At 70.7% G+C, this 56,494-nt stretch carries 49 protein-coding genes (2 of these 49 only partly in view); 29 read left to right on the forward strand and 20 right to left on the reverse strand.

Annotated features, from left to right (window positions below; translation table 11 throughout):
• The 4 genes from ACIPEK_RS18695 to ACIPEK_RS18710 form a co-directional block, all read left to right on the forward strand.
• On the forward strand, positions 1–549 hold the final stretch of the coding sequence (locus tag ACIPEK_RS18695; protein ID WP_401997116.1) for an MFS transporter. It extends 948 nt beyond the left edge of the window; 549 of the gene's 1,497 nt are visible here — the last part of the coding sequence; its start codon lies beyond the left edge, outside the window; it ends in the stop codon at positions 547–549.
• 41 nt (positions 550–590) lie between these two features.
• Entirely contained in the window at positions 591–956 is a 366-nt protein-coding gene (locus ACIPEK_RS18700) for a YciI family protein (RefSeq protein ID WP_266358684.1), read from the forward strand.
• Between the two features lie 41 nt (positions 957–997).
• Positions 998–2,269, forward strand: coding sequence for an RNA polymerase sigma factor (locus ACIPEK_RS18705; protein WP_401997119.1), 1,272 nt, complete (start codon positions 998–1,000; stop codon positions 2,267–2,269).
• Positions 2,270–2,346: 77 nt separating this feature from the next.
• Positions 2,347–2,811 carry a VOC family protein gene (locus ACIPEK_RS18710; protein WP_401997122.1) on the forward strand — a complete coding sequence of 155 codons (465 nt, stop codon included), beginning with the start codon at positions 2,347–2,349 and terminating at the stop codon, positions 2,809–2,811.
• A gap of 24 nt (positions 2,812–2,835) precedes the next feature.
• On the opposite strand, the gene ACIPEK_RS18715 is transcribed toward ACIPEK_RS18710, so the two are convergent.
• A complete protein-coding gene (locus tag ACIPEK_RS18715; protein WP_401997125.1) occupies positions 2,836–3,456 on the reverse strand; it encodes a class I SAM-dependent methyltransferase in 621 nt (206 codons plus the stop codon).
• Between the two features lie 101 nt (positions 3,457–3,557).
• Between ACIPEK_RS18715 and ACIPEK_RS18720 the strand changes: the two genes are divergently transcribed.
• Entirely contained in the window at positions 3,558–4,223 is a 666-nt protein-coding gene (locus tag ACIPEK_RS18720; protein WP_401997128.1) for a hypothetical protein, read from the forward strand.
• A 53-nt stretch (positions 4,224–4,276) separates the two neighbouring features.
• Positions 4,277–4,642, forward strand: coding sequence for a hypothetical protein (locus ACIPEK_RS18725; RefSeq protein WP_327273466.1), 366 nt, complete (start codon positions 4,277–4,279; stop codon positions 4,640–4,642).
• Positions 4,643–4,657: 15 nt separating this feature from the next.
• Here ACIPEK_RS18725 and ACIPEK_RS18730 read toward each other — a convergent pair whose 3' ends face one another.
• A complete protein-coding gene (locus ACIPEK_RS18730) occupies positions 4,658–5,923 on the reverse strand; it encodes a methyltransferase domain-containing protein (RefSeq protein WP_401997131.1) in 1,266 nt (421 codons plus the stop codon).
• An 82-nt stretch (positions 5,924–6,005) separates the two neighbouring features.
• Between ACIPEK_RS18730 and ACIPEK_RS18735 the strand changes: the two genes are divergently transcribed.
• Positions 6,006–7,031, forward strand: coding sequence for a polysaccharide deacetylase family protein (locus ACIPEK_RS18735; protein WP_401997134.1), 1,026 nt, complete (start codon positions 6,006–6,008; stop codon positions 7,029–7,031).
• Between the two features lie 214 nt (positions 7,032–7,245).
• Here the strand turns inward: ACIPEK_RS18735 and ACIPEK_RS18740 are convergent, their stop codons facing one another.
• Positions 7,246–7,728: a DUF6234 family protein gene (locus ACIPEK_RS18740; RefSeq protein WP_401997137.1), complete on the reverse strand. Its 483-nt coding sequence runs from the start codon at positions 7,726–7,728 to the stop codon at positions 7,246–7,248.
• A 327-nt stretch (positions 7,729–8,055) separates the two neighbouring features.
• Between ACIPEK_RS18740 and groES the strand changes: the two genes are divergently transcribed.
• Together groES and groL are read left to right on the forward strand one after the other, a co-directional pair.
• A complete protein-coding gene (groES, locus tag ACIPEK_RS18745) occupies positions 8,056–8,364 on the forward strand; it encodes a co-chaperone GroES (protein ID WP_093540722.1) in 309 nt (102 codons plus the stop codon).
• Positions 8,365–8,463: 99 nt separating this feature from the next.
• Positions 8,464–10,086 carry a chaperonin GroEL gene (groL, locus tag ACIPEK_RS18750; protein WP_327273462.1) on the forward strand — a complete coding sequence of 541 codons (1,623 nt, stop codon included), beginning with the start codon at positions 8,464–8,466 and terminating at the stop codon, positions 10,084–10,086.
• A 176-nt stretch (positions 10,087–10,262) separates the two neighbouring features.
• Here the strand turns inward: groL and ACIPEK_RS18755 are convergent, their stop codons facing one another.
• The 5 genes from ACIPEK_RS18755 to ACIPEK_RS18775 form a co-directional block, all read right to left on the reverse strand.
• Positions 10,263–11,291: a hydroxyacid dehydrogenase gene (locus ACIPEK_RS18755; protein WP_401997141.1), complete on the reverse strand. Its 1,029-nt coding sequence runs from the start codon at positions 11,289–11,291 to the stop codon at positions 10,263–10,265.
• A 35-nt stretch (positions 11,292–11,326) separates the two neighbouring features.
• Positions 11,327–12,181 (reverse strand): carbohydrate ABC transporter permease, encoded by an 855-nt coding sequence (locus ACIPEK_RS18760; protein ID WP_383075927.1) that lies wholly within the window; start codon positions 12,179–12,181, stop codon positions 11,327–11,329.
• Positions 12,178–13,071 carry a carbohydrate ABC transporter permease gene (locus ACIPEK_RS18765; RefSeq protein WP_401997144.1) on the reverse strand — a complete coding sequence of 298 codons (894 nt, stop codon included), beginning with the start codon at positions 13,069–13,071 and terminating at the stop codon, positions 12,178–12,180. Before ACIPEK_RS18765 ends, ACIPEK_RS18760 begins: the two co-directional genes overlap by 4 nt.
• On the reverse strand, positions 13,071–14,399 hold the full coding sequence (locus ACIPEK_RS18770; protein ID WP_401997147.1) for an ABC transporter substrate-binding protein: 1,329 nt from the start codon (positions 14,397–14,399) through the stop codon (positions 13,071–13,073). The genes ACIPEK_RS18765 and ACIPEK_RS18770 overlap by 1 nt, the downstream gene beginning before the upstream one ends.
• 196 nt (positions 14,400–14,595) lie before the next feature.
• Positions 14,596–15,693, reverse strand: a complete 1,098-nt coding sequence (locus tag ACIPEK_RS18775) for a substrate-binding domain-containing protein (protein WP_401997150.1) — start codon at positions 15,691–15,693, stop codon at positions 14,596–14,598.
• Between the two features lie 199 nt (positions 15,694–15,892).
• Between ACIPEK_RS18775 and ACIPEK_RS18780 the strand changes: the two genes are divergently transcribed.
• A complete protein-coding gene (locus ACIPEK_RS18780; protein ID WP_401997153.1) occupies positions 15,893–17,422 on the forward strand; it encodes a right-handed parallel beta-helix repeat-containing protein in 1,530 nt (509 codons plus the stop codon).
• 30 nt (positions 17,423–17,452) lie between these two features.
• On the opposite strand, the gene ACIPEK_RS18785 is transcribed toward ACIPEK_RS18780, so the two are convergent.
• A complete protein-coding gene (locus tag ACIPEK_RS18785) occupies positions 17,453–18,226 on the reverse strand; it encodes an SDR family NAD(P)-dependent oxidoreductase (RefSeq protein ID WP_383075918.1) in 774 nt (257 codons plus the stop codon).
• A gap of 35 nt (positions 18,227–18,261) precedes the next feature.
• Entirely contained in the window at positions 18,262–18,936 is a 675-nt protein-coding gene (locus ACIPEK_RS18790) for an MOSC domain-containing protein (RefSeq protein WP_383075967.1), read from the reverse strand.
• Between the two features lie 90 nt (positions 18,937–19,026).
• Between ACIPEK_RS18790 and ACIPEK_RS18795 the strand changes: the two genes are divergently transcribed.
• Positions 19,027–19,917, forward strand: coding sequence for a LysR family transcriptional regulator (locus ACIPEK_RS18795; protein WP_401997156.1), 891 nt, complete (start codon positions 19,027–19,029; stop codon positions 19,915–19,917).
• 87 nt (positions 19,918–20,004) lie between these two features.
• On the opposite strand, the gene ACIPEK_RS18800 is transcribed toward ACIPEK_RS18795, so the two are convergent.
• A complete protein-coding gene (locus ACIPEK_RS18800) occupies positions 20,005–20,340 on the reverse strand; it encodes a WhiB family transcriptional regulator (protein ID WP_093893461.1) in 336 nt (111 codons plus the stop codon).
• Between the two features lie 413 nt (positions 20,341–20,753).
• Here ACIPEK_RS18800 and ACIPEK_RS18805 point away from each other — a divergent pair, with 413 nt between their 5' ends.
• From ACIPEK_RS18805 to ACIPEK_RS18820, 4 genes are all read left to right on the forward strand, one after another.
• Positions 20,754–21,365 carry a response regulator transcription factor gene (locus ACIPEK_RS18805; protein WP_003948568.1) on the forward strand — a complete coding sequence of 204 codons (612 nt, stop codon included), beginning with the start codon at positions 20,754–20,756 and terminating at the stop codon, positions 21,363–21,365.
• Between the two features lie 297 nt (positions 21,366–21,662).
• A complete protein-coding gene (locus ACIPEK_RS18810; RefSeq protein WP_401997346.1) occupies positions 21,663–22,238 on the forward strand; it encodes a sigma-70 family RNA polymerase sigma factor in 576 nt (191 codons plus the stop codon).
• A 128-nt stretch (positions 22,239–22,366) separates the two neighbouring features.
• Positions 22,367–23,869 carry an IMP dehydrogenase gene (guaB, locus tag ACIPEK_RS18815; RefSeq protein ID WP_401997160.1) on the forward strand — a complete coding sequence of 501 codons (1,503 nt, stop codon included), beginning with the start codon at positions 22,367–22,369 and terminating at the stop codon, positions 23,867–23,869.
• A 105-nt stretch (positions 23,870–23,974) separates the two neighbouring features.
• Positions 23,975–25,099: a GuaB3 family IMP dehydrogenase-related protein gene (locus ACIPEK_RS18820; RefSeq protein WP_072486665.1), complete on the forward strand. Its 1,125-nt coding sequence runs from the start codon at positions 23,975–23,977 to the stop codon at positions 25,097–25,099.
• 75 nt (positions 25,100–25,174) lie between these two features.
• Here the strand turns inward: ACIPEK_RS18820 and ACIPEK_RS18825 are convergent, their stop codons facing one another.
• Positions 25,175–25,774: a hypothetical protein gene (locus tag ACIPEK_RS18825; RefSeq protein ID WP_401997162.1), complete on the reverse strand. Its 600-nt coding sequence runs from the start codon at positions 25,772–25,774 to the stop codon at positions 25,175–25,177.
• Between the two features lie 131 nt (positions 25,775–25,905).
• On the reverse strand, positions 25,906–27,168 hold the full coding sequence (locus tag ACIPEK_RS18830) for a nucleotide sugar dehydrogenase (RefSeq protein WP_383973959.1): 1,263 nt from the start codon (positions 27,166–27,168) through the stop codon (positions 25,906–25,908).
• A 300-nt stretch (positions 27,169–27,468) separates the two neighbouring features.
• Between ACIPEK_RS18830 and ACIPEK_RS18835 the strand changes: the two genes are divergently transcribed.
• Positions 27,469–29,175: a glycerol-3-phosphate dehydrogenase/oxidase gene (locus tag ACIPEK_RS18835; RefSeq protein ID WP_383075911.1), complete on the forward strand. Its 1,707-nt coding sequence runs from the start codon at positions 27,469–27,471 to the stop codon at positions 29,173–29,175.
• Positions 29,176–29,182: 7 nt separating this feature from the next.
• On the opposite strand, the gene ACIPEK_RS18840 is transcribed toward ACIPEK_RS18835, so the two are convergent.
• A complete protein-coding gene (locus ACIPEK_RS18840) occupies positions 29,183–30,262 on the reverse strand; it encodes a serine hydrolase domain-containing protein (RefSeq protein WP_401997167.1) in 1,080 nt (359 codons plus the stop codon).
• Between the two features lie 120 nt (positions 30,263–30,382).
• Here ACIPEK_RS18840 and ACIPEK_RS18845 point away from each other — a divergent pair, with 120 nt between their 5' ends.
• From ACIPEK_RS18845 to ACIPEK_RS18865, 5 genes are all read left to right on the forward strand, one after another.
• Complete coding sequence (locus ACIPEK_RS18845; protein WP_401997170.1) at positions 30,383–32,392, forward strand: serine/threonine-protein kinase; 2,010 nt, start codon at positions 30,383–30,385, stop codon at positions 32,390–32,392.
• A 184-nt stretch (positions 32,393–32,576) separates the two neighbouring features.
• Positions 32,577–35,348 carry a protein kinase gene (locus ACIPEK_RS18850; RefSeq protein ID WP_401997173.1) on the forward strand — a complete coding sequence of 924 codons (2,772 nt, stop codon included), beginning with the start codon at positions 32,577–32,579 and terminating at the stop codon, positions 35,346–35,348.
• 130 nt (positions 35,349–35,478) lie between these two features.
• Entirely contained in the window at positions 35,479–37,134 is a 1,656-nt protein-coding gene (locus ACIPEK_RS18855) for a serine/threonine-protein kinase (protein WP_401997176.1), read from the forward strand.
• A 336-nt stretch (positions 37,135–37,470) separates the two neighbouring features.
• Positions 37,471–39,099, forward strand: a complete 1,629-nt coding sequence (locus ACIPEK_RS18860) for a succinic semialdehyde dehydrogenase (RefSeq protein ID WP_401997179.1) — start codon at positions 37,471–37,473, stop codon at positions 39,097–39,099.
• A 78-nt stretch (positions 39,100–39,177) separates the two neighbouring features.
• Positions 39,178–41,004 carry a GMC oxidoreductase gene (locus ACIPEK_RS18865; RefSeq protein WP_401997182.1) on the forward strand — a complete coding sequence of 609 codons (1,827 nt, stop codon included), beginning with the start codon at positions 39,178–39,180 and terminating at the stop codon, positions 41,002–41,004.
• Between the two features lie 82 nt (positions 41,005–41,086).
• Here ACIPEK_RS18865 and ACIPEK_RS18870 read toward each other — a convergent pair whose 3' ends face one another.
• Positions 41,087–41,206, reverse strand: a complete 120-nt coding sequence (locus ACIPEK_RS18870) for an LPXTG cell wall anchor domain-containing protein (RefSeq protein ID WP_401997185.1) — start codon at positions 41,204–41,206, stop codon at positions 41,087–41,089.
• A 280-nt stretch (positions 41,207–41,486) separates the two neighbouring features.
• On the opposite strand from ACIPEK_RS18870, the gene ACIPEK_RS18875 reads away from it, so the two are divergent.
• Complete coding sequence (locus ACIPEK_RS18875; RefSeq protein ID WP_401997187.1) at positions 41,487–43,208, forward strand: peptidase; 1,722 nt, start codon at positions 41,487–41,489, stop codon at positions 43,206–43,208.
• Positions 43,209–43,635: 427 nt separating this feature from the next.
• Here ACIPEK_RS18875 and ACIPEK_RS18880 read toward each other — a convergent pair whose 3' ends face one another.
• Entirely contained in the window at positions 43,636–43,953 is a 318-nt protein-coding gene (locus ACIPEK_RS18880; protein ID WP_401997190.1) for a chorismate mutase, read from the reverse strand.
• Positions 43,954–44,316: 363 nt separating this feature from the next.
• On the opposite strand from ACIPEK_RS18880, the gene guaA reads away from it, so the two are divergent.
• From guaA to ACIPEK_RS18900, 4 genes are all read left to right on the forward strand, one after another.
• The gene (gene guaA, locus ACIPEK_RS18885) at positions 44,317–45,915 is read left to right on the forward strand and encodes a glutamine-hydrolyzing GMP synthase (protein WP_401997193.1); all 1,599 of its coding nucleotides are present in this window, start codon (positions 44,317–44,319) and stop codon (positions 45,913–45,915) included.
• Positions 45,916–46,097: 182 nt separating this feature from the next.
• Positions 46,098–46,868 (forward strand): class II aldolase/adducin family protein, encoded by a 771-nt coding sequence (locus tag ACIPEK_RS18890; protein ID WP_401997196.1) that lies wholly within the window; start codon positions 46,098–46,100, stop codon positions 46,866–46,868.
• 113 nt (positions 46,869–46,981) lie between these two features.
• Complete coding sequence (locus tag ACIPEK_RS18895) at positions 46,982–48,250, forward strand: hypothetical protein (RefSeq protein ID WP_401997199.1); 1,269 nt, start codon at positions 46,982–46,984, stop codon at positions 48,248–48,250.
• A gap of 126 nt (positions 48,251–48,376) precedes the next feature.
• Positions 48,377–48,895, forward strand: coding sequence for a DoxX family protein (locus tag ACIPEK_RS18900; RefSeq protein ID WP_401997202.1), 519 nt, complete (start codon positions 48,377–48,379; stop codon positions 48,893–48,895).
• A 156-nt stretch (positions 48,896–49,051) separates the two neighbouring features.
• Here ACIPEK_RS18900 and ACIPEK_RS18905 read toward each other — a convergent pair whose 3' ends face one another.
• The gene (locus tag ACIPEK_RS18905) at positions 49,052–50,389 is read right to left on the reverse strand and encodes a PspC domain-containing protein (protein WP_401997205.1); all 1,338 of its coding nucleotides are present in this window, start codon (positions 50,387–50,389) and stop codon (positions 49,052–49,054) included.
• Between the two features lie 203 nt (positions 50,390–50,592).
• Between ACIPEK_RS18905 and ACIPEK_RS18910 the strand changes: the two genes are divergently transcribed.
• Complete coding sequence (locus ACIPEK_RS18910; RefSeq protein WP_401997208.1) at positions 50,593–51,891, forward strand: PspC domain-containing protein; 1,299 nt, start codon at positions 50,593–50,595, stop codon at positions 51,889–51,891.
• Positions 51,875–52,570 carry a LuxR C-terminal-related transcriptional regulator gene (locus ACIPEK_RS18915; protein WP_383075885.1) on the forward strand — a complete coding sequence of 232 codons (696 nt, stop codon included), beginning with the start codon at positions 51,875–51,877 and terminating at the stop codon, positions 52,568–52,570. The genes ACIPEK_RS18910 and ACIPEK_RS18915 overlap by 17 nt, the downstream gene beginning before the upstream one ends.
• 1 nt (position 52,571) lies before the next feature.
• Here the strand turns inward: ACIPEK_RS18915 and ACIPEK_RS18920 are convergent, their stop codons facing one another.
• Together ACIPEK_RS18920 and ACIPEK_RS18925 are read right to left on the reverse strand one after the other, a co-directional pair.
• Positions 52,572–53,345 carry a GNAT family N-acetyltransferase gene (locus ACIPEK_RS18920; RefSeq protein ID WP_401997211.1) on the reverse strand — a complete coding sequence of 258 codons (774 nt, stop codon included), beginning with the start codon at positions 53,343–53,345 and terminating at the stop codon, positions 52,572–52,574.
• Between the two features lie 40 nt (positions 53,346–53,385).
• A complete protein-coding gene (locus ACIPEK_RS18925) occupies positions 53,386–54,432 on the reverse strand; it encodes an NlpC/P60 family protein (RefSeq protein ID WP_401997214.1) in 1,047 nt (348 codons plus the stop codon).
• 357 nt (positions 54,433–54,789) lie between these two features.
• Here ACIPEK_RS18925 and ACIPEK_RS18930 point away from each other — a divergent pair, with 357 nt between their 5' ends.
• The gene (locus ACIPEK_RS18930) at positions 54,790–55,143 is read left to right on the forward strand and encodes a hypothetical protein (protein ID WP_383075880.1); all 354 of its coding nucleotides are present in this window, start codon (positions 54,790–54,792) and stop codon (positions 55,141–55,143) included.
• Between the two features lie 317 nt (positions 55,144–55,460).
• Here the strand turns inward: ACIPEK_RS18930 and ACIPEK_RS18935 are convergent, their stop codons facing one another.
• Positions 55,461–56,494, reverse strand: the 3' portion of a protein-coding gene (locus tag ACIPEK_RS18935; RefSeq protein WP_401997217.1) for an NlpC/P60 family protein. 124 nt of this gene lie beyond the right edge of the window; 1,034 of the gene's 1,158 nt are visible here — the last part of the coding sequence; its start codon lies off the right edge, out of view; it ends in the stop codon at positions 55,461–55,463.

Consider the following 56,494-nt stretch of genomic DNA (forward strand, 5'->3'; position numbering starts at 1 on the left):
TCGCTCGTCGCCACCCGTACGGTCGCGGCGCTCGGCACCCGGCGACTGTTGGCAGTGGGCGGTGGTCTTGCCGCGGTCGGTCTCGCCGGGTTCGCGGCGACGGCGCAGGCGGACGGCAGCTTCCTGTACTCGATCCTCGGCCCGTCCCTGGTCTGCAGCGTCGGTATCGGGATGTGCTTCGTACCGCTCGGCACCGCGGCTACGACCGACGTCGCATCCGACGAGACGGGAATGGCCTCCGGACTGCTGAACAGCGCCCGCCAGGTCGGCGGCTCGTTGGGGCTCGCGGTCCTCGTCACCGTCGCCGCCCAGGTCACCGGCGACGGGGGCCGGCCGGCCGATCTGGCGGCGGGATACGCAGCGGCGTTCTGGGTCTGCGCGGGGCTGCTCGCGGCGGCGGCGCTGGTGGCCCTGGTGCTGCTCCCGGCACAGGAACAGACCGCTCCGGTGGCCGCCCCGGTGGCCGCTCCGGTGGCCGCTCCGGGAGATTCTCAGAAGAATTCCGGTGGAGCTGTCGATCCGGCCGTCTCCCGTTCGACGCAAGGGTGAGAGGCGGGGAAAGACCCCGCCCTTCCGACCGAGGAGTCACCATGCCCCGCTTCATGTCGCTGATCCGTATCGATGAGCAGAACCTCCCCTCCGAGAACCCGGGCCCCGAGTTCGAGAAGCGCATGGGCGCCCTGTTCGAGGAGATCACCAAGGCCGGGGTCATGCTGGAGACGGCCGGGCTCACCCCGACCGCCCAGGGCACGAGGGTCACCTGGTCCGGCGGCAAGCTCAGCTGCACCGACGGTCCCTTCACCGAGACCAAGGAGGTCGTCGGCGGCTATGCCATCCTCCAGGCCAAGGACAAGGCCGAGGCCCTGGAATGGACCAAGCGGTTCCTGCAGATCCACCCGGCGAACTGGACCGTCACCTCCGAGGTCCGCCAGATCGACGAGGCCACGGGCCTCTGACCGGTCGCGCTTGCCGCTTCCCGGCACGGCTGCTCTGATGAGTGACCGTGACGGCAGCAAGCGCGAGGACGGCGGTCGAAGCGGTCTTCAGGATTGAGTCCGCGCGGATCATCGCAGGTGTCACCCGCATCGTGCGGGACGTGGGCATCGCCGAGGAACTCGCGCAGGACGCCCTGGTGGCCGCGCTGGAACAGTGGCCGGAGTCAGGTGTCCCGGACCGGCCGGGCGCCTGGCTCATGGCCACCGCCAGACACCGCGCGATCGATCTCGTACGCCGCAAGGAGACGTACGCGCGCAAGCTGGCCGAGGCCGGGCGGGCCCTGGAGGACGTGCCGCCGCCCGAACCCGCCGAAGCGGACGACATCGACGACGACCTGCTCCGGCTGATCTTCACCGCTTGCCATCCGGTGCTCTCCACCGCGGCCCGGATCGCCCTCACCCTGCGCCTGCTCGGAGGACTCACCACCGATGAGATCGCCCGCGCGTTCCTGGCCCCCGAACCGACCGTCGCCCAGCGCATCGTCCGGGCGAAACGGACCCTGGGCCGAGAGGGCGTCGCCTTCGAGGTGCCCTACGGACCCGAGCGCGCCGTCCGCCTCGATTCCGTGCTCGAAGTCATCTACCTGATCTTCAACGAGGGGTACGCGGCGACCGCGGGCGATGACTGGCTGCGCCCGGCGCTGTGCGAGGACGCGCTGCGGCTGGCCCGGGTGCTCGCGGGCCTGATGGAGCAGGAGCCCGAGGTCCACGGCCTGGTCGCGCTGCTGGAACTCCAGGCCTCGCACACCGCCGCCAGGACCGGGCCGGACGGCGCGCCGGTGCTGCTCGCCGACCAGAACCGGGCCCGCTGGGACCACCTGCTGATCCGGCGCGGCGTCGCGGCCCTGGAGCGGGCCGTGGCCGCGACCGAGGAGGGCGCCGGTCTCGGCCCGTACGCCGTGCAGGCCGCGATCGCCGCGTGCCACGCCCGGGCGGTGACGTACGAGGACACGGACTGGACGACCATCGCCGCCCTCTACGGCCGCCTCGCCGTGATCGCACCGTCCCCGGTCGTCGAGCTCAACCGGGCCGTGGCGGTCTCGATGGCGCAGGGCCCGGCGGCCGGCCTCGCCCTGGTCGACGCGCTGGCCGACGACCCGGCGCTCAAGGACTACCACCTGCTGCCCAGCGTCCGCGGCGATCTGCTGGTCAGGACGGGCCGTACGGACGAGGCGCGGGCGGAGTTCGTAAGGGCGGCCGGACTGACCCGGAACGAGCGGGAACGCGCGATGCTCCTGGACCGCGCGGCACTTCAGGGCCGCGCCGACCGGTGAGTTCCGGGCGCCGGACCGGTCTACCCCGCACAGGCTTCGGCACCATCCGACTCCGCGCCACCCGACAGGAGCAGACCATGCAGAAGATCAAAACCTTCCTGTGGTTCGACAACCAGGCCGAGGAAGCCGCGAATCACTACATCTCCATCTTCGGCGGCGACTCGAAGGTGCTGAACACGACGTACTACAACGAGGCGGCGCCCGGCGAGACGGGCAAGGTCATGACCGTCGGCTTCCGGCTGGCCGGCCAGGAGTACGTCGCGCTCAACGGCGGCCCGCAGTTCCCCTTCACCGAGGCGATCTCGCTGTCCGTGGACTGCGCGTCGCAGGAAGAGGTGGACACCCTGTGGTCCAGGCTCACCGAGGGAGGCGAAGAGGGGCAGTGCGGCTGGCTCAAGGACAGGTACGGCCTGTCCTGGCAACTCGTTCCGCAGGGGCTGGGCGAGGCGCTGTCCGACCCGGACCCGGCGAAGGCCGAGCGGGCGACGAAGGCGATGCTCGGCATGAGGAAGCTGGACATCGAGGCGCTGCGCAACGCCTGAACCCCGCCCCCGGCACCGGCCCCCTCAGGGCGCGGCGACGCCCATCGAGTCGGCGCCCATCGGCCTCGGCGCGCCCTTCTCGTAGAACACGTCCAGGTCGACGATCGTGAACCCCGCGGCCGTCAGCATCTCGGCGATCGGCCGGGTCAGACGGCACCCGGCGAAGAGCCGCCGCTCCAGCGGATCGAGGCGGCGCTGCCAGCGGCGTACGTTCTCGTCCTCCTCCGGCGCCAGCCCGTGCTCCAGGAAGTGCAGGGTCGCGCCGGGCTTGAGAACCCGCCGCACCTCGCGCAGCGCCGCATCGGCGTCGGGGATGGTGCACAGCGTCCACGTGGACAGGGCGCCGTCGAAGGTGTCGTCCTCGAACGGCAGATACCGGCTGTCCAGACAGGCACGCCGTACCGGGGCGCGCCCCGCGTCGATACGGTCACGGGCCAGCTTCCAGCCGAGATCGGACGGCTCGACCGCGGCCACGTCGGTGACGGCATCCGGATAGAACGGAACGTTGTGCCCGGAACCGAACCCGATCTCGATGATCTCGCCGTACAGGCCTTCGCAGACCCGGCGCCGCAGCGGCTCGGCCGACTTCATTCCGCCGACGGCATCGGCGATCCGGGGCACGATCCGCTCGACATAGAACCCCATCGCGAACCTCCGTGTGTCCCTTCCCAGCATGGCACTGCGGCGGCCCCGACGCACTGTGCCCCCTCGCAGGGAGAGGGGGCCCGGTCGATAGGGTCGGGGCCATGGTCAGCCCTGCACAACTTCCGCCGCCCCCACCGCCCGTGGAGATACGTGCCTGGCCCGACCGTGAGGCGCTGCTCGCCGACCGGGCCGTGGTGCTCGGGGAGTTGGTGAAGATGCATGTCTCACCGGGGCGGCTGGCGGTGCTGTGGCTGTGGGGAGCGCTCTGTGCGGTGGGCTGGTCGCTGGTCGGCTCGGCGATCGTCACGTTCGAGCAGTCGTACGACGTCTTCAGCACCGTGCTCGGTGTGATTCTCGTCGGCATGGGTGCCTGCTGCACGGTGCCCGCGATCACCTTCGTCGTCATCGGTCTGCGCCGCGACCACCACATCCGCCGACTGCTCGGCGCCTGGGGCGAGTTGGAGCGCGATCCGGTGCGCGATGCGCGGCTGCGGATGCCGGGCGTCAGCCTCGTCTGGCTGCTGATGTCCTTCGCGCTGTGCGCACTCGGGCTGTACGCGTGCATCGCCGTCCCGGCGACCGTCGAAGCGGGCCGGGGGGCCTACGGCCTGGTCGCCCTGGTCATGGGACTCGGGATGACCGGCTGGATCGTCGGACTGATAGGCATCACCAAGGCGTTCGCCCACCGGCGTTGGGTGCTGCGGGTGCTGATCGGAGCGCCCGCTCCGGAGCCGGTGTTCTCCGTCGGGGGCGGCGCGCACCGCTGACCCCGGACCTATCCTGACCGGATACATGAGTCACGCAGGGGGAGGAGTGTCACATGGAGTGGTACTGGTGGGTGCTCATCATCTTCTGGACGGGCGGCTTCGGATGGGCCGTCGACAACGTCCGTACCGCGCTGCGCAACCGGCACACCCGCAAGCTGGAGCTGCTGGAGGCGGCCAAGCAGGAGCGGCTGGCCGTCGAAGCGGCCCACAAGCCGCCGGAGCCGGTCTGCGGCTGCACGCACCATCTCGCCAAGCACGACAAGCAGGGCAAGTGCCATGAGCGGGTCGAGGTGCCGACCGCCTGGGACGATTCCAAGAAGCCGGTCCGCTTCGAGTCGGGGCAGTGCAACTGCCAGCAGTACGTGGGTCCTCAGCCGCTCTCGCAGGTGTACGCCGAGGACCTGACCGACCTGGCCTGATGGCCGCCCCGCCGGTCAGGCGGGTCCGGTCAGCGGGTGACCGATCAGCATCGTCGGGGCTCCGGCCACCCGGGTGAGGAAGACCGTCGCGGCGTTCGGCCCCTGGAGCTTCATCCTGCGGCGCAGCTCCTCCGGCTCGACGGCCGAGCCGCGCTTCTTCACCGTCAGGACGCCGACCTTCCGCTCCCGCAGCAGGGCCTTGAGCTTCTTCATGTTGAACGGCATCCGGTCGGTGATCTCGTACCCGGCGGTGTACGGGGAGTCGTACGGCTGGTCGCTCGTGACGTACGCGATGGTCTCGTCGACCAGTCGGCCGTCGCACCGCGCCACGATGTCGGCGACCAGATGGGCGCGGATGACGGCGCCGTCCGGCTCGTACAGATAGCGGCCGACCGGGCCGACGGGCGGGGCGGGCAGCGGGGTGCCGGACCACAGGGTGGCGCGGGCGGGAAGCACGGTGGCGCGGTAGGAACCGGCCGCGAAGCCCTCGCCGAACCAGAGCACCGCCTCCTTCACATCGCCGCCGTCCGAGATCCACTCGGCCTCCGCCTGCGCCGGGATCGCCTCGTGCGGGATGCCGGGGGCGATCTTCAGTGCGGCACGGGGCGCCTCGAGTGCGGCGCCGGTCGCCCAGGAGAGCGGCGGTGAGTACGCCTCGGGGTCGAAGATCCTGCCCCTGCCGCCGCGCCGGGCCGGGTCGACGAAGACCGCGTCGTAGGGCGAGGTGTCGATCTCGGTGACATCGGCGCACCGCACCTCGATCAGACCGTCCAGGCCGAGCGCGGCGGCGTTGGCGCGGGCCACCTCGGCGGTCAGCGGGTCGCGGTCCACTGCGAGGACGAAGATGCCCGCCCGTGCGAGCGCGATCGCGTCGCCGCCGATCCCGCAGCAGAGATCGGCGACGCTCCGCACCCCGCCCGCCGCCACGAACCGCTGTGCGCGATGGGTGGCCACCGACGTACGTGTCGCCTGTTCGACGCCGTTCGGTGTGAAGAACATCCGGTACGCGTCCTCGGCACCGAATTTCGCCACCGCCCGCTGCCGCAGCCGCGCCTGCCCCAGCGCCGCCGAGACCAGCGAGGCCGGGTGGGTGCGGCGAAGCCGGGTGGCGGTGGTGAGCTCCTGGGCGGGGTCGTAGGACCGCAGCCCGTCCAGGAGCGCCGCGCCCTCGGGGGTGCGCAGGGCCATGAAAGCGGCGAGGGGGTCGGACGGGTCGGGGGCGTCGGACCTGTCGTCGGCGTCGGACGGGTCGTTCGGGGCGAAGGCGTTCACGCGCCCCATTGTGAGCCAGCCGGGTTGACCGGCGGGCCCGGTGGCGGTGTCGGGCCGGGGCGCCCCTCACGTGCTGGCAGGATGCGACGCCATGCAACTTGTACGACAAAAGGAAAAATTAACCATGAAAAGGAGCGGATCGGGCATGCCGGAACCGGGGGGCGGGCGGGGCTCCGGCAGGCATCGGCCGGCCTGCGCGGTCCTGGCCGCACTCCTGGTCGCCGCGGTCTGCTCCGGCTGTGCCTCCCAGGCCGGCGGCCGGTCCGGCGACGGTGGCGAGCACCGGGCCCGGCCTGCCGCCGGACCGCCGGGTGTTCCCGGACTGGGGGCGGGCCCCGGACAGCTTGCCGGCCAGGGCGGCGCACCCGCCAAGCTCCGTGAGAACGCGAGGTTCGGCCCGGCCGTACGGGCGGCCCTCGCCAAGAAGTGGAGGCTGGACAGGCCACCGCTGATCGCACCCCCGCCACCCGCCGTGAAGCCGCACATCACCACCCGCGAGGGGTTCGAGGTCAACGGCGGCGACGCCTCGCTGCCGCCGGTCTTCACCACCGTCCCGACCAAGGACCGGGTCGTCTTCCTGACGATGGACGACGGTGACGAGAAGGATCCCGAACTGCTGCAGATGATGGACGAGCTGGACATCCCGTACAGCGCGTTCCTCAGCGACTACCTGGTGCGCGACAGCTACGGGTACTTCCTGGAGATGCAGCGGCTGGGTGCCGGCCTCAACAACCACACGCTCAACCACCCCTACCTGCCCGGACTTTCGTACAACGAGCAGAAGAGCGAGATCTGCGGCCAGCAGGCCATCATCGAGGAGCAGTACGGGCAGCGGCCCACCCTCTTCCGCCCGCCGTACGGCAACTACAACGCGGACACACTGCGCATCGCGAAGTCCTGCGGCATCAAGGCCGTACCGCTCTGGAACGCGGAGGCGTTCCCGGACCACATGGAGTGGCGCGAGGCGGACCAGGACCTGCACCCCGGCGACATCATCCTCACGCACTTCCGGGGCCGGAAGGACTGGGGCGGCAGCATGGCCGACCTGGTCCGGGCGGTCATGAAGACCATCACGGACAAGGGGTACGCCGTGGCCCGGCTGGAGGACTACGTATGAGAAGGGTGCATCGCCTGCTCGCCGGACTGCTGACCGCCGGTGCGCTCCTGGCCGCCACCGCCGGGTGCGCACAGTCGGTGGACCCGATCGAACGGCTGGGCCGCAAGGCCGCACAGAAGGTGACCCACCCGAAGCCGGCCCCCGCGGCGGGCCCGCAGGCGCATCCGCACGGCGACCACGGGGGGTCGGGGTCGCTGGTCGTCATCGCCTGCCGTCAGCTGAAGGAGTCCAGGCACTCGCGGTTGTCGCCACCGCTGAGGCACTGGTGGCCGGACCGGCCGGGATCGTACGGGGGAGCGGAGGCCGGCGCCGGGTGCGAGCGGCGGTAGTCCTCGTGCCCGATCAGCGCCGCCATCACGCACAGCAGGAGCGCGGCCAGGATCTGGACCGCGCCCGCCCAGGGCCGGTTCGCGCGGATCAGCACCACGGCGAACAGGCAGATCACCGTGGCGATCCCGCCGAAGACGAGGACAGGCGTCCAGTCCATCGGCGGTGGCTCCGTCGACTCCTGACCGTCGGGGTCCCACCGCAAGAGGATCAGGTAATAGAGGGCCCCCATGCAGATCACCCCCTCCAGGACCGCCGGCAGCAGGCCCAGCAGCACGTCCAGGCAGCCGTTCACGGGTCGCGAGGAGTCCTGCGCGGCCGAGGGGTGATGCGGCAGCGGGTTCGACGGCTGGTACGGAGGTTCGAGCATGAACCCACGGTCGTACGGAACGGTGTGGTCCGGCCCCGCGTTGTCCCTGTGCCGTCCGGACCTTTGCGTTCTCCGGACCGCCGCATGCGGCCGGCGCCCCGTCGCACCGTGCGCGAGCGGGGTCCACATGACGCCACGACTGGCTGAATTGGCACTCCGCTTGACCGAGTGCTAATCCCGGTCATAGTCTCGGTGCTGGCACTCACCACTGGAGAGTGCCAGCAGTACTGTGCGACTGGCAGGTCCGGCACCCGCGACGACGGATCCACCTGGTCGCCATCCAAAGACTCTTAACCCCGTGAGATCTCCGAAGGGGGAGACCGGATCGTGTCGACCGCCAGCACCAAGGTTGCGATCAAGCCGCTCGAGGACCGCATTGTGGTCCAGCCGCTCGACGCCGAGCAGACCACGGCCTCCGGCCTGGTCATTCCGGACACCGCCAAGGAGAAGCCCCAGGAGGGCGTCGTCCTGGCCGTGGGCCCGGGCCGCTTCGAGAACGGCGAGCGCCTTCCGCTCGACGTCAAGACCGGCGACGTCGTGCTGTACAGCAAGTACGGCGGCACCGAGGTGAAGTACAACGGCGAGGAGTACCTCGTCCTCTCGGCTCGCGACGTGCTCGCGATCATCGAGAAGTAATTCACCCACGTTTGCTTCTGTTCTGCGCCCCTGGCCCCCTGCGAATAACCAGCCGGGTGGCCGGGGGCGCAGTTCGTTTGAGAGGAAAGCTCAGCTGCCATGGCGAAGATTCTGAAGTTCGACGAGGACGCCCGTCGCGCCCTTGAGCGCGGCGTCAACAAGCTTGCCGACACGGTCAAGGTGACGATCGGCCCCAAGGGCCGCAACGTCGTCATCGACAAGAAGTTCGGCGCTCCCACCATCACCAACGACGGTGTCACCATCGCGCGCGAGGTCGAGCTCGACGACCCGTACGAGAACCTCGGTGCCCAGCTGGTGAAGGAGGTGGCGACCAAGACCAACGACGTGGCGGGTGACGGTACGACCACCGCCACCGTGCTGGCCCAGGCGCTCGTCCGCGAGGGTCTGCGCAACGTCGCCGCGGGTGCTTCCCCGGCCGCCCTGAAGAAGGGCATCGACGCCGCGGTCAAGGCCGTGTCCGAGGAGCTCCTCGCGACCGCCCGACCGATCGACGACAAGAGCGACATCGCCGCCGTGGCCGCGCTCTCCGCGCAGGACCCGCAGGTCGGCGAGCTCATCGCGGACGCGATGGACAAGGTCGGCAAGGACGGTGTCATCACCGTCGAGGAGTCCAACACCTTCGGTCTGGACCTCGACTTCACCGAGGGCATGGCCTTCGACAAGGGCTACCTGTCCCCGTACATGGTGACCGACCAGGAGCGTATGGAGGCCGTCCTCGACGACCCGTACATCCTGATCCACCAGGGCAAGATCGGCGCGATCCAGGAGCTGCTCCCGCTGCTGGAGAAGGTCATCCAGGCCGGTGGCTCCAAGCCGCTGCTGATCATCGCCGAGGACGTCGAGGGCGAGGCGCTGTCGACCCTCGTCGTCAACAAGATCCGTGGCACCTTCAACGCCGTCGCGGTGAAGGCCCCGGGCTTCGGTGACCGCCGCAAGGCCATGCTCGGCGACATCGCCACCCTCACCGGTGCGACCGTCATCGCCGAGGAGGTCGGCCTCAAGCTCGACCAGGCCGGTCTGGACGTGCTGGGCACCGCCCGCCGCGTCACCGTCTCCAAGGACGACACGACGATCGTGGACGGCGGCGGCGAGCCCGGCGACGTCAAGGGCCGGGTCAACCAGATCAAGGCCGAGATCGACGCCACGGACTCCGACTGGGACCGCGAGAAGCTCCAGGAGCGCCTCGCGAAGCTGGCCGGCGGCGTGTGCGTGATCCGTGTCGGTGCCGCCACCGAGGTGGAGCTCAAGGAGAAGAAGCACCGTCTGGAGGACGCCATCTCCGCGACCCGCGCCGCGGTCGAGGAGGGCATCGTCTCCGGTGGTGGCTCCGCTCTGGTCCACGCCGTCAAGGTTCTTGAGGGCAACCTCGACAAGACCGGCGACGAGGCCACCGGTGTCGCGGTCGTGCGCCGCGCCGCCGTCGAGCCGCTGCGCTGGATCGCCGAGAACGCCGGCCTCGAGGGTTACGTCATCACCTCGAAGGTCTCCGAGCTCGACAAGGGCCAGGGCTTCAACGCCGCGACCGGCGAGTACGGCGACCTGGTGAAGGCCGGCGTCATCGACCCGGTCAAGGTCACCCGCTCCGCGCTGGAGAACGCCGCGTCCATCGCGTCGCTGCTGCTCACGACCGAGACGCTGGTCGTCGAGAAGCCGGCCGAGGAAGAGGCCGAGGCCGGTCACGGTCACGGCCACTCGCACTAGCGTGTAGCTCGGACAGCCACTGAGGCCCGGTACCCCGTCTCGCGGGGTACCGGGCCTCAGAGGTGCCCGGCCAGGCGTTGAGCGATGGTGGTGTCCGCCGTGCGTGGTGCGGGTCGCTCGTTCTCGCAGACGTGGATTCCGCGTCGGGAAAGGGCGGGCAGGGGACAACGCCCCCGTCACGCCGAGCGCGGCAGCGCCCCCGCCCGGACCGGGTCCGCGAAGGGCAGGCCGGCCGCGAACCGCTCCATCTCGTCCAGCGCCTGGTCGGCCATCCGGTGCAGCTCATCGCCCAGCGAACCCGCGACATGCGGAGTGAGCAGCACATTCGGCAGGTCGTACAACGGTGAGTGCGCAGGCGGAAGTTCGGGCTCCGTCACATCCAGCACCGCGTGCAGCCGCCCGGTGGTCAGCTCGGGCAGCAGCGCCTCCTCGTCGATCAGCGATCCCCGCGCCGTGTTGATCAGCGTCGCCCCGGGCGCCATGGCCGACAGCTGCGCGGCGCCGATCATGTGGTGCGTCTCCGGGAGCTGCGGCGCGTGCACGGATACGACCGAGCTGCTCGCGCACAGCTCGTCGAGCGAGGTGAGCCGTACACCGAGCCGCGCCGCCTCCGGACCGTCCACGTACGGGTCGTACAGCAGGACGTCCAGGTCGAAGGGTCGCAGCAGCTCGATCACGCGCCGGCCGATACGGGAGGCGCCGACGATGCCGACCGTACGGCGGTAGTTGCCAAAGCCGTCGAGCTCCGCGAGCCAGTCGTGATCGGCGCGCAGGGCGCGATAGCGATCCGCGGAGTGCAGGATGCGCTTGCCCGCGAAGAGGATCGCGGCGAGCGTGAATTCGGCCACCGGCAGCGCGTTGGCCCCGGCTGCCGAGGTGACGGCGATCCCGCGCTCCCAGCAGGCGTCGGTGATGTGGTGCTTCACGGAACCGGCCGCGTGCACCACGGCCCGCAGCCGGGGTGCGGCCGCCAGCACCTCGGCGGTGAGCGGCGTCGCACCCCAGCAGGTGAACAGCACCTCGGCATCGGCGAGCGCGGAGGCCACCTCGGGCGTCGGGTCGGCCAGGTCGTGGGCGACGAGGTGCGGGTCGGTGCGGGTGAGGGTCGCCAGCCGGGTGCGGTGGCGGTCGGCGAGGAGGCGTCCGGCGATGCCGGGGCCCATCGCGAGCAGGGCCGTCGGCCGGTTGTCAGTGGCGTGGGGCATGGTGGAACTCGTACTCCTCAGGTCTCGCGTGAGAGTCACTTGACGCTGCCGGCGGTCAGACCGGCCTTCCAGTGCCGCTGCAGCGAGACGAAGGCGACGATCAGGGGGATGACGGCGAGGAGGGAGCCGGTGACGACGAGCGGATAGAAGCTCGGCTCGCCGTGGGTGTTGGTGTTCCAGGAGTACAGACCGAGGCTCAGCGGGAAGAGCTTGCGGTCCGAGAGCATCACGAGCGGGAGGAAGAAGTTGTTCCAGATCGCGGTGAACTGGAAGAGGAAGACGGTCACGAAACCCGGCATGACCATGCGCAGTCCGATGGACCAGAAGACGCGCAGCTCGCCGGCCCCGTCGATACGGGCGGCCTCCAGGGCCTCGTTCGGTATGTAGCCGGTGCTGAACACCCGGGCGAGATACACGCCGAACGGATTGACGAGCACCGGGATCAGCACGGACCAGTAGGTGTTGACCAGGCCGGTCTTGGAGGCCAGGAGGTACATCGGCAGCGCGAGCGCCGTGGTGGGGACGAGCACGCCCATCAGCACGAGGCCGAACAGCTTCTCCTTGCCCCGGAATTCGTACTTGTCGAAGGCGTACCCCGCGGCGACACAGATCAGCGAACAGACGATCGCCCCGCCGCCCGCGTAGAAGAGGCTGTTGAGGTACCAGCGGAAGTAGACGCCGTCGCCGTAGGAGGCCAGGTTCGACAGGTTCTCGCCGAGGTTGAAGCCCTCGAAGGAGAAGGCGTTGCCCGCGAGCAGACCGCCGGTGTCCTTCGTGGCGGCGGTGACCAGCCAGACGAGGGGGAAGAGCATGTAGAGGACGGCGAGCAGAAGGAAGCCGTTGACCGCGGTCTTCGACATCCAGCGGCCGCGGGAGGCGGGGGAGTTCATGCTTTCTTGCCCTTCCGGCCGGTGAAGCGGGTGACGACGAAGGACAGCAGCGCGGCCGTGAGCGCCAGCAGGATGGAGGCCGCCGCGGCGAGACCGTAGTCGTTGCGCTCGAAGGCCGCGGTGTACGCGTACATGTTCGGCGTCCAGGTGGAGGAGACGGCGGAACCGGTCCCCTTGTTGAGGATCAGCGGTTCGGTGAACAGCTGGAGCGAGCCGATGACGGTGAACAGCGCGACCATCACGACCGAGGCGCGGATCAGCGGGACCTTGATGCTGAGTGCGACGCGCCAGGCACCGGCCCCGTCGACCGTGGCCGCTTCGAGTACGGAGCGGTCGATCGCCTGCAACGCGGCATAGAAGATCACCATGTTGTAGCCGAGCCACTCCCACAGAGCGATGTTGACGATGGAGGGGAGGGCGCCCTCGGGGGAGAAGAAGTCGAAGCCGATTCCGCCGGACTCCATGGCGCTGACCACCGGGCTGAGCTGGGGTGTGTAGAGGTAGACCCAGATCAGCGCGGCGATGATGCCGGGCACGGCGTGCGGCAGGAAGAGCGCGAGCTGGAAGAAGCGGCGCGCGCGGGCCAGTGCGGAGTCCAGCAGCAGGGCGAGGGCGAGGGCCCCGATGAGCAGCAGCGGAATGTAGAACAGGCAGTATCCGAGGAGTACGCCGAAGCCCTCGCGGAACGCCCGGTCGCCCAGGGCCGCCGTGTAGTTGTCGAGTCCGCTGAAGACGGTCTCGGTGCCGCCGAAGCCCAGGCCGGACTGTTTCTCGGTGAACAGGCTGAGCCAGACCGCGTATCCGATCGGCAGCACCATGACCACGGTGAACAGTACGAAGAAGGGCCCCAGCAGGATGGCGGCGGCTCTGGTCGTCCGGGCGCGCTTCATCAGCCTGCGTCCTCGACCTTCAGACCGCGCTTCTTCAGCTCGGCGACCGTGGCGTCGTGCCCGGCCTTCACCGCGTCCTTGATGGTGGTGCCGCCGCTGGCGACCTTGCCGAACTGGTCCTTGATGGTGGTGTTCGTCGTGCCGGTCGTCGGGCCCCAGTTCCAGTCCGGGCCGATGGACGTCGCGGCGCCCTCGAACACCTGGTAGATGTCCTCGCCGCCGTAGAAGCCGGCGTCGAAGGACTTCTTCGCCACCGGGCGCAGCGCCGCCGCGGCCGGGAAGGCGCTCGAAGTTCCGGACCCGATCCGGGCCTTGACGCCTTCCTCGGTGGTCGACATCCAGGTGGCGAACTCGACCGCGGCCTTCGCCTTCTTGCTGGTCTTCGTCACCGCGAAGGTGGAGCCGCCGAGCATGCCGCTGGCCGGCTTGCCGTCCCAGCTGGGCATCGGGGCGACGGCCCACTTGCCGCTCTGCTCGGGCAGCGTGCCCTTGAGGACGCCCGCGCCCCAGGCGGCGCCGAGGTAGCCGACGGTGCCGCCGTTCTTCAGGGAGTTGGTCCACTCGGGGCTGAACGAGGCGTTGGCGCGGATCAGGTCGTCGTCGAGCAGGCCCTGCCAGTAGTCGGCGACCTTGTTGGTGGCCGCGTCGGCCGTGCTGACCTTCCAGGTGTCGCCCTCGGGCTTGTACCACTGGGCGCCGGCCTGCCAGGCCATCGCCTGGAACGTGGTCGGGTCATCGGGGAAGAAGGTGCCGATGCGGGCCTTCTTGTCGGCCTTCTTGATCTTCTCGGCGGCCTTGCGGAACTCGTCCCAGGTCTTGGGGACCTCGACGCCGTACTTCTCGAACAGGTCCTTGCGGTAGTAGAAGGACTGCGGCGAGGCGTCGAACGGGACGGCCCAGTTCTTGCCGCCGAGCGTCGTCAGCTCGACCGCCTGCGGCAGCAGCTTCTTCTTGATGTCGTCGGTGAAGTACTGGCCGATGTCCTGGAGCGCGCCCTGACTGACGTACTCCGGAAGCTGCGGGTACTCGATGGAGACCAGATCGGGGGCGTTGCCCGCCTTCACCGCGTTGGAGATCTTGGCGTAGCCGCCCGCGTTGCCGGACGGGATCTCCTCGTACACCACCTTGATGTTCTTGTGCGAGGCGTTGAACGCGTCAACGACCTCCTTGGACCCCTTGGTCCAGCCCCAGAAGGTGATGCTGACGGGCTTGCCGTCGCTTCCGGCAGCGGCACTGTCGTCGCCGCTGCCGCCACAGGCCGTGAGAACGGCGAGGGCGGTGGCGGCGCCGACTACGGCGAGGGACGTTCTGCTCGAACTGCGGCTCACAGCGAGGCTCCTGAACAGGCGACGACATTGGCGTTGGCCGTGATCCTTGGACCAGCCGTGACCGAAGTCAAGAGCGAAAGAGCGATTGATCGAAAAAAGATCAGATAAGTTACGTACGGAAGCGGGCGGAATGCCCCGCGGGAGGGGGTCGCGAGGCCGCGAGGACGCCTGCTTCACGCCGGCTTCAACGCCTGCTTCATCGCCTACGAGAGGGGCGCTCTCCGCACGAGTCCCGGACCCGCAGCTGCGGGAGCAGCGTCAGATGACGCCGGGGCATGTCCGCGCCCTGGCCGAGCCGCTCCACCAGCAGTTCCGTCGCATGACGGCCCACTTCGCGCTTGGGCGGTGCCACCGCCGTGAGCGGGGTGTCCGCGAGGGCCGCCACCTCGTCGTCGTACGCGATCAGCGCCAGATCCTCCGGCACCCGTACGCCCAGCTCGGCCAGGCGCTGCACCACCTGGATCGCGTCCACGTCGTTGTGGATCAGCGCTGCCGTCGCCACCCCCGAGTGGACCGCCTCACGCAGTGCCTGCACGGCCTGTTCGAACGCGTCCGGAGCGAGTTCGGCCGGTACGGAATCGATCACGTCCTGCGGTGCGCGCAGTCCGAGCACGGCCAGGGCCTCCTCGTACCCGGAGCGCACCGCGACGGCGGTCGGGGAGTCCGCCCGGGCCATCAGCAGCGGCGCCCCGTGCCCGAGATCCACCAGGTGGCGTACGGCGAGCAGCACCCCGTGCGCATGGTCCGAGCAGACCCGGTCCAGGCGGTCCAGCGGGGATCCCGCGGTGGGCCTGCGCTCCAGCAGGACGGTCGGCACGGGCAGCGAGGCGATCCAGCCGCCGAACGCGGCGGGGTCGCCGGGGTGCTGCCAGCCCGGCGCGACCAGCAGCCCCTCGGCGCCCGCGGAGAGCAGGCCCTCGGTGCGGGCGTGGTCCTCCTGCGGCCGGTAGTCGGAGATCCGCAGGATCAGCCGGGCACCCGCCCTGGCTGCGGCCTCGTGTGCCCCACGGATGACCTCGGCGAAGTAGTAGGTCGACGAGGGCGCGAGCATGCCGAGGACCAGGCCGGTGCCGGTGCCGCCGGGCCCCGCCGCGGCGGGGGCGGCGTTCTGCGGCCAGGACACCGAGCCGTGGACCCGGTCGAGCAGGCCCCGGCCGGCCAGCTCCTCCACGTCCCGGCGCACCGTGACGGGCGAGACCCCCAGCTGCGAGGCCAGGTCCGAGACCCGGGCCGAGCCCCTTTCCCGGACCAGCCCCAGCAGGCGGTCATGACGTTCAGCAGCACTTTCGCGCACGGCAGCAGTCCCCTCGCAGTGTGTGGCCCGGCCCCCGGTCCGGCCGGTGCCGGGGCCCGTTGTCCGACCCTAGACCAACGTGATCGAACGATGGGAGTTTCGATCATTCAAACGCAATCCATTGACGTTCGATCAATCCGAGTCCAGGATTCCGGCGATGCCGACTCGTCCCGTCCCTGACTGTTCGTACGGAGGAATTGTGAGACATCGCGTCACCGCTGCGACGCTCGCGGCCCTGACTGCCGCCGCCGGTCTGACCGTTGCCGGCCAGAGCGCCGCACAGGCCGCACCCACCGGCCGTACCTTCCACGTCGACTGCACAGCCGCCCCGGCCGACGCCACCGGCAGCAAGCAGCACCCCTGGACCACGCTCGCCGAGGCCAACGCGCACACCTACGGCCCCGGCGACCGGCTGCTCTTCAAACGCGGCGCCACCTGCACCGGCACCCTCGCCCCCAAGGGCACCGGCTCCGCCCGCGCACCGTTCACCATCGCCGACTACGGCAACGGCCCGGCCCGCGCCGAGCTGGACGGCGCCGGCGCGCACGATGTCGTGCTGCTCTCCAACATGCAGTACGTGCACCTCAAGGCCCTGGAGATCACCAACGCCGACAACCCCGGCGGCGAACGCAACGGCGTCCGCCTCCGCCTCACCGACTACGGCACCGCCCGCGGCTTCGACATCTCCGGCCTCTACATCCACGATGTGCGCGGCGGCGACTACAAGACGGTGTCCGGCTCCAGCGCGATCCACATCGCGGTCGAGGGCAAGGCGAAGGCGAGCCGGTACGACGGCCTGGACATCGGGCACAACCGCATCGAGGACGTCGACCGCGAGGGCATCTACTTCAAGTCGACCTTCTCCAAGCGTGATCTGGTCGGCCAGCAGCAGGACCCGAACGTCTACCCGGGGGAGTGGACGCCGAGCACCGGAGTCCGCATCCACCACAACACGCTGAAGTCCCTGGCCGGCGACGGCATGAAGCTCGACACCACCAGTGGCGCCCGCGTCGACCACAACCGGGTCGACGGCTTCCAGCTGCGCTCGCCCTCCGCCAACGCGGGCATCTGGACCTTCAACACCGACGACACGACCGTCGAGTACAACGAGGTCTCGGGCGGCGGCAACACCCACGACGGGATGTCCTTCGACGCCGACGGCGCCTCGCAGAACACGGTCTTCCAGTACAACTACAGCCACGACAACAAGGGCGGCTTCCTGCTGATCTGCCCGTACAGCGGCGCCAAGACCATCGGCACGGTCGCCCGCTACAACGTCAGCCGCAACGACGGGGCCCGCCTGATCCAGAACTGCTGGGGCCCGATCCTCGGCACGGAGATCTACCACAACACCTTCCACAACAAGGAGCAGATCCCCGGCTACCTCGTCCAGGACGACGCCGGCAGCCCCGCCACCACCCAGCACGAACTTTCCATCCGGAACAACATCTTCGTGAGCGAGGGCACCGGCGGCTACGCCTTCAAGAACCCGACACCCGGGCTCTCCTTCGACCACAACGCCTTCTACGGCATCGACATGACCCGCCCCGACCCCGGCGGCATCACCGCCGATCCGAAGCTCCGGCCCGACTTCCGGCTCGGTGCGGGCTCTCCCGCCCTCGCCGCCGGAGCCGTCATCGAGAACAACGGCGGCAAGGACTACTTCGGCAACGAGCTGAAGCCCGGCGCCCCCAACATCGGCGCCTACGCGGGCCCCGGGGTGAGGTAACAGCCGGCAACCGCCCACCCGGTAACCCACTCACTGTGGCCCGTACTTGCGGCCTGTCTTGGAGGTCACCCCTCCGAGCAGGCCGCGCGGCGTCACCTTCACGAGCCCCATCAACGCCTTGTACCGCGGGTCCGGGATCGAGACCGACCTGCCGCGTGCCAGATCCGCCAGGGCGGCCGCCACCAGCTTGTCCGCGTCGAGCCACATCCAGCCCGGAATGTTGCCTGTCCCCATCCCGGCCCGCTCGTGGAACTCCGTCCGCACGAAGCCGGGGCACAGCGCCATCAGCCGCACCCCCGAACCGGCCAGGTCCTTCGCCGCGCCCTGGGTGAACTGCACGACCCAGGCCTTGGACGCGCCGTACGTCCCGCGCGGCACGAACGCCGCCACCGAGGCCACATTGACGACCCCGCCCCGCCCGCGCTCCCGCATCCCGGCCGCGGCCGCCGAGGTCAGCCGCAGCACCGCCTCGCAGTGCACCTTCAGCATGTTCAGCTCATCGGCCATGGGCACATCCAGATAGCGGCCCCTGTTGCCGAACCCGGCATTGTTGACCAGCAGATCGACCGGCTGGTGACGATCCGTCAACCGGGCCTCGACCGCGGCGATCCCCTTGTCCTCGGACAGGTCGGCCGTCAGCACCTCGGCCTCGATGCCGTGCCGGTCGTGCAGTTCGGTCGCCTGCTCGCGCAGCCGCTCGGTGTTGCGCGCCACCAGCACCAGGTTGTGCCCATCGGCCGCGAGCCGCCGCGCGAATGCGGCTCCGATCCCTGCGGTCGCGCCCGTAATCAGTGCAGTCGTCATACGCGGCACGTTAGTGCCTGTCCGGCACACCGTGATCAGTCGTCCGCCGCCTCCTTCTCCACGTACTTCAGAGCGGCACGCAGCGACTCGGGATGCAGCGCGTCCCGCGCCGGAAGCAGCTTCGGGAGCAGCTCCCGGCGCGTCGTCGAGGCCAGGAAGTCCAGCTCCACGGTGACGTCGTGGTCCGGCCGGTGCACGATCTCGACCGGGTCCCCGGAGCGGATCTCGCCCGGCTCGATCACCCGCAGGTAGGCGCCCGGGGCAGCCGCCTGTGTGAACCGCTTGACCCAGCGCTTCTCATCGACATGGCCGGCGAACGTACGGCAGGGAATCCGGCTCGACGTGACCTCCAGGACCAGGTCGGGGCCGATCCGCCAGCGCTCACCGATCCTCGCGCCGCTCACGTCCAGACCGCTGGTCGTCAGGTTCTCGCCGAACGTGCCGTTGGCCAGCGGGCGGCCGAGCTCCCGCTCCCAGACGTCGAGTTCCTCGCGGGCGAATGCGTACACGGCCTGGTCGGAGCCGCCGTGGTGGCGCAGATCGCACACCGCGTCCCCGGCCAGGCCACTGCCGCCGGTGCCCTTGGGGCCGGGGTCGGTGACGCGTACGGAGCCGTCGGCCGGCTGCTTGTCGATCCCGGTCGCGCCGCCGGGGGCGTCGGTGTAGTCGACGGCCTCGGGCCGTCCCACGTTCACAGTCAGCACCTTCATCGGCTTCATGCGTAGAACGCTAACCACTCCGCCCCCAAAGATGCATGTCAATAACTCGCATGCAATCCAAGAGTCGCTTATGGTTGAAGTGTGATCGAAGCCCGTCATCTCCGTGTCCTGCGCGCCGTGGCCGCCACCGGTTCGTTCTCCGCCGCCGCCCGCGAACTGGGCTGCACCCAGCCGGCGGTCAGCCAGCAGATGAAGGCCCTGGAAGCCTCTGCGGGGACCACCCTGCTGATCCGTACGGGACGCGAGATGCGGCTCACCCAGGCGGGCGAGGCCCTCGTCCGGCACGCCTCCGGAATCCTCGCCGGGCTCATCGCCGCCGAGGAGGAGGTCGCCGCGATCGCCGGGCTGCGGGCCGGCCGGGTCCGGCTCGTCTCGTTCCCCAGCGGCAGCTCCACGCTGGTCCCCGGCGCCCTCGCGGCGCTGCGCGCGGCCCATCCCGGCACCCGGGTCTCCCTGGTCGAGGCCGAGCCGCCGCGTTCGGTCGAGATGCTGCGCGAGGGTGACTGCGACATCGCGCTGGCGTTCCGTTACGGCGCCTCCGGCGCGGAGTGGGACGACCTGGTCGTACGCCCGCTGCTCACCGACCGGCTGATCGGCCTGGTCCCCGAGGGGCACCGGCTGGCCGGTTCGGCTGCCGTCGGCATCGCCGAGCTGGCCGACGAGTCGTGGATCGCGGGCTGCCCGCGCTGCCGCCGTCAGCTGGTGGAGGTCTGCGAGGAGTCCGGCTTCACGCCCCGGATCGACTTCGCCACCGACGACTACCCGGCAGTGATCGGCCTGGTCGGCGCCGGTCTGGGGGTGGCCGTACTGCCGGAGCTGGCGATCGAGTCGGTACGTCCCAAGGGGGCCCGCACGGTGACGGTGGAGCCGGCCATCGAGCGCGAGATCGTCGCCCTGACCCTGCCCGACCTGGCCCAGGTGCCGGCGGTTGCGGCCACCCTCGACCGGCTGACCCTGGCGGCCGCCCGCTGAGCTGGGCCTGCCTGTAGCCCGGCCCCCCTCGGTGGCCGGGTGAAATGCGGAAACGTTTTTGTATTTGTTGTGCCGGACGGGGTGGGATCAGCCGTGCCCCGACGGGGACGGAAGGCCCGACGGCGCCGCTGCCGCGATCAGCCGGTTGCGGGCCCGTCCCATGAGCTCCTCGCGTTCGTCCTCGGTCAGCCCGCCCCACACTCCGTAGGGCTCTCGCACCGCCAGAGCGTGTGCTGCGCACTCGGCACGTACCGGGCATCGCATACAGACCTCTTTCGCCGAGTTCTCGCGGGCGCTCCGTGCCGCCCCGCGTTCACCCTCCGGGTGGAAGAACAGCGAGCTGTCGACCCCGCGGCAGGCCGCCAACAGCTGCCAGTCCCACAGATCGGCGTTGGGTCCGGGAAGCCGGGAGAAATCTGCCATTGCTTGTCCCCTCGAAACCATGCTGAGTCGGAATCGTCGTTGTCGTCCGTTGTTGACCGTGCCCATGACATTTACATCTACGGTGTAAGTAGATGTAAATATGACTGATTGCGAATCTAGCCACAGACACCAGTAAAAGGGAAGAAAACCCGCCAAATAGGGCATATTTTGACGTGAAGTTTCGGTTGACGGTTGGATGATTCGTGCCGCTCTCCTCTGTGCACGGGTCCTCACGTAGAGTGCCGAACCCGGCCGTCCGACCCGTAACTCTTTCGAGTGACCATCGTTGAGAGGGCGGAGGCGGTTGACAGAAAAAGCGATCGGGCAGATGTCCGAGAGCGTCAACCGCTCAGGTGACGACTTGTAACAGCCTGGAGGCTCAAGGTGACGCGCATCAGCTGCGGAGGACGGTCATGACATCCGTCCTCGTCTGCGACGACTCCCCGCTTGCCCGAGAAGCGCTCCGTCGCGCGGTCGCGACCGTGCCCGGCGTCGAGCGTGTGACGACGGCGGCCAACGGCGAGGAAGTCCTCCGCCGCTGGGGCGCCGACCGTTCGGATCTGATTCTGATGGACGTACGCATGCCCGGTCTGGGGGGTGTGGAGACGGTCCGGCGGCTGCTCTCCGCCGACCCCGGCGCCAGGATCATCATGCTGACCGTCGCCGAGGACCTGGACGGTGTCGCGCTCGCGGTCGCCGCCGGTGCCCGCGGCTATCTGCACAAGGACGCCTCCCGCGCGGAGTTGCGGGCCACCGTCACTCAGGCGCTGGCCGATCCGACGTGGCGGCTCGCCCCCCGCCGGCTGCGGTCGGCCGAGATGGGTGCGGCGCCGACGCTCACCGCGCGTGAGATCCAGGTGCTCGAAGGCATGAGTCACGGCCGCTCGAACGCCGAGATCGGCCGTGAGCTGTTCCTCTCCGAGGACACGGTGAAGACGCACGCCAGGCGTCTGTTCAAGAAGCTCGGCGCCTCGGACCGGGCGCATGCCGTGGCGCTCGGCTTCCGCTGGGGCCTGGTCCGCTGAGGACCGGCCATGGCCGGAAGTCGATCGATTCCCCGTCCGCACACCGGCGGACGGGGCGATGTGACCGACGTGCGCGGGGTGGGCTCCGCCCCGCTGGTGGAGCCCGCCGCGCCGGCGGTATGTGACGCTTCCCGGCCGATGCCGCATCCTTGAGATGTGGAGTTCCTCGGGAACGATTCGGTCGAGCGGAAGGGGAGGGCGCAGGACATGACTTCCGGCGCACCCGCTCATAACGCTTCGGTGCACAACTACGGACGCGGCGGCACGGATGACGCGGCTCCGGGGCACCATGGTCCGATGCGCGACGACGAGACGACGGTGATCGGTGCACTGGTGCACCGTGCTGTCGAGGGCGACGCGCAGGCCACTCATGATCTGCTGGCCTATGTCCACCCCTTGGCGCTGCGCTACTGCAGGTCCCGGCTGAACCGGCTGCCCGGTGATGCTCGCCACTTCGTGGAGGACCTGGCGCAGGAGGTCTGTGTCGCGGTGCTGATGGCTCTGCCGCGCTACAAGGACACCGGCAGACCCTTCGAAGCCTTCGTCTTCGCCATCGCGGGCCACAAGGTCGCCGATCTCCAGCGGGCCGCCATGCGGCACCCGGGATCGACGGCCGTGCCCTCCGACGAGATGCCCGAGCGGCCGGACGATTCGCTCGGGCCCGAGGAGCGCGCGCTGCTCAGCAGCGATGCGGCCTGGGCCAAGAAGCTTCTTGCCAACCTCCCGGACAACCAGCGTGAGCTGCTCGTTCTGCGGGTGGCGGTCGGCCTGACCGCCGAGGAGACCGGGCAGATGCTGGGCATGTCTCCGGGTGCGGTCCGGGTCGCCCAGCACCGGGCGCTCAGCAGGCTGAGGGCCCTCGCGGAGCAGTGAGCCGGGCCCTGTCCTGGTTCTGTACGAAGCTACAGAACCTCTAGGTGATCTTGCTCGTGGAATGAGACACCCCCGGAGGCCGTTAGCATGGACATCCGCACCGATCAAGGCCATTTGGGGAAGGTGTCATGACTGCAAACGTCGACGGAGTGCCCGAGAAATTCGCGACGCTCGGGCTGACATACGACGACGTGCTGCTGCTGCCCGGCGCGTCCGACATGACGCCCGACCAGATCGACACCTCCTCGTACATCTCCAAGAACGTGCGGGTGAACATCCCGCTGCTCTCCGCCGCGATGGACAAGGTCACCGAGGCCCGCATGGCGATCGCCATGGCCCGGCAGGGTGGCGCGGGTGTGCTGCACCGCAACCTCTCCATCGCCGACCAGGCCAACCAGGTCGACCTGGTGAAGCGCTCCGAGTCCGGCATGGTCACCGACCCGATCACGGTGCACCCGGACGCGACGCTGCGCGACGCCGACGAGCTGTGTGCCAAGTTCCGTATCAGCGGTGTCCCGGTCACCGACGGCGCGGGCAAGCTGCTCGGCATCGTCACCAACCGTGACATGGCCTTCGAGTCGGACCGCACGCGCCAGGTGCGCGAGGTCATGACGCCGATGCCGCTGGTCACCGGCAAGGTCGGCATCTCCGGCGTGGACGCCATGGAGCTGCTGCGCCGCCACAAGATCGAGAAGCTTCCGCTGGTCGACGACGCGGGGGTCCTCAAGGGCCTCATCACCGTCAAGGACTTCGTCAAGGCCGAGCAGTACCCGAACGCCGCCAAGGACAAGGAAGGCCGGCTGCTGGTCGGCGCCGCCGTCGGTGTCGCGGGCGACGCCTACGAGCGGGCCCAGGCGCTCATCGAGGCGGGCGTCGACTTCATCGTCGTCGACACCGCCCACGGTCACTCCCGGCTGGTCGGCGACATGGTCGCCAAGATCAAGTCGAACTCCTCGGTCGACGTCATCGGCGGCAACATCGCCACCCGTGACGGCGCCCAGGCGCTGATCGACGCGGGCGTCGACGGCATCAAGGTCGGCGTGGGCCCCGGCTCCATCTGCACCACCCGCGTCGTCGCCGGCATCGGCGTCCCGCAGGTCACCGCGATCTACGAGGCATCGCTCGCCGCCAAGGAGGCCGGTGTCCCGGTCATCGGTGACGGCGGCCTGCAGTACTCCGGCGACATCGCCAAGGCCCTGGTGGCCGGTGCGGACACCGTGATGCTCGGCTCGCTCCTCGCGGGCTGCGAGGAGTCTCCGGGCGAGCTGCTCTTCATCAACGGCAAGCAGTTCAAGTCCTACCGCGGCATGGGTTCCCTCGCCGCGATGCAGACCCGTGGCGACCGCAAGTCGTTCTCCAAGGACCGCTACTTCCAGGAGGGCGTCGCCTCCGACGAGAAGCTGGTCCCCGAGGGCATCGAGGGCCAGGTCCCCTACCGCGGCCCGCTCTCCGCGGTCGTCCACCAGCTCACCGGCGGTCTGCGCCAGTCGATGTTCTACGTCGGCGGACGCACCGTCCCGGAGCTCCAGGCCAACGGCCGGTTCGTCCGGATCACCTCGGCGGGTCTCAAGGAGAGCCACCCGCACGACATCCAGATGACGGTCGAGGCGCCGAACTACAGCAGGAAGTAACGCAACAGCGCAGCTGAGGGGCGGCCCGGGGTTCCCGGGACCGCCCCTCAGCCGTGTGTCGGGGATACTGGACAACGCAGACGTAGAGGGAAAGGCCACACCATCGTGACTGAGATCGAGATCGGGCGCGGCAAGCGCGGCCGCCGGGCGTACGCATTCGACGACATCGCCGTCGTTCCGAGCCGTCGTACCCGCGACCCGAAGGAGGTCTCGATCGCCTGGCAGATCGACGCCTACCGTTTCGAGCTGCCGTTCCTGGCGGCGCCCATGGACTCCGTGGTCTCCCCGCAGACCGCGATCCGCATCGGTGAGCTGGGCGGCCTCGGCGTCCTCAACCTCGAGGGCCTGTGGACCCGGCACGCCGACCCGCAGCCGCTGCTCGACGAGATCGCCGAGATGCCCGTGGAGTCCGCGACCCGCCGCCTCCAGGAGATCTACTCCGCTCCGATCCAGGAGGAGCTGATCGGGCAGCGCATCAAGGAGGTGCGCGACTCCGGTGTCGTCACCGCCGCCGCCCTCTCCCCGCAGCGCACCGCGCAGTTCTCCAAGGCCGTCGTCGACGCGGGTGTGGACATCTTCGTCATCCGCGGTACGACGGTCTCCGCCGAGCACGTCTCGGGTGCGGCCGAGCCGCTCAACCTCAAGCAGTTCATCTACGAGCTGGACGTCCCGGTGATCGTCGGCGGCTGCGCCACGTACACCGCCGCCCTGCACCTGATGCGTACCGGTGCGGCCGGTGTCCTCGTCGGCTTCGGCGGCGGCGCCGCGCACACCACGCGCAACGTCTTCGGTATCCAGGTCCCGATGGCGACCGCGGTCGCCGATGTGGCCGGGGCCCGGCGCGACTACATGGACGAGTCCGGCGGCCGGTACGTGCACGTGATCGCGGACGGCGGCGTCGGCTGGTCCGGCGACCTGCCGAAGGCCATCGCCTGCGGTGCGGACGCCGTGATGATGGGCTCCCCGCTGGCCCGCGCGACGGACGCGCCGGGCCGCGGCCGCCACTGGGGCATGGAGGCCGTCCACGAGGACGTGCCGCGCGGCAAGCTGGTGGACCTGGGCTCCGTCGGCACGACCGAGGAGGTCCTCACCGGTCCTTCGCACACCCCCGACGGCTCGATGAACATCTTCGGTGCGCTGCGCCGGGCGATGGCGACGACGGGGTACAGCGACCTCAAGGAGTTCCAGCGCGTCGAGGTGACGGTGGCGGACTCGCAGCACCGCCGCTGATCGCTCCCGGCAGCACGGAAGGGGGCCCGGACCGCAGGTGCGGTCCGGGCCCCCTTCTACGTGTCCGGGCAGGCGTTACGCGGCCTTCTTGGCGCCACCGAACGCCGCTGCGGCACCGAGCAGCAGGAAGAGGTACATCTTGAAGCCGGCTCCCTCGCTCCACGCCTTCGTCAGGACGTCGAAGTGGTCGATGAAGAAGCTGGACGCTGACTGGTGAACCAGGTCGGACAAGATGATCGCGATGCCCACGAGCTGGCCGAGGTAGACGGCGCCCACCGACAGAACGGCGCTGACGACGGCAATCACCGGGTTCTGTCCGCCGACCTTGCTCGCCGCGAAGCCGACGAGGAAACCGACGCCGACGGCGATGTAGCCGACCTCGCGCTCGATCGCGCCGGCAATGACCCCGTACAGGAAGGCCGCGACGAGTGCTGTGACCACCGCCGTCAGCAGGCCGAGGCCCAGGTTGCTGCGGGCCGGTGCCGGCGGGGCGAACGGCGCGCCGGCGAACGGGACGCCGGGCTGACCGGGCTGGCCGTACGCGCCGGGCTGCTGGCCCGCGAACGGGTTGCCGGTCGGGGCGGCGGGCTGGCCGGGCTGCTGGCCCGCGTACGGGTTGCCGCCGACGGGCTGGGCGTCGTTCGGCTGGTTCGCCGGTGGCACGGGCTGGCTCATGGTGGGATCCCCCTGGGACGGAAGCGCACGACTGTGCGAGAAGTGACGCCGCAGGCTAGCAGCCGCCTACGACATCGCCCACCGAAATCCTTGGGGGGACTCGTCACCGAAATCCCTTGGGAATCCCTTTCTCACAACCGGTGTGCGGCCCCCGCCGGGGTCGCGCCCCGGGTGTCCAGGAGGAGCTGGGCCTTCACCGCGAGGCCCTGGAGGTCGTACGTACGGTGGTGCTGGAGCAGCACCGTGAGGTCGGCGCTCGATGCCGCCTCGTAGAGCGAGTCGGCGCGCGGGACCGGGAGTTCACGTACCCGCCAGTCCAGGACATGCGGGTCGTGGTAGCCGATCTGGGCGCCCATGTCCATCAGCCGGGTCGCGATCTCCCGGGCGGGGGAGGCCTCCTGGTCGGCGAGGTCCGGCTTGTAGGTGACGCCGAGGAGCAGCACCCGGGCGCCGCGCACGGACTTGCCGTGCTCGTTCAGGAGGGTGGCGCAGCGCTGGATCACGTACTGCGGCATCCGGTCGTTGATCTCCTGGGCGAGCGAGACCATCCGCAAGGGGTGGCCCGGGGTACGGCTGTTGTACGGGAGGTAGCCCGGGTCGACGGGGGCGCCGTGGCCGCCGACGCCGGGGCCCGGACGGAACGGCTGGAAGCCGAAGGGCTTGGTCTCGGCGCATCTGATGACGTCCCAGAGGTCGACGCCGAGATCGTGGCAGAGCACCGCCATCTCGTTGACCAGGGCGATGTTGACGTGCCGGAAGTTGGTCTCCAGGACCTTCGTCATCTCGGCCTCGCGCGGTCCGCGGGCCCGTACGACCTTGTCGGTGAGCCGGCCGTAGAAGGCGGCGGCGGATTCGGTGCAGGCGGGGGTGAGGCCGCCGATGACCTTGGGGGTGTTGGCGTAGACGTGGGTCCTGTTGCCGGGGTCGAGGCGGCTGGGGGAGTAGGCGAGGTGGAAGTCGCGTCCGGCGCGCAGCCCCGAGCCCTCTTCGAGGAGGGGCAGTACATAGCTCTCGGTGGTGCCGGGCTGCACGGCCGATTCCAGCAGGACGGTGGTGTGCGGGCGCAGCCGGGCGGCGAGCGCGCGGGCCGCGTCGCCGACGGCGGTGAGGTCGAGGGTGCGGTCGGCGCCGAGCGGGGTGGGCGCGCAGATCACCGCGGTACGGACCCGGCCCAGTTCGGCCGGGTCCGTGGTGGGCCGGAAACCCCCCGAGAGCATCCGGCGCACGTCCGAGGCGGTGAGCGATCCCTCGACAGGGGTGCGGCCCGCGGAGAGTTCCGCGTAGGCGCGTGGGTCGGTGTCGTAGCCGACGGTCTGGACACCGGCGGCGGCGGCAGCTTGGGCGAGGGGCAGGCCGAGGTGGCCGAGTCCGATGACTGCGAGGTCTGCGGGCATGTGGATGGGCCGTCCTTCCCTTGGACCGACCGGCAGATGGAGGGCGCCACCCTCCGTTTGCCGGTCGGTCCAAGACCATGAGAGCAGAAAGCGCAACCGCTGGGGACAGCGCAATGTCAGACTAGGCGTAAATATGACCTATATGTCGCATTGTGAGGTTCCAGTCGACCTGGTGTTGTCCACAGGCGGTGGCCGAAGTCGTGCACGACGGACAGAATCGAGAGGTGGGCACGGGTCGCCCGACCGCTCGGTCGGGTCGCACCGCGTGTCGGACCACCCCGATCTACCCGGGAGGCAGCAGTGAGGACAGCGACACTGGGACCTGCGGAGCGCGCCCAGGCGCTTGCCGCGATGGCCGAGCGCGAACTGGACGTGCTGGTCGTGGGGGCGGGCGTGGTCGGCGCCGGTACGACGCTGGACGCGGCGACAAGGGGACTCTCGACCGGCCTCGTCGAGGCGCGCGACTGGGCCTCGGGCACATCGAGCAGGTCGAGCAAGCTGATCCACGGCGGGCTGCGGTATCTGGAGATGCTCGACTTCGCGCTCGTCCGGGAGGCGCTGAAGGAGCGCGGGCTGCTCCTGGGGCGGCTGGCCCCGCACCTGGTGAAGCCCGTGCCGTTCCTCTATCCGCTGCAGCACAAGGGCTGGGAGCGGCTCTACGCCGGTTCCGGCGTGGCGCTCTACGACGCGATGTCGGTGTCGTCGGGGCACGGCCGAGGCCTGCCCGTCCACCGGCATCTCTCCCGCCGCCGCGCCCTGCAGGTCGCCCCGGCGCTGAAGAAGGACGCCCTGGTCGGGGCGTTGCAGTACTACGACGCGCAGATGGACGATGCCCGCTATGTGGCGACGCTGGTGCGCACCGCCGCCGGATATGGCGCCCACGTGGCGAACCGGGCACGGGTGATCGGCTTCCTCCGGGAGGGCGAGCGGGTCGTCGGCGCCCGCGTGGAGGACGTCGAGGCGGGCGGGGAGTACGAGGTCAGGGCCAAACAGGTGGTCAACGCGACCGGGGTCTGGACGGATGACACCCAGGCGCTGATCGGGGAGCGCGGGCTGTTCCACGTCCGGGCGTCCAAGGGCATCCACCTGGTCGTCCCGAAGGACCGCATCCATTCGTCGACCGGCCTGATCCTGCGGACCGAGAAGTCCGTCCTCTTCGTCATCCCGTGGGGACGGCACTGGATCGTCGGGACGACGGACACGGACTGGGACCTGGACAAGGCGCACCCGGCGGCGTCCAGTGCCGATATCGACTATCTGCTCGAACACGTCAACTCGGTCCTGGCCACGCCCCTGACCAGGGACGACGTCCAAGGCGTCTACGCGGGGCTGCGGCCGCTGCTGGCCGGCGAGTCGGATGCGACCAGCAAGCTCTCGCGCGAGCACACGGTGGCGCACCCGCTGCCGGGCCTCGTGGTCGTGGCGGGCGGCAAGTACACGACGTACCGGGTGATGGCGAAGGACGCCGTGGACGAAGCGGTGCACGGCCTCGACCAGCGAGTGGCGGAGTGCGTCACCGAGGACGTTCCGCTCCTGGGGGCGGAGGGATACCGCGCGCTGTGGAACGCCCGGGCGAGAATCGCGGCCCGTACGGGGCTCCATGTCGCCCGGGTGGAGCATCTGCTCAACCGCTACGGCTCCCTGACGGAGGAGCTCCTCGATCTGATCGCCGACGATCCGGCGCTGGGTGAGCCGCTGCCGTCGGCGGACGACTATCTGAAGGCCGAGATCGTCTACGCCGCCTCGCACGAGGGGGCCCGCCACCTCGACGACGTACTGACCCGCCGGACCCGGATCTCCATCGAGACCTTCGACCGGGGCACGCTCAGCGCCCGGATCTGTGCGGAGCTGATGGCGCCGGTGCTGGGCTGGGACGAGGGGCAGATCGACCGGGAGGTCGAGCACTACGAGAAGCGGGTTCAGGCGGAGCGGGAGTCGCAGCGGCAGCCGGACGATCTCACGGCGGACGCCGCGCGGCTCGGGGCGCCGGACATCGTGCCGCTCTAGCGCCGCGTCAGGTGTGGGGTGCGCGGCCGCAGAACTCCGCGTCGAGGAGCGCCGGTTCGAGTGTCGTCGCAGCGGTCAGGGTGTCCGTGTCGATGCGGTACGTCAGGGTGTGCCGGCCGTCGCGCGTGGCGGCGGTACGGACGTAACTGCCCGCTATGTGGCCGTTGTGGCCCCAGACGGTGGTGCCGCAGGAGAGTTTCTGCGGATAGATGCCCAGGCCGTAGACGCCGTGCGTGGCATCGGTGTTCAGCAGGGTCGCCAGCTGGGCGGGCGGGAGGAGGCGCCCGCCCAGCAGTGCCGCGTAGAAGCGGTTCAGATCGGTGAGCGTGGAGATCAGCTCCCCGGCCGCACCTGCCGTGCGCGGGTCGAGCGCGGTGGCATCGCGCAGGCTGCCGTCGGCCGGGTCGCGGGCATAGCCGCGGCCGTGCGGGGCGGGCAGGGAGGTGCGGGCGCCTGGCAGGGAGGTACCGGTGAGACGGAGGGGGGTGATGATGCGGTGGCGGATCTCGGTGGCGTAGTCGTGTCCGGTGACGCGCTGAACGACGAGTCCGAGAACGACGTAATTGGTGTTGGAGTAGGTGTAGCCGCCGGGGGCATTCGTCGGACGGTGGGCCATGGCGACACGGACCGCGGCGGTGGCGGAGACGGGGTGGGCGGAGGTGTCGGCGGTGTAGTTGTAGAGGCCACTGGTGTGGCTGAGCAGGGCGCGCAGGGTGATGCGGCGGCCGTCGTTGCCGTTGCCCCGGATCAGGCCCGGCAGCAGTTGGCCGACGGTGTCCGAAAGCTGCAGCCTTCTCTCCCGGGCGAGTTGGAGTACGACCGTCGCGACGAAGGTCTTGGTGATGCTGCCGGCCCGGAACCGGTCCGTGCTGCGGATACCCGGGCCCGTCGAGCGGTAGGTGTCGTACGGTGCGGAAGAGGCGCGATGGGCCAGCAGTGCCGCCGTGGGAGCGCCGCCGCGGGCGACGAGCCGGGGAAGATAGGCCGCTGCGGGCGTGAGGTGTGGTTCGCTGGACAGGGTTGCTGTTCCCAGACCGAGCAGCGCCAGCAACAACGGGGCGGCGAGCAGCGCCCTGAGTTTCGGCATGGCAGGGAATCCCTTCCTCGGGCCACATCATGACGGGCCTGTGGACCCGGCACCATGGCCGGTCCCGGGGTGAGGGACAATGAACGCTCTGCCAGGGCGGGTTGATCGCAGAGGGGACGCATGTCGGAGGCGGAGCAGGCACGGGAGCCCCAACGGGACAAGGACGGACGTCTTCTTGCGGGGCGGTACCGGCTCGGGGAGGTGCTCGGCCGGGGCGGTATGGGCACGGTCTGGCGTGCCGTCGACGAGACGCTGGGCCGCACGGTCGCGGTCAAGGAGTTGCGGTTCCCTTCGGCCATCGACGAGGACGAGAAGCGCCGGCTCATCACGCGCACGCTGCGTGAGGCGAAGGCGATCGCCAGGATCCGCAACAACGGCGCGGTGACGGTCTACGACGTGGTCGACGAGGACGACCGGCCGTGGATCGTGATGGAACTCATCGAGGGCAAGTCCCTCGCCGAGGCCATCCGCGAGGACGGGGTCCTGACACCGAAGCGCGCCGCCGAGGTCGGGCTCGCCATCCTCGACGTGCTGCGATCGGCGCACCGCGAGGGCATCCTGCACCGTGATGTGAAGCCGTCCAACGTGCTGATCGCCGAGGACGGCCGGGTCGTGCTGACGGACTTCGGCATCGCGCAGGTCGAGGGCGACCCGTCGGTCACCTCGACGGGCATGCTCGTCGGCGCCCCGTCGTACATCTCCCCGGAGCGCGCCCGCGGGCACAAGCCGGGACCGCCCGCCGACCTGTGGTCGCTCGGCGGGCTGCTGTACGCCAGCGTCGAGGGCTCCCCGCCGTACGACAAGGGGTCGGCCATCGCCACCCTGACCGCGGTGATGACCGAGCCGCTCGACCCGCCGAAGAACGCCGGTCCGCTGGAGGAGGTCATCTACGGCCTGCTCGCCAGGGACCCCGATCAGCGGCTCGACGACGCCGGTGCGCGCGCCTTGCTCAACGACGTGATCCACGCTCCCGAGAAGCCGGACCCGGTGGTGCCCCCGCCCGCCGACGCCACCCAGATCATGGCGCTGCCCGGCCAGGCCGCCGAACCGGGCAGCAAGGCGGCGTCGAAGCCCGGGGAGTCGGGCGAGGGCGCCCGGGACCGGCTGCGAGGCGCACTGCGCTCCGTGCGGAACGCGAAGGCGACACCCATTGCGGCGGTGAGTGCGGCCGCAGCATCGACCACCGCGCCGCCCCCTCCCTCGGCGCCTCCGTCGACCGCTCCCTCGACTGGTTCCTCGAAGCCTGCCCAGCCTTCGGCTCCGGCGAAGCCGGCCGCGGCCTCCGCCGCCGTACCGTCGCAGCGTCCTGCCGCGTCGCCGACCACCCCGCCCCGTGCGTCCATCACGGACGTGGTGCCGCGCCGCACCCTGGCGATCGTCGCGGCCGTGATCGTGCTCGCCGTGATCGGTACGGTCCTCGCCCTCACGCTGGACGGAGGCGGCAAGGACGACGCGAGCGGCGGCAACGGCAAGGACGACAAGTCCACCTCGGCCGGGCCCTCGACGACCGGCGGCTCCGCGGACACCGACAGCGGCGGTGGCGGCGACAACGCCCAGGACCAGGGCGGCAACCAGGGCCAGGGCAAGGATCAGGGCAAGGGTAAGGACGACAACTCGGACAAGGGGTCGGACGGTTCGAAGGGCGACGCCCCGGACGGCGCCGACGCGCTGCCCGCGGGATACGGAGCCATCAAGAACAAGCAGTTCCACTTCGCGATGGCGATGCCCGAGGGCTTCCGGCTCACCAACACGGCCGGCAGCAACTCCGGCGGCATCTACAACGTCGACAAGGGCGCCTTCCCTCGCGTCCAGGTCGACTACACCGATTCGCCCGGCGGCGACGCCGCCGCAGCCTGGAACGCCGCGAAGGGCGGCGTCGCGGCCAGCAGCAACGGCTACCACCACCTCGGTGTGAAGAAGGTCCAGTACAACGGCTACCCGACCGTCGCCGACTGGGAGTTCGAGCGCACCCAGCAGGGTGAGCGCATCCATGTGCTGAACCGGGGCTTCAAGGTCGATGCCACCCACGGCTACGCGATCATGATCAGCTGCAAGGTGAGCGAGTGGGACAGCAAGGAGTGCCGGACGCTGCGCGAGACCGCGTTCGACACGTTCGAGCCCACCGACTGATCCACGGGGCGAAAAGGGCCGGGATGTGCCGACCCTGACGCGCGGCCGCCACTTGCCACGTATCGTGAGAACCTGAAGACCGTACGCAGCCGGAACGGCGCGTCAATTGCACGGTAAGTGACCGCAATTGATGGATTCGTGCGGTCTTCGCGGCCGGGGGGACAGCGCGCTCTGGGGAGGCGTCGTGGATGACTATGCGGGTCGGGTACTTGCCGACCGCTATCGCCTTCCGCTCCCCCCGTCCGATGAGTACGAACTGGTCGAGACCCGGGCGTTCGACACCTACAGCGGGCAGGAAGTCCTGCTCCGGCAGGTGCCGTTGCCCGAAGTGGTGGACGCCGAGGTGCTCGACGGCGACGGTCCGGTCCCGGCGGCCCGGCGGGTCACCGGGCGCGCCGTGCGGCGGCCCACGGACCCGGCGGTCCGGCGCGCCATCGAGGCGGCGCAGGCGGCGGCCCAGGTCCCCGACCACCCCAGGCTCGACCAGGTCTTCGACGTGTTCGCCGAGGCCGGCTCGCTCTGGATCGTGAGTGAACTCGTCATGGCCCGCCCGCTCGCGGCCCTGCTGGCGGAGCGCCCGCTCAATCCCTTCCGGGCCGCCGAGATCGGCTCCGACGTGCTGACGGCGCTGCGGGTGCTGCACGCCCATGGCTGGACCCACCGCAACATCACCGTCCGCACGGTGCTGGTCTGCGACGACGGCCGCGTCGTGCTGACCGGTCTGGCGGCCGGAGCGGCGGAGGAGGCGCTCTGCGGGTACGTACCGACACCTCAGCCCGACGACGAGGACGACGGCGGGTACGGCGAGGGGTACGGCGGCCGCCCGGCGTACGAGACGGGCCCGACCGGGCCGTACGCGCCGCCGCCCACGCCCGTCGCTCCGGCCGAGGTGCCGGCTGCGCGCAGCCCGGCGGCGATCGAGACGAGCCGGGCGACCGGCGATCCGTACGGCGATGACGATCCGTCCGCCGACGATCCGTCCGCCGACGATCCGCACCCCGACGACCGGTACGCCGATGACCCCCATGACGGTGTGCCGGGCGAGCTGGAGGCCGTACGGCGGCCGGTGAATCCCGTCCTCCCGGCGCCCGCTCCCGCAGTGGCCGACGCCGCGCAGTTGCGGGCCGAGCGAGCCGGAGCCATCGCCGCCTACCGTGCGGGCGCCCGCGCCGCCGCCCGCGTCGGCGAGGACCGGCGCCGGGCCGGGGCGGGCGAGCCGGAGGACACCGGCAGTCTCCCGGTGCAGCGCGCCGCGCGGCCGGAAGGCGCGGGGCCGCCCGGCCCGGACCACGGCCACCCGCAGCCGACCGGCCCCTGGAACCAGCCCGCCGAGGACCCGTACGAAGACGACCCGTACGACGACGAGGACGACGACGGTCACGGAGGCGACGGCCAGTCGCCGCCCGGCCGGCGGCTGCATCTCACCGGTACCTGGAGCGACGGCCCAGGATCCGGGCGCCCCGTCCCCGCCGGCGGCTCGGGCGAGGACGCCCTGCGCGCCGATGCCCGCCGCCACGGCAACTCCCCGGCGCTGCCCGCGCACCGGCCCGAGCCGCAGCAACAGCCGGGCCGCTGGGACGAGATCGTCGCCGGCGACCGTACGGGCCCCGCCTACCGCGGTCCCGCCACCACCCTCGCCGCCGAGCGCGCCCGGCAGGCACGGATCGCCGTCGTCGGCGCGGTCACCGAGCGCTGGGCGCCCGAGCAGGCCGGACCCGTCCACGAGAACTGGCAGCTGGCGCCGCCGATCGGCCCCGCCACCGACCTCTGGGCGCTGGGCGCGCTGCTCTACCGCGCCGTCCAGGGCCACGCCCCGTACCCCGAGGAGAACGCGGCCGAGCTCGTCCAGATGGTGTGCGGGGAGCCGCCCGCATTCGCCGAGGAGTGCGGTCCGCTGCGCCCCGTCGTCGAGTCGCTGCTTCGCCAGGACCCCACCGAGCGGCCGGACTTCGAGGAGCTGCGAGGCTGGTTGCGCTCCCTTGTGCGGTCGGCGCCCGAGCCCGAGGCCGGTCTGGACGTCGTGCCACTGCCGTCCGTCGACAGTGCCCGGCTTCCCGTTGTACGCCGTCGGGGCGAGCTGGTCCGCAGGCGCCGAGGCCGCCTGGGGCAGGGCGCGGCCCACGGCCGCCACCGCCACACGAAGGAGAAGTCCGACCGCCACGACAGACCCCGGGCGGAAAAGGCACCCAGGGCGCCACGCGAGCCCAAGGGCCCCAAGGAGCTGCGCACCCCGCCGCCCCGCCCCCGGCCGGGCGAGGGGCGGGCGCCGCGACGGCTCGGGCGGCTGCTTCTGATGCTGGTCCTGCTGGCCCTGGTCGCGGCCATCGCGTACGCCGTGATGTTCATGCCCAAGGCGGACAGCGGCTCCGGCACCCGCTCCTCGGGCGCGGCGTCGTCGACGTCCGGTTCGCCGGAGCCCGGCGCCGGTGAGACCGGCGGGCAGTCGCCCTCGCAGCCGTCCGGCGCGCAGCAGCCGCAGACCAGCCGCTCCGCCGTCGCGCTCGCCCCCGGCTACGCCCTGCGCAAGGACCCGGAGGGTTTCGAGGTCGGCGTGCTCAAGGGCTGGCAGCGCAGCCCTGCCAACGCGGACCGTCAGATCCGTTACGGCAGCGACGGCTTCAGCCTGCTGATCGTCCCCGGACGCGACACCGTCAAGGCCAACGGCGACGACCCGCTGGCGTACCAGGCCGACAAGGAGCTGGAGTTGCAGCCGTTCCGCGACTCCAGCTGGTCGGGATCGAGCGGGCTGCGCCGGATCGATGTCGGCCGACAGGCCATGGCCGAGGGCCAGTTCACCTGGCAGGACGCCTCCGGCCGCGAGGTGTACGCCCGTAATCTCGCGATGATTGTCGACGGCCGCTACCACATCCTCCAGGTCATCGGCCCGGAGAACCGGCGCGACAAAGTTTCGGACATCTACGAACAAGCCGTCGCCTCCTACCGCATGACGCCCTGAAGCATCCCGGTACGTCACCCGAAGGGTGGCGGAGCGACAAGCATCACAGTGCGGTCTCTTGGGAGATGCGAGGTTCCGTGGCCTGCATCCCCTCCGTAATCTGGCCTCCGAAGGAACGGGGCGGGGATACGTGGATCGATCACAGGGCACGGAAGCGGGACTGGTACTGGCCGGAAGGTACCGGCTCGGCGAAGTCCTCGGGCGCGGCGGCATGGGCAAGGTCTGGCGCGCCCACGACGAGGTGCTGCACCGCACGGTCGCGGTCAAGGAGCTGACCGCCGGGCTCTACGTCGCCGAGGCCGACCGGGTCGTGCTGCACGCCCGCACGCAGAAGGAGGCCCGCGCGGCCGCCCGGATCACACACCCGGGCGTGGTCACCGTCCATGACGTGATCGAGTACGACGACCGGCCCTGGATCGTCATGCAGTACGTCGACGGCCCGTCACTCGCCGACGCGGCCAAGGAGTCCGGCGAGATCGAGCCGCGCGAGGCCGCCAGGATCGGCCTCCATGTGCTGGGCGCCCTGCGCGCCGCACACGGTGCGGGGGTCCTGCACCGGGACGTGAAGCCGGGCAACGTGCTCCTGGCCAGTGACGGGCGGGTGCTGCTCACCGACTTCGGGATCGCCGCGATAGAGGGCGACTCGACCATCACCAGGACCGGTGAACTGGTCGGCTCCATCGACTATCTGGCGCCCGAGCGGGTACGCGGCGGCGATCCGGGCCCCGCGTCCGACCTGTGGTCCCTCGGTGCCACGCTCTACACCGCGGTCGAGGGGCGTTCGCCGTTCCGTCGTACGTCCCCGATCTCGACCATGCAGGCCGTCGTCACCGAGGAACCGCCGCCGCCCGGGCGGGCGGGCCCGCTGGCCTCCGTGATCACCGCGCTGCTCCGTAAAGACCCCGAGGACCGGCCTTCGGCGGCGGAGGCGGAGCGGATGCTGCTGGACGCCATGGAGGGCCGCGAGCCCCGGGCCGCTCAGGCGTACGTACCGACGCAGCGCGTACCCGACGAGGTCCTGCGTTCGCTGGGCCCGGACGGCACGTCGGGGGCGGGTACGGATCAGCTGCCCCACCCCGTGGCCGCTTCCACCGCCCCGTTGTCGCCACCGGCGACCCGGCGCAGCCGGGGCCGGTGGCGTACGACGGTGCTGGTCATCGCCGCAGCCGCACTGGTCGGAGGCGGCGCGGGGCTCGCCGCGATGAAGTACGGGGACCGTGCGGACAGCGCCGTCGAGAGCGGCGGCACGAGCACGCACGCGCCCGTCACCCCCAAGAAGTCCGCCACTTCGCCCGTGCCGAAGCCCGTTCCCTCGGGGAACGGCATACCCGACGGCTGGCACCGGGTGGACGACCCCGAGGGCTTCAGTCTGACCGTCCCCATCGGCTGGGAGCGCCGGGCGGACCGCAATCAGATCGACTACACCCCGGACAACGGTGTGCATTACATCCGGATCAGCATCGACCCGGCGCCCGACTTCGAGAACCCCTACATGCACATGCTGAACCTGGAGAAGCAGCTCGCCAAGCGGCTGCCCGGGTACGAGCGCAAGACCCTGCACCCCAATACGTACCGCGACAGGGAGGGCTCGCTCTGGGAGTTCACCTGGACCGAGACCAAGGACCATCCGGGCCCGCGCCATGCGATCGACCAGATGTACTACGGGGAGGCGGGCGGCCCGGAGTACGCGATGTACATGACGGGTCCGGCTTCGGACTGGGACAAGACCCGGGAGCAGTTCGACACGATGCTGCGCGGATGGCGTGCGCCCGGCAGCTCCGACTGAGAGCCTGTCGGGTGACCTCCGACCGGGCGGCCACGCCCTGGCACGCACGCTTCCCGCGTTGTCGTCAGTCACCGACTCCCCCATAGCTGAAGGCATGGGGGGGGACCCCCTTCGCGTTGACTCCCTCCTCCGCCTTGGAATCGCACGCACCAGACCGCGTCCGCTATCCGATCGGAGGTCACCCGACAGGCTCTGAGGCTGCCGGACCGCGCCGACGACCGCAGGGGTCCTGATCAGGGGCTTTGTTGCCAGTGATCACTGGCTTGTTTGTGGGGACTGTGAAAACCCGTTACTCACGGGTACCCAAAGCGTGCGGCTGGACGTACTCTCGCCCTCATGACGGACTCGCAGGTCTCCACGTCCACCTCCGCAGCCCCGGCCGGCACCAACCCCGTGGCCCCCGCCCCCGCGGGCGCGCGCACCGCCGCCGATGTGGTGACACCCGAGGTGGTCGCCCAGCTGACCCGTGGTGTGGTCGGCTCCGGCCGTACGGCCGGCCACACCCCCTTCACCGGGGAGAAGCTGGCGGATCTGCCCGAGTCCACCCCCGAGGACGTGACGACGGCCTTCGAGCGGGCCCGTGCCGCCCAGCCGGCCTGGGCCGCGACCTCCGTCCGCGCCAGGGCGGCCGTCCTGCTCCGCTTCCACGACCTCGTGCTCGGCCGCCAGGCGGAGGTGCTCGACCTCATCCAGCTGGAGACCGGCAAGGCCCGGCTGCACGCCCACGAGGAGGTGCAGGCCGTCGCCGTCGCGGCCCGCCACTACGGGCGCAGGGCCGGCTCGTATCTGAAGCCGAAGCGGCACACCGGAGTCGTACCGACCCTCACCAAGGTCACCGAACTGCGCCAGCCGCGCGGCGTCATCGGCCAGATCGCGCCGTGGAACTACCCGTTCGAGCTGTCCGTCGGCGACGCGCTGCCCGCGTTCGTCTCCGGCAACGCCGTCGTGATGAAGCCCGACACGGAGACCGCGCTGACCGCGCTGTGGGCCCGGGACCTGCTGATCGAGGCCGGGCTGCCCGCCGAGGTGTTCCAGGTGGTCCTCGGCGACGGACCGGTCGTCGGCCCCGAAGTCGTCAAGCACGCCGACTACGTCTCGTTCACCGGTTCCACCCGCACCGGCCGTGAGGTCGCGCAGGGTGCGGCGGCCCGGCTCGTCGGCGTCTCGCTGGAGCTCGGTGGCAAGAACGCCATGCTGGTTCTCGAGGACGCCGACGTGGAGAAGGCCGCCGCCGGCGCCGTCCGCGCCTGCTTCTCCTCCGCCGGACAGCTCTGCATCTCCATCGAGCGGCTGTATGTCCACGAGTCGGTGGCCGACGACTTCGTGGAGCGGTTCGCCGCCCGCACGAAGGCCATGCGGCTCGGCAACTCCCTCGCCTACGGCGCCGACATGGGTTCCCTGGTCGGCGAGCGCCAGCTGGAGACCGTCACCCGGCATGTCGCGGAGGCCGTCGAGAAGGGTGCCAAGCTCGTCGCGGGCGGGGTCGCCCGCCCCGACATCGGCCCGCTCTTCTACGAGCCGACCATCCTCGACGGCGTCGAGGCGCCGATGGCCGTCTGCAACGAGGAGACCTTCGGCCCGGTCGTCTCCATCTACCGCTTCACCGACGAGGACGAGGTCGTCGCCCTTGCCAACGCCACCCCGTACGGTCTGAATTCGAGCGTCTGGACCAAGGACTCGAAGCGCGGCCACCAGGTCGCCGCCCGGCTGCGGACCGGCACGGTCAACATCAACGAGGGATACGCCCCCGCGTACGGCAGCGTGCAGTCCCCGATGGGCGGCATGAAGGACTCCGGTCTCGGCCGGCGGCACGGCTCCGAGGGCATCCTCAAGTACACCGAGGCCCAGACCGTCGCCCAGCAGCGACTGATCCCGCTCGCCCCGTCCTTCGGCATGGACGACGAGAAGTACGCGGCGTTCATGACCCGCAGCCTGAAGGCGATGAAGGCGTTCCGCCTGCGCTGAACGCCGTAGCAGGGCGTTTTGCCCGTGCTGCCCCGTAACACCGCAGCACCTTCTGCCCTTTTCGTGCCGAGGAGAGCCATGTCCCAGGACAGCCCTGCCCAGAATCAGGCCGGACCGGCTGGTGAGACCGGCGACGACGTGGCGTACGACTACGACGTACTGGTCGTCGGCTCGGGCTTCGGCGGTGCGGTGTCGGCCCTGCGGCTGACCGAGAAGGGGTACCGGGTCGGCGTCCTGGAGGCGGGCCGCCGCTTCAGTCCCGGCACCCTCCCCAAGAACTCCTGGGACATCAAGAACTACCTGTGGGCCCCGGCACTCGGGCTCTACGGCATCCAGCGCGTGCATCTGCTCGGCAATGTGATGGTGCTGGCCGGTGCGGGCGTCGGCGGTGGCTCGCTCAACTACGCCAACACGCTGTACGTACCCCCGGCGCCGTTCTTCGAGGACCGCCAGTGGGCGTCCATCACCGACTGGCAGGACGAGCTGAAGCCGTACTACGACCAGGCCAGACGGATGCTCGGAGTCCGGCTCAACCCGACGATGACCCCCTCCGACGTCCATCTGAAGGCGGCCGCGCAGGCCATGGGCGTCGGCGACACCTTCCATCTCGCCCCGGTCGGCGTCTTCTTCGGTGACGGCAAGGACGCCGACGGTACGGCGAGGGCCAAGCCCGGTGAGACGGTCGCCGACCCGTACTTCGGGGGTGCCGGCCCCGCCCGCAAGGCCTGCACCGAGTGCGGCGAATGCATGACGGGCTGCCGCCACGGCGCGAAGAACACCCTCAACGAGAACTACCTCCACCTCGCCGAGAAGGCCGGAGCCGTCATCCATCCGATGACCTCCGTCGTCGCGATCACGGACGACCCGGAGGGCGGCTACCACGTCGCCACCGTCCCGACCGGCCGCCGCAAGGCAGAGCCCAAGCTGCTGCGCGCCCGCAAGGTGGTCGTCGCGGCGGGCACGTACGGAACGCAGACCCTGCTGCACACCATGAAGGACCGGGGACTGCTGCCCCGGCTCTCGGACCGGCTCGGCGAGCTGACCCGTACCAACTCCGAGGCGCTCGTCGGCTCGCAGACCAGCGACCGGCGCTACCGCAAGAAGCACGGCACCGCGAAGGCCGACTTCACCCAGGGCGTCGCGATCACCTCCTCGATCCACCCCGACGAGAACACCCACATCGAGCCGGTCCGCTACGGCAAGGGCTCCAACGCGATGGGGGCGATGTCGATCCTCCAGGTGCCGTACGGCAGTCGCCGGGTGCTGGGCTGGCTCGGCAACGTGGCCAAGCACCCGACGCTCGCCGTGCGGTCGCTCTCCAACCGCCGCTGGTCGGAGCGGACCATCATCGGGCTCGTCATGCAGTCGCTGGACAACTCCCTGACGACGTACCGCAAGCCGGGCGGCATGGGGAAGGGCCTGCTCACCGCCCGGCAGGGGCACGGCGCGCCCAACCCGACGCAGATCGAGGAGGCGACGCGCAGCGCCTCACTGCTCGCCGACGAGATCAACGGCTTCGCCGGCTCGAACGTCGGCGAGCTGATGGGCACCCCGCTCACGGCACACTTCCTCGGCGGCTGCCCCATAGGTGCGAGCGCCGAGGACGGGGTGATCGATCCGTACCACCGGCTCTACGGACACCCCGGTATCTCGGTGGTCGACGGCTCGGCGGTCTCCGCCAACCTCGGCGTCAACCCGTCGCTCACCATCACCGCTCAGGCCGAGCGCGCGATGTCCTTCTGGCCCAACAAGGGCGAGGCGGACCCGCGTCCGGAACAGGGCGAGGCGTACGAACGGCTGGCCGCGGTCGAGCCGCAGGCACCGGCGGTGCCGAAGGAGGCCTTCGGTGCGCTGAAACTGCCGTTCCTCGGGCTGCCGACCGTCCCGCCGAAGAAGAAGTCGTAGCAGCCGTAGCGAATCGGGACAGCAGAAGGGGCTGCACCCCCCTCCGAGTGCAGCCCCTCCGTGCTTACGGTGACCAAACGCCTTACACGCCGGTGTCACCGTTCCTGCGGCGCCGCACGATGAACATCGCGCCCGCGCCGAGCACTACGGCCGCGCCGCCCGCCGTGGCGGCGGCGAGCGCCATGGCGCGGCGGAGCTTCATATGACCTCGGAAGTCCGGCGTACCGCTGTGAGCAGTACGGATGTCAGGACGGCCCTGCCGTGCCTGGGCACGGGCGGGGCCGATGATTCCGCATGGTTGACCCGTGGCCCGCCGCAATGGTTGTCCGGATGCTCACAGAACCTTTATGTGACGCCGCTCACGTTCTCTCCGTGCTCAATCCGTGACCTGAGGCCGCGCAACTGTTCACCGGGCCACGCGGTCGAACTCGTGTCGCTGTCACAGCGGTCGCACCGCCCCCACCGACCTCAGAGAGTCCGCGATGAGAACCATTTCCCCACGAGCCGCGCTGCGCCGCGCCGCCGGCGGTTTCGCCGCCGCCGGTCTGCTGGCCGCCGGGTCGCTCGCCCTCGGCACCCCCGCGCAGGCCGCCGGCCCGGAGCTGGTGATCGGCGGCCCCGCCGCGACCGCCCTGCACCCCTACCCGGCGAGCGGTTCACCGCGGAAGTCGACGGTGGGGATCACGGTCGACAATCCGTCGCGGAACACAGAGCCCGGCGCCTTCGAGGGGGACTTCACCGTGACCTTCGATCTGACCGGGATCGCGGGCATCGCCGATGCGGCCTTCGGCGGGACCGGCGGCGCGGACTGCGAGGTCACCGGTCCCACGGCCGTCTGTCGCGGCCACGGTCCCGGGCCCGGCCGGAGCGCGCTCGCCGAGCTCGGCCTCTTTGCCGCCGAGGGCAGCCGCATCGGCGACTCGGGCACCATCCGGGCCACCGGCAGGGCGGACGGGGCGACGTTCACCGCCTTCTCCACCGAGGTGGTCATCGGTGGCCCCGACCTGGTGATGGAGCGGCTCCCGCTGAAGCAGAATCTGAAGCCCGGCGAGACCCAGCCGGTCCCCGTCACCTTCACCAACAACGGCACACGGGCGGCCGACGGCGTTCTGCTCACCCTGATGTACACGCGAGGCCTGGACTTCATCGAGCGCTACGCGAACTGCGAGTACAGCGAGGGCGAGGCAGGCCGGGGCTTCCCCGCCGGAACCACCGCCCGCTGCTCCGTCCCCGGCACGTACGAAGCGGGGGCGGCCTACCGGCTCGCCGTACCGCTCTCCCTCAGGGCCACCGAGCGCGCCTTCCACGACACATTCGTCTACCGCATCGACGAGGACGTACCGGGGCGGGGCGCGCGGCGTCCGGCGGCGAGTGTCACCGCGGGCAAGGGCGCCGCGCTCACCTTGAAGGAGGCCGCCACCGTCCGAGGCGTGGACCTCGATCCCCGGGACAACCAGCAGGAGGCCGACTTCGTCACCGCGAACTCCGCCGACTTCGTGGCCTACGGCGCCCGGGCGCGGGGCGCCGCGGGCGAGACCGTCGCGGCCACCATCGGCTTCCGCAACAAGGGCCCGGCCTGGGTCGGCCACCCGAGCGACGGCGAACCCGTCGCCACGGTCGATTTCACCGTCCCCGAGGGCGCCTCGGTCACCGGCAGTCCCGCCGCCTGCCGGGGCATGACGGCCGACGGCCGGTACCACGAGAGCCGGAGCGGGGCGCCCCGCTATGTCTGCGACACATCCATGGCCGTACGGGACGGCGCCGACTTCGCCCTGAGCTTCCAGCTGAAGATCGACAAGGTGGTGACGGGAGCCTCCGGCGCGGTCACAGTACGCACCCCGCGCCTCGCCGAGTCCCCGAAGCTGCCCTTCGACCCGAAGCCGGGCAACAACACCGCGCTGCTGGTCCTGAACAGCGACAACGGCATCGGCGGCTCCGGATCCACCGCCTCGGGCGGGGCCTCCGGCTCCGGCTCGGCCGGCCCGGCCACCGCCGGCGGCTCGACCGGCGGCTCCGGCGCCACGTCCGACGGCTCGACCACCTCGGGAGCCGCGACGGGCGGTTCCACCACGGCCGGTTCCACCGGCGGCGCCCTGGCATCGACCGGCACCGTCGCGCTGCCGTTGGCCGCCGGTGCGGCGGTCGCACTCGCAGCGGGCGGCGTGCTGTACGCGACGGCCCGCCGGCGCCCCCACCGGGGCTGACGCCCGGCCGGGGGCCGGGCAGCAGAGGGGTGGCACGAGCAAGGGCCCCGTGGACCGGGAGGCGGTCCACGGGGCCCTGCGCGATCAGCACCGCACGCGGCCTCGGTACCGAGCTGGACGGCTGCGCCCCGCGCAGACCGTTTCGGCCGGATACGGTCGGCTCCGGGCGTCCCCGGAGCCGACCGTTCTTGGGGTGACCGGGCCGCTGTCCCCTGCCGACCGGTCACGCACGCTGGGGCGCGGTCCCACGGCGTACCTGCAGTACGCCACACGCTCCAGCGGAGCCACGCGTGGTTTCTTTCCAAAGCCGCCCCTGGCTGGCACGGACACCGGGACCAACGAAGCCACGGCGAACCCGGTCACGCGCCGTACGGGTGAGAGTCGGCCCGAACTGGGATACGCCCGGACACCCCCTGCCCGTGGGATGTCAGGCCCGGCCGCGGCAGAGCTCGAGCAGCGTCATGGCGAGGGAGGTGCCGGGCTTGCCGAGCGCGTCCCGGTACTGGCCGAGGATCTCCATCTCGCGCGAGAGGTTGATCCGGCGGCCGCCGGAGGTGATCCGGGCCTCCTGGATGACCGCGGAGATGGCCATCCGCTCCTGGACGAGTCCGATGATCCGGTCGTCGAGGGCGTCGATGCGGGACCTCGCGTTGTCGATCAGCGCGGCGGCCTCATGGGTGTGCGCGCCGGTCTTCTCGGCGGTGGTCTTCGCGCTGCTGCTCTTCACAGGGGCGGTGCTGGTCATGGTGGTGACTCCTCGTGGGGTGCGGCCCCCGAATCCCGACCGGTCCGGAACGCCAGAACGCCCCGGGCCTTTCGGCCCGGGGCGCCTGGAACGTTGCTTGTCAGTGGATCAAGCAGCACGACCATGGCAGCCGGCGGGCCGGATGCCATAGGTAAAGACGAAGGTCGTGTGCTGTCGCATGAACCTCAGTATGGCCCTGCCTGTGCGGGCGGGCCAACACGGGGCCCGGATGCTGAGACACCGCCCGGCCCCGGCCCGGGGCCCGCGCTTCCCGCAGCCCGGTCCGGGCGTGACGACGGCCGCCTCCGCAACCCCGGTAGAATCGACAAAACCGACCCCCTTTCACCGCCGGAAGGCAGCCCCGTGCCAGCAGCACCCCCCGCCGCCGCCCCCGACATCGCCACCGACGTGGTTCTCGTTGTCGACTTCGGGGCGCAGTACGCCCAGCTCATCGCCCGACGCGTCCGTGAGGCCCGGGTCTACAGCGAGATCGTCCCGTCCACGATGCCGGTGGCCGAGATGCTGGCCAAGAACCCCCGGGCGATCATCCTGTCCGGCGGCCCCTCCTCCGTGTACGCGGAGGGTGCACCCTCCCTCGACCGTGCAATCTTCGAGGCCGGGGTTCCGGTCTTCGGCATGTGCTACGGCTTCCAGCTGATGGCCACCACGCTCGGTGGCACCGTCGACGACAACGGTGCCCGTGAGTACGGCCGCACCCCGCTCACCGTCTCCAAGGCCGGCTCCACGCTCTTCGAGGGCACCCCCGCCGAGCAGTCGGTCTGGATGTCGCACGGCGACGCCTGCTCCGCCGCCCCCGAGGGCTTCACCGTCACCGCGTCCACGGACGTCGTACCGGTCGCCGCCTTCGAGAACGACGAGAAGAAGCTCTACGGCGTCCAGTACCACCCCGAGGTCCTGCACTCCACGCACGGTCAGCAGGTCCTGGAGCACTTCCTCTACCGCGGCGCCGGCATCGAGCCGACCTGGACCACGACCAATGTGGTCGAGGAGCAGATCGCGCTGATCCGCGAGCAGGTCGGCACCAAGCGCGCCATCTGCGGCCTGTCCGGCGGCGTGGACTCCGCAGTCGCCGCAGCCCTCGTGCAGAAGGCCATCGGCTCGCAGCTGACCTGCGTGTATGTCGACCACGGCCTGATGCGCAAGGACGAGACCGAGCAGGTCGAGAAGGACTTCGTGGCCGCCACCGGCGTCCAGCTGAAGGTCGTCGAAGCCGAGGAGCGCTTCCTGAACGCGCTGGCCGGGGTCTCCGACCCCGAGCAGAAGCGGAAGATCATCGGCCGCGAGTTCATCCGCGTCTTCGAGCAGGCCCAGGCCGAGCTCGTCGCCGAGGCGGGCGCGGCCGGCGAGGACGTCGCGTTCCTCGTCCAGGGCACGCTCTACCCGGACGTCGTCGAGTCCGGCGGCGGCACCGGCACCGCCAACATCAAGTCCCACCACAATGTCGGTGGCCTTCCCGACGACATCGAGTTCCAGCTCGTCGAGCCGCTGCGCCAGCTGTTCAAGGACGAGGTCCGGATGGTCGGCCAGGAGCTCGGCCTGCCGGAGGAGATCGTCCAGCGCCAGCCGTTCCCCGGCCCGGGTCTCGGCATCCGTATCGTCGGCGAGGTCACCAAGGAGCGGCTCGACCTGCTCCGCGAGGCCGATGCCATCGCCCGCGAGGAGCTGACGGCGGCCGGCCTGGACCGCGACATCTGGCAGTGCCCGGTGGTCCTGCTCGCCGATGTCCGCTCGGTCGGCGTCCAGGGCGACGGCCGCACCTACGGTCACCCGATCGTCCTGCGCCCGGTCTCCTCCGAGGACGCCATGACGGCCGACTGGTCGCGTCTGCCGTACGAGACGCTCGCCAAGATCTCGACCCGTATCACCAACGAGGTCGCCGACGTCAACCGCGTCGTGCTCGACGTGACGAGCAAGCCGCCGGGCACCATCGAGTGGGAGTGACCTTCCCGACGGGCCCTGCCTGACACCCGGTCGACGCCGATGCCGTCGCTCATTCACCTGGGCGGCGGCATCGTCGCGTACCCGGACCCGTGCCCGAATCGAGTCCCGATGCCTCTGGCCACCTGCGACAACCGGCGGTAACTTCCGATCCCCGTACGCCCTGGGAGCCCCGAGGAGTCGCCATGCCCGAGCCCACACCCATACCTGTGGACCAGCTCCACTTCGCGATGCCGCCCGTCCACGAGTCGGTGGCGGACGAGCGCGCGTACCGCAAGGAACGGCTGGCCGGGGCGCTCAGGCTGTTCGGGGAGTACGGGTACGAGGACGGTGTCTCCGGTCACATCACCGCGCGGGACCCGGAGTTCACCAACTGCTTCTGGGTCAACCCCTTCGGGGCCCCCTTCGACGGGCTCGCGCCGGACGAGCTGATCCTGGTCAACGGGGAAGGGCAGGTCGTCGAGGGGCGGCACCACGTCAATCAGGCGGCGTTCGCCGTTCATGCGCAGGTGCACCGGGCCCGCCCGGATGTCGTCGCCGTCGCGCACACCCACTCCGTGCACGGACGGGCCCTGTCCGCGCTCGGCGAGCTCATCGAACCGATCACCCAGGAATCCTGTGCCTTCTACGAGGACCACGTCCTGTACGGCGGGTACACCGGAGTTGTCGTGGACGAGGAGGAAGGGCGCCGGATCGCCGCCGCGCTCGGCGGCCACAAGGCGATCGTGCTGCGCAACCACGGACTGCTGACCGTCGGCGACTCGGTGGACGCGGCCGCCTGGTGGTTCATCGCGCTCGAGCGCTCCTGTCAGGTGCAGCTGGCCGCACGGGCGGCCGGAGAGCCGGTGCTGATCGAGCACCGGGACGCGGTCACCACCCGTGAGCAGCTGGGCAGCGACCTGGTGGCCTGGATCAACTACCAGCCACTGTGGCGCCGGATCGGTCGCACATTCTGACGATACGCGCCGACGGGCCGCCCCGATGCGGGCCCGAGCCCTTCCGTACGGCACAATTCGCAGCAATCGCAGCCGAGTTGGCTGGACCTGGGCTTGAAAGGGCGGCGTTCTCCGTGGCGTTGGACGAGGCGAGGGCGAGCAGCACGCACGGCGGCGGCTGTACGTGCGGCGACTGCCCGCACGGGGCGCGCGAGGGCCATCGGCGTGCGGTGGCTGCCTTCCTGGCCAAGCGGGACGAACTCGCCGCAGGTCAGGGATTGCCGCCGGGGGTCGCCCAGTCCGCCTCCGCGACCCGCCAGTGGGTCTCGGACGAGCTGACCCAGTCCGCCAGGACCGTCGCCGAACGGGGCCGGGAGGCGGGCGACGCCTGGCTGTACCGGGTGTGGCGGCGCACCCTGATCACGGTGTGGGCAAGCGTCGCCGTGCTGGTCGTCGCCGAGGCCGCCACCGCCATCGGTGCGGGCTGGACCAACGCTCGTACGGCCGGACTGGTCGCCGGACTCGTCACCGCGGGCCTGCTCACCGGCGCCGCCCATGTCCACCGGGCCCGCGGCGGCCTCCTCGCCCCGCTGATCGGCGAGGACAACCGGCTCTCCACCTCCCGGGCGGTCGCCGCGTCCTGGGTGCTGCTCGCTGTCTTCTCCGTACTCGTGCTGGCGCTCCAGCTGGCGGGCGCCTCCGGCCACGCCGAGCGCGACGAACTGATCGAGGGGCTGGATCTGGCCAGGGGCGCCGGGGTGGTGACCGTGCTCGCGCTGGTGTGCGCCGTCGCCGTGGTCGTGCGCCGGGTGGTGACCGTACGGGCGCTGTCCGGGCGGCTGCAGAAGCTGCGGGCCGACCGGCCGCGCGCCGCCGATCTGCTCACCGACGACTCCGGGCGGGGCAGCTTCACGGATGTGCAGTACGTGCTGGTGAGCACCGTCGCCGTACTGTTCGCCGCGGTCCGCCTCGCCCGCAGGCCCGAGCAGCTGCCCGACCTGCCCTGGGGCCTGGCGCTGCTGGTCACCGTCTCGGCGCTCGCGTACTTCGCCGGGAAGTACGCGGAGGGCGGGCGTCCTGTGGTTCTCTCGGTGATCCGGGCCCGGGAGGCCGGGGATCTGGACGCGCCGATCCGTACCGGTGACGACATCGAGATCCGCGGTGCGGGCTTCGTGCCGCCCGGTGCCGGGGCGCCGGACCGGCTGGCCCGCATGGTCGTCCGGATCGGCCGGGTCCATGTGCATGTGCCGCTGATCCCGGTGACCGGCGGCTTCGCCAACCCGACCGACAACGTGCTCACCGTGCCGGTACCGGTGGAGGTGGAACCGGGGCTGGTGGAGGTACAGGTCGTGACCGCTGCCGGGGTGGAGACGAACCGGGTCGAGATCGATGTGACGGACTGACTGCAGCAACCCGTGCCCGGCCGTGGGGTGACGGATACCCGCCGACCGGACGCCCCACCGGGTGAGCCGGGCGTCCACAGCGTACGTATGGTCTGTTGACGGGTCTACGGAAGGCGGTGCAGTCACATGCAGGACATTCAGAGTTATGGCACGAACGTACGCGGTCTGGGTGAGCCGAGAGGGCTCAAGGAGCTGGCGCGGGAGCATGCCCTGCTGCCGCTGCGGATCTTTCTCGGTCTCACCTTCATCTACGCCGGGCTCGACAAACTGATGGACAGTTCCTTCTTCCGCGCGAGCGGTGCCGGCTCCATCGGCGAGACGATGCACGCGGTACGCGACTCGTCCGCGATCCCGGCCCTCGTCGACCTCGCGCTGAAGAGCCCCGGCGCCTTCGGGTACGCCATCGCCATCGGTGAACTCGCCGTCGGCATCGGCACCCTCATCGGGCTGTGGGCACGGCTCGCCGCGCTCGGCGGGGCGCTGATCTCGCTGAGCCTGTGGCTGACCGTGAGCTGGCAGGTCGATCCGTACTACTTCGGCAACGACCTGGCCTACCTCATGGCCTGGCTGCCGCTGCTGCTCGGCGGGGCCGCGGCGTTCTCCGCGGACGCCTTTCGCGCGTCACGACGGCGACGGATGGTGTAATTCACCCAGGTCGCGGTGGCGGCCAGCCAGAGGCCGCCGAAGAACAGCGGGAAGAAGAAGACCCACGGGGCGTCCCAGACCCCCGCGGCGTCCGCCGCGTATCCCGCTGCCAGAGCGAGCATGACCAGGCCCGCCACCGCCCGCCCCGGACGGATCTCATGACGCAGCACGGGTGACCTCCACCTGTCCGATGCCGACTTCGAGAGTGAGCTCGACCGTGCCGGCCGGTTTGCTGCCCGGGGGCGGCGGAAGCGTCCTGTGCTCCTGCTGCGACGGGTTGACGTCCACATTGCGCTGCCGGCTGTCCGACGCGTCGCTCGTCCGGCTGACCGGCAGTGTGATGTCGCCGAGGCCCGCCCGCGCGTCCACCTTCACCGTCACCGCCTTCGGTACGACGACGACCGCGCGGCCCGCCCCGACGTTCACCCCCGTACGGACGGTGTCGCCCCGGGGGACCGTGATCTCGGTGAGGTCCAGCCGTGCCACCCCGGAGCCCAGTTCGTAGTGCGGCCGCACCGCTGCCACCGAGGCCGGCCGCCAGCCCTCGCGCACCCATTGGGTGGTGATGTCCTTCGGCAGCGCGGACGCGCCCGCCAGCAGGGCCGCCGTGGTCATCGACAGCATGACCGTGCCGAACCCGGTCCGCCCGAGGAACGCGCTGACCAGCATCCCGAGCCCGAACACCGCGAGCGCACCGGCCAGACCGAACTGCAGACTCGTGCCGAACGGCTGGGAGTCCCAGCTCAGCCCCGTGCCCAGACCGCCCGCGATCAGCGCGAACAGGAACACGAGACCACCGATCGAGGCCGGACCCCGGGTGCCGGCCTCCTGTGGGGGCGCGCGGAACGGGTCCTGGGGCGTCGCCCCCCGGGGGCGTACCGCCCGGCCGTCGAGCGCCGCATCGGCCGGACCCCACAGATAGCCGGGGCCCACCGGGCCCGAGGTGCCGTCCTTGATGATCGGATCCCGCCACCACGACGGGCTGCCCGGCGACGGCGGAGCCTTCACCTCGGGCGGCGCGTCCGCCACCGCTTGCGCGGTCGCCGGATGCAGCGGGTCCTCGGGCGCCGCCGTCCTGCGGTTCTGGGTCCAGACGGCGAAGCCGACGACCGCGAGCGACAGCATCGCGGAGAACGCCAGCGTGCCGCCGTTGCCCAGCATGGAGAGCAACAGCCCGCAGCCGATCAGTGCGAGCAGCACCGCGATCAGCGACGCACCCTCCACGCGGCCGGACAGCAGCCGGCGCGCCTCGTTCTCGTCCTCGCCCTCCAGGGGGATCAGCAGCCAGGCGAAGCCGTAGAAGATCAGTCCGATGCCGCCGGTGACGGACAGCACACCGAGCACGATCCGGAAGATCACCGGATCGACGTCGCAGTACCGGCCGAGACCGCCGCACACCCCGGCCACGACTTTGTGCCGCGGGCTGCGGCGCAGCTGCGGTCCCGGTCCGGGGGGCGGTGCGGCGCCGGGGGAGGCGTCCTGGGGAACGGTCATGGCTCCATGGTGACGGGCCGGGCGCCCGTCCGGGACCCGCACCGACCCTGGCCGATCCCTGATATTGGCCCGGCGGTCCCCTGGGGGAGGCGATCCGGCACCGGTCCGGCGGCTCCTGCCGGAGGCGCCCCCGCGCACTCTCAGGGTCGAGTCGGGGGCGGCCCCTGATGCCGTCGCCCGTTCGGACATGTGACGATCGGGTCATGCCAGCCGCCACGCCCCGAGCAACGAGCTCTCTCAACGCCGACCCGGAGGAGCCGCCGCTGCGCAAGCTGTACCGCAGCGCCGACGGACGGCTGCTCGGGGGCGTCGCGCGCGGTCTCGCCGGGCATCTCGGGCTGCCCGTCGCCTGGGTGCGGTTCGTCTTCCTCGGTCTGTTCTTCGCGGACGGCCTCGGCGCGCTGCTCTACGCCGTGTTCTGGATCGTCGTCCCGCTCGGTGTCGGTGGCGTGGAGGCGCCGCGCTCCGTCTTCGAGACCGCCCCGGACGGCAGACGCCGGCTCCGCAAACCCGACAGGGGTCAGGTCTTCGCCCTCATCGCGCTGTTCATCGGCGCCATCATCTTCGTCGGCAACGTCGACATGGGCAGCAAGGCCGACCGCTACATCTGGCCCACGCTGCTGATCGGCGCAGGTTCCGTACTGGTGTGGCGGCAGGCCGACAACGCCAGGCGCGCCCGCTGGATGGAGGTCGGCAGCCGCCGCCGGGTGCTGCATCTGGCCCGGGGGCTTGCCGGGGTGGCCCTGGTCGGCCTGGGCCTGGCCGTCTTCATGGTGGTACGCGGGTCCGCGGCCCAGCTCGGCAACGTCCTGACCGCCGCGATCGCCGTCCTCACCGGCATCGCGCTGCTGGCCGGCCCCTACCTCGTACGCATGACCCAGGACCTCTCCGAGGAACGCACGATGCGCATCAGGGCCCAGGAGCGCGCCGAGGTCGCCGCCCATGTCCATGACTCGGTGCTGCACACCCTCACCCTGATCCAGCGCAACGCGGAGGACGCGGGCGAGGTCCGCAGACTGGCCCGCGCCCAGGAGCGCGAACTGCGCAACTGGCTGTACAACCCCGAGGGCACCGGCAAGGACGAGGACGACGAACCCGAGACCCTTGCCGAGGCGGTCAAGCGCGCCGCCGCCGAGGTCGAGGACAAGCACGGCGTTCCGCTGGAGGTCGTCGTAGTCGGCGACTGCCCGCTGGACGAGAAACTGGTCGCGCAGATGCAGGCCGCACGCGAGGCGATGGTCAACGCCGCCAAGTACGGTGGCGAGGGCGGCGCCGTGCAGGTCTACGCCGAGGTCGAGGGCCGCACGGTCTTCGTCTCGGTACGCGACCGGGGCCCGGGATTCGATCTGGATTCCGTACCGGGGGACAGAATGGGCGTACGAGAATCAATCATCGGCCGGATGCAGCGCAACGGCGGTACGGCGCGGCTGCGTTCGGTGCCCGGCGGGGGCACGGAAGTCGAGCTGGAGATGGAGAGGGCGAGCGATGCTGGAGACAACTGAGGCGACAGGGGGCCCGGAGCGCCGGGTACGGGTCGTGCTCGTCGACGACCACCGGATGTTCCGCACCGGCGTCCAGGCCGAGATCGGCCGCACCGAGGAGACGGGCGTCGAGGTGGTCGGCGAGGCCGCCGATGTCGACCAGGCGGTCACTGTCATCACGGCGACCCGCCCCGAGGTCGTCCTCCTCGACGTCCATCTGCCCGGCGGCGGCGGCGTCGAGGTGCTGCGCCGCTGCGCCCCGCTGATGGGCGCCGCCGAGAACCCGGTGCGGTTCCTGGCGCTGTCCGTCTCGGACGCCGCCGAGGACGTCATCGGCGTCATCCGTGGTGGCGCCCGCGGCTATGTCACGAAGACCATCACCGGCACCGACCTGGTCGACTCGGTCTTCCGGGTCCAGGACGGCGACGCGGTGTTCTCGCCCCGGCTGGCCGGCTTCGTCCTCGACGCCTTCGCCTCCACGGACGCGCCGCCGGTCGACGAGGACCTGGACCGGCTGACGCAGCGCGAGCGCGAGGTGCTCCGGCTGATCGCCCGCGGCTACGCGTACAAGGAGATCGCCAAGCAGCTGTTCATCTCGGTGAAGACGGTCGAGTCGCATGTCTCGGCGGTGCTGCGCAAGCTCCAGCTGTCGAACCGGCACGAGCTGACCCGGTGGGCGACGGCTCGGCGGCTGGTCTGAGTCAGCCGGCCGCAAGGTCGGGGCCGAGCGAGATGTTCAGCTTCTCGCCGACCCGGCGGTAGCCGATCCCCGCGTAGATCCGCTCCACATCCGCGTCGGCCGGCTCCAGCCACACCACCCGGCAACCCCGCTCGAAGGCGGTCGCGGTCAGGTGGGCACTCAGCGCGGCGCCGATGCCGCGGCGGCGGAAGGTACCGGCGACGGCGAGGCCGGCCAGTTCGGTGAGGCCGTCGACCGGGACCGAGCAGCCGCCCGCGCCCGCCGGGACGCCGTCGACCGTGGCGAGGGCCGCGACCCCGCCGCCCCCGGCCGCCGCGCGCAGCCAGGCAGCCTCGCCGCCCTCGGGCTCGCCGGTCCCGCCGTATCCGTGGTGCTGGACGAGCGCGGCGGCGTCGAACTCGGCGGCGGTGACCGGTTCGGCGATCGTGAGGGAGTCCACCGGCTTCGGCGGCAGCAGGTCGCCCGGGGCACAGGCCAGGATCGGGGCCCGGTTCTCGACGGTGAACCCGGCGGCGAGCAGCGCGGGTTCGACCGCGGGTGCCCAGCCGGGCAGAAACTCCAGCCGCGGCATCCGGCCGTACTCGCGGAACGCCGCGATCAGGGCGTCGAGGTCCTCCGCCGTCGGCTCGGCGTCCCGGTCGGGTATCGCGTAATTGGCGTACTTGGTCGACCAGTTCGGGGTGTACCGCACGGTGAAGGGGCCGACCCGGAGATGGTCGGGGGAGCGCAGGGCGAGCGTACGGGCATGGGTCTGGACATCGAGATCCATGGGCATGTGCGTTTGTCCTCCGGCCGGTTGATCAGAAGTCGGGAGCCTATGCCACCCGGGTCGCTCCGGCGAAGGGCATCTGGTCGATCGGCGCGATCCGGACCGGTGCTCCCGGGCGCGGGGCGTGGATCATCTGGCCGTTGCCGATGTAGAGCCCGACGTGGCTGACGCCGGAGTAGAAGAACACCAGGTCGCCCGGGGCGAGTTCGGAGCGCGAGATGTGCTGTCCGGCGTTGATCTGGGTGTACGTGGTCCGGGGGAGCGAGACACCGGCGGAGCGCCATGCGGCCTGGGTGAGCCCGGAGCAGTCGAACGAGGACGGGCCGGTCGCGCCCCAGACGTACGGCTTTCCGAGCGCCCCGTACGCGAACGCGATGGCCTCGGCGGCACGGGCGTTGGGAGCCTGGACGGGATTGCGTGCGGTGCTGCGGTCGGCACGGTCGGCGGAGCGCGCGCTGTCCGAGCTCTCGTAGGCGGCGCGCTCGGCCGGGGACAGGGTGGCGAGGAGCCGCTGCGCGTCGGCCAGTTTGGTTTTGATCGTCGCCTTGTGCTTCTTCAGCTCGGCCTGGCGGGATGCCAGCGCAGCCAGCTTTCCCTTGGCCTGCGAGCGCAGCTGGGCGATCCGGGCGACCTGCCGCTCGACCCCGTCGACCTCGGCGGCCTGGCGGTCGCCGATCCGGTCCACGTACGAGGCCCGCTCCAGGTACTGGTCGGGGTCGGAGGAGAGCGCCAGCTGTACGGCCGGGTCCAGGCCGCCGGTGCGGTACTGCGCGGCGGCGAGTGAACCCAGTGCGCTGCGCGAGGCGTTGAGACGCTCGGTCCTGCGGGCCGCCTCGTCACGCAGGGTGTCGACGGCATCGGTGGCGGCGGACGCCTTCTCCTTCGCGCCGTTGTACTGCTCGGTGGCGACTTCCGCGTCGTGGTACAGCCGGTCCACCTCCGCCCTGACCTGGGCGGGGGTGAGCTGGGGATCGGCGTGTGCGGAGCCTGGCAGAGCGGCAGCGGTGGCGGCCCCGGCGATGGCGAGGGTGGCTGCGGTGCGGGCAGCAGAGCCGGTGTACGGGCGCTGCTTGGGTTTCCGGTGCGCTGCCACGGGGGCGTGCGTCCTTCCTGGCGACTGCCCGTCGGGGACTACCGGCGGGCCCGCCCGAGGCCCGGCGGCGGGTCACCAACAGGGGGAGTGGCCCGCCGCCGGACGTCTCGGCGGGGTGACCGGTCTGCCGTCCGGGTACGGAGCGGCGGTGAAGCCGGTCACCTGGTCAGGACGCTAAACCCGGGGCGCGGGGAAGAGTCGTAATGACGCCTATTGGTCGAAGTTGGCGCGGCATTGTCGTGGATTGATCGGAAAAATTACACCAGAGTCAGGCAATTGGTGCAGACGCGAGTGAAGTGCCAGGAAGTCGCACCCGCCTGCGGGATGGTGATATGGCCGGGGCTAGGCTGCGGACCCATGGACGTACTCATCAATGTCTTCGTCGCCCTGCACATCATCGGTATCGCCTCTCTGCTGGGCGGTTTCCTGACCCAGATGAAGGCGATGGGCACGGGCGCGGCCCGGTTCGTCCCGGCGATGCTGCACGGCGCGCTGACGATGCTGGTCACCGGTGTCGCGCTGGTCGGGCTCAACCAGGCCGACGACCACCAGGTGAACAACATCAAGATCGGCGTCAAGCTGCTGCTCCTGGTCGTGATCCTCGCGCTCGTCTACATCAAGCGGGACGAGGAGAAGGTCGACAAGGGCGCCTTCGCGGCGGTGGGCGGGCTGACGCTCGCCAACATCTTCATCGCCACGCTCTGGACCTGAGCCGGTCCGTGCCGCCCACGCTGCCGGGCGGGCGTGGAATCCAAGCCCGTCCGGCAGGTGAAGGCATAAGACCGACCGGCACATGGGGGGCGTCGCGGAGCTGGGCACGCACTCCCCCAAGGCCTTAAGCCTTAAGGGCCAGGGGGACCCCCTCCAGCGTTGTCGTCAGTCACCAACTCCCCCATAGCCCTGAAGGGCCCTGAAGGCATGGGGGACCCCCTTCGCATTGACTCCCTCCTCCGCCTTGCAGCTGCACGCACCCAGCCCCGCTCCTTCACCCACCCCCCATTTGCCGGTCGGTCCAGGGGCGTGAGCCGCTACGACGGGCGCACGCTGCCGTGGATCGGCATGTAGTAGATCGACTCCTCGCGCACATTCGCCCCCGGCTTCGGCGCGTGGATCATCATTCCGTCGCCCTTGTAGATGCCGACGTGGCTGATGTCGTCGTAGAAGAAGACGAGGTCGCCCGGCTGCAGATCGGCCGTCGCGATCCGGGTGCCTGTCTTCACCTGGTCCCAGGTGGTGCGCGGGAGGCCGACGCCCGCGGCCTTCCAGGCGGCCTGAGTGAGCCCGGAGCAGTCGTACGAGGACGGGCCCGTCGCGCCCCATGCATACGGCTTGCCGATCTGGGCCGCGGCGAAGGCGAGGGCCTTCTCCGCCTTGGTGGTGGCGCTGCTGCCCGAGCCGGTTCCGGTGCCCGTGCCCGTACCGCTGCCGGATTCCGCCCCCTTCGCTGCTTCCGCGGCCTTGCGGTCCGCCTCCGCCCTGGCGGCGGCCTGCTGCCGCGCCAGCTCCTGTGCCTTGCGCTCGGCCTCCGCCTCCTTCTTGCGCTCCAGCGCCGCGAGCCGCGCCTTTTCCTCGGCGGTCAGCTTCGACAGCATCGCGCGTGCCTCTCCCAGCTTCTTCTGGACGTTCTGCTTACTGGTGCGCAGCGTGGTCTGTGCCGAGGTCAGTGTCTCCAGGCTCCGCACCGCTTCGGCACGCTTCCTCGACGCCTTGGCCTGCTGCGTGCGGAAGTCCGTGACCGCCTTCTGCTGCTGACCGGTCATCCGGCTCATCAGCCGGCTCTGGTCGAAGTACGCCTGCGGGTCGTCGGCCAGGAAGAAGGTGGCGCTCGGTGCGATGGAGCCGGTGCGGTACTGTGCGGCCGCGTAGGCGCCGAGCGTCCTGCGGGCGTCGTTGAGCTTGTCGGCGCGCTTCGCCACGTCCTCCAGCAGGGCGTCGGCCTTGGCGCGCTGGGTGGCGGAGGCTTCCTTCGCCCGGTTGTACTGCTGGGTCGCGGTGCCCGCCTGCCGGTAGAGGTCGTCGACCTTCTTCTGGACGTCCTCGATGCTGGGCTTCGGGGCGGGGG

The sequence above is a fragment of the Streptomyces sp. NPDC088246 genome (assembly GCF_044741025.1).
GTDB lineage: Bacteria > Actinomycetota > Actinomycetes > Streptomycetales > Streptomycetaceae > Streptomyces.

Excerpts from the sequence above, each read along its gene's own strand:
- ACIPEK_RS18700 (WP_266358684.1), top strand. The coding sequence starts at position 591 with ATGCCCCGCTTCATGTCGCTGATCCGTATCGATGAGCAGAACCTCCCC.
- ACIPEK_RS18710 (WP_401997122.1), top strand. The coding sequence starts at position 2,347 with ATGCAGAAGATCAAAACCTTCCTGTGGTTCGACAACCAGGCCGAGGAA.
- ACIPEK_RS18715 (WP_401997125.1), bottom strand. The coding sequence starts at position 3,456 with ATGGGGTTCTATGTCGAGCGGATCGTGCCCCGGATCGCCGATGCCGTC.
- ACIPEK_RS18720 (WP_401997128.1), top strand. The coding sequence starts at position 3,558 with ATGGTCAGCCCTGCACAACTTCCGCCGCCCCCACCGCCCGTGGAGATA.
- ACIPEK_RS18725 (WP_327273466.1), top strand. The coding sequence starts at position 4,277 with ATGGAGTGGTACTGGTGGGTGCTCATCATCTTCTGGACGGGCGGCTTC.
- ACIPEK_RS18730 (WP_401997131.1), bottom strand. The coding sequence starts at position 5,923 with ATGGGGCGCGTGAACGCCTTCGCCCCGAACGACCCGTCCGACGCCGAC.
- ACIPEK_RS18735 (WP_401997134.1), top strand. The coding sequence starts at position 6,006 with ATGCAACTTGTACGACAAAAGGAAAAATTAACCATGAAAAGGAGCGGA.
- ACIPEK_RS18740 (WP_401997137.1), bottom strand. The coding sequence starts at position 7,728 with ATGCTCGAACCTCCGTACCAGCCGTCGAACCCGCTGCCGCATCACCCC.
- groL (WP_327273462.1), top strand. The coding sequence starts at position 8,464 with ATGGCGAAGATTCTGAAGTTCGACGAGGACGCCCGTCGCGCCCTTGAG.
- ACIPEK_RS18755 (WP_401997141.1), bottom strand. The coding sequence starts at position 11,291 with ATGCCCCACGCCACTGACAACCGGCCGACGGCCCTGCTCGCGATGGGC.
- ACIPEK_RS18760 (WP_383075927.1), bottom strand. The coding sequence starts at position 12,181 with ATGAACTCCCCCGCCTCCCGCGGCCGCTGGATGTCGAAGACCGCGGTC.
- ACIPEK_RS18765 (WP_401997144.1), bottom strand. The coding sequence starts at position 13,071 with ATGAAGCGCGCCCGGACGACCAGAGCCGCCGCCATCCTGCTGGGGCCC.
- ACIPEK_RS18785 (WP_383075918.1), bottom strand. The coding sequence starts at position 18,226 with ATGACGACTGCACTGATTACGGGCGCGACCGCAGGGATCGGAGCCGCA.
- ACIPEK_RS18790 (WP_383075967.1), bottom strand. The coding sequence starts at position 18,936 with ATGAAGGTGCTGACTGTGAACGTGGGACGGCCCGAGGCCGTCGACTAC.
- ACIPEK_RS18800 (WP_093893461.1), bottom strand. The coding sequence starts at position 20,340 with ATGGCAGATTTCTCCCGGCTTCCCGGACCCAACGCCGATCTGTGGGAC.
- ACIPEK_RS18805 (WP_003948568.1), top strand. The coding sequence starts at position 20,754 with ATGACATCCGTCCTCGTCTGCGACGACTCCCCGCTTGCCCGAGAAGCG.
- ACIPEK_RS18810 (WP_401997346.1), top strand. The coding sequence starts at position 21,663 with ATGCGCGACGACGAGACGACGGTGATCGGTGCACTGGTGCACCGTGCT.
- guaB (WP_401997160.1), top strand. The coding sequence starts at position 22,367 with ATGACTGCAAACGTCGACGGAGTGCCCGAGAAATTCGCGACGCTCGGG.
- ACIPEK_RS18825 (WP_401997162.1), bottom strand. The coding sequence starts at position 25,774 with ATGAGCCAGCCCGTGCCACCGGCGAACCAGCCGAACGACGCCCAGCCC.
- ACIPEK_RS18830 (WP_383973959.1), bottom strand. The coding sequence starts at position 27,168 with ATGCCCGCAGACCTCGCAGTCATCGGACTCGGCCACCTCGGCCTGCCC.
- ACIPEK_RS18840 (WP_401997167.1), bottom strand. The coding sequence starts at position 30,262 with ATGCCGAAACTCAGGGCGCTGCTCGCCGCCCCGTTGTTGCTGGCGCTG.
- ACIPEK_RS18845 (WP_401997170.1), top strand. The coding sequence starts at position 30,383 with ATGTCGGAGGCGGAGCAGGCACGGGAGCCCCAACGGGACAAGGACGGA.
- ACIPEK_RS18860 (WP_401997179.1), top strand. The coding sequence starts at position 37,471 with ATGACGGACTCGCAGGTCTCCACGTCCACCTCCGCAGCCCCGGCCGGC.
- ACIPEK_RS18865 (WP_401997182.1), top strand. The coding sequence starts at position 39,178 with ATGTCCCAGGACAGCCCTGCCCAGAATCAGGCCGGACCGGCTGGTGAG.
- ACIPEK_RS18870 (WP_401997185.1), bottom strand. The coding sequence starts at position 41,206 with ATGAAGCTCCGCCGCGCCATGGCGCTCGCCGCCGCCACGGCGGGCGGC.
- ACIPEK_RS18875 (WP_401997187.1), top strand. The coding sequence starts at position 41,487 with ATGAGAACCATTTCCCCACGAGCCGCGCTGCGCCGCGCCGCCGGCGGT.
- ACIPEK_RS18880 (WP_401997190.1), bottom strand. The coding sequence starts at position 43,953 with ATGACCAGCACCGCCCCTGTGAAGAGCAGCAGCGCGAAGACCACCGCC.
- ACIPEK_RS18890 (WP_401997196.1), top strand. The coding sequence starts at position 46,098 with ATGCCCGAGCCCACACCCATACCTGTGGACCAGCTCCACTTCGCGATG.
- ACIPEK_RS18900 (WP_401997202.1), top strand. The coding sequence starts at position 48,377 with ATGCAGGACATTCAGAGTTATGGCACGAACGTACGCGGTCTGGGTGAG.
- ACIPEK_RS18905 (WP_401997205.1), bottom strand. The coding sequence starts at position 50,389 with ATGACCGTTCCCCAGGACGCCTCCCCCGGCGCCGCACCGCCCCCCGGA.
- ACIPEK_RS18910 (WP_401997208.1), top strand. The coding sequence starts at position 50,593 with ATGCCAGCCGCCACGCCCCGAGCAACGAGCTCTCTCAACGCCGACCCG.
- ACIPEK_RS18915 (WP_383075885.1), top strand. The coding sequence starts at position 51,875 with ATGCTGGAGACAACTGAGGCGACAGGGGGCCCGGAGCGCCGGGTACGG.
- ACIPEK_RS18920 (WP_401997211.1), bottom strand. The coding sequence starts at position 53,345 with ATGCCCATGGATCTCGATGTCCAGACCCATGCCCGTACGCTCGCCCTG.
- ACIPEK_RS18930 (WP_383075880.1), top strand. The coding sequence starts at position 54,790 with ATGGACGTACTCATCAATGTCTTCGTCGCCCTGCACATCATCGGTATC.